This window comes from Marivita sp., assembly GCF_051859345.1.
Taxonomy (GTDB): Bacteria; Pseudomonadota; Alphaproteobacteria; order Rhodobacterales; family Rhodobacteraceae; genus Marivita.
On sequence record NZ_JBHYFV010000019.1, the window covers coordinates 1 to 57671 of the forward strand.

Here is a 57671-nt window from a genome sequence, read left to right on the forward strand (position 1 = left end):
ACGGTCGGTGCGCGCAGGAAACGCACGTCGTTCATCATCACCTCTTCACCGGTTTCCGGGTCATACAGAAAGTTGCCGCAGATGCCGTGTACCGATGGCGGACGCCCCGTTGCGATGCTCATGTTGTTGGGGTTGGTGAAGGACGGGATCACCGAATGCGCCAGCCGGTCCGTCCCGGTTTCGCGGATGCGCTTGAGCGTCGGCATCAGCCCTTCGTCGATCGCCACCTCAAGGTATTCGGGCTCGCAACCATCCAGACAGATCGCAATCGCGCAGGTCTTGGGCGCGGGATAGATGCGGTCATTGGCAACAACGGGTGTGTTAATCGGCATATCGGTTCCTTCAGGCGGCGAGTTTCTTGCGTTCTTCCAAAGCGGCGGCGGGAGGTGCGGCGCTGCTCACGTTCATATCGGCGAGTGTGTCGCGCGCGGCGTCCACCACGCGGCGCATCACGTGTTCATCCATCTGCCCGATCACGCCAATTCGGAAGCTGTCCACCACGGTCAGTTTGCCGGGATAGATGATGAACCCGCGTTGCTTCATGGCTTCATAAAAGGCTCCGAAGCTAAAATTCGGATCGGCGGGGCAGAAGAAGGTCACGATGATCGGGCTGAGCCAGCGGTCGGCCAGCAGGGTCTCGAACCCCAGATCGCGCATCCCCTGCACCATAACATCGCGGTTGTTGGTGTAGCGTGCGCCACGGGCGGGTACACCGCCTTCAGCTTCGTGCAGGTCGAGCGCCTTGAGAAAGGCGGCGACCACATGGGTCGGGGGCGTGAAACGCCACTGGCCGGTTTTCTCCATCGTCGCCCATTGCGCGTGCACATCAAGAGACAGGGAGTGGGAGTTTCCTTTGGAGGCTTCGATCTCGTCCTTGCGGGCGATGACAAAACCGAAACCGGGGACGCCTTCGATACATTTATTGGCCGAAGACACGAACGCGGCGCAGTTGAGTTTGACCGGGTCCAAAGGCAGCGCGCCAAAGGCCGACATTGAGTCGATCAGGAGCTTGCGACCTGCCTTTTGCGTCGCCTCCGCAATCTCCTCGACGGGGTTCAGGATACCGCTGGAGGTTTCGCAGTGGATCGCGAGAACATGCGTGATCGCAGAATCATTCGCGAGGATTTGCGCCACCTCTTCCCCGCGTGGGGGCAGGTAGTCACCCTTGTCGAGCAGGTGACAACCGCGACCGAGGTAGTCAAGTGTTTGCGCCGCGCGCAGGCCATATGCACCGTTCGCCAGCACCAGCACCTTGCCATCTCGGGGTACAAAGCTTCCCAGCATCGCCTCGACGCAATAGCTGCCCGAACCCTGGATCGGGACGCAATCGTAGTCCGGTGCGCCGTCGCCGATCATCGCCAGAAGGCGCGTGCGCATCGTTCGCGTCATGGTGCGGAAATCATCATCCCAGCTGCCCCAATCCTTGAGCATCGCCTGCTTGACAGAATAAGCCGTTGTCAGAGGGCCGGGGGTAAGAAGGTAGGGTTCACCCAGTTCGGGCGAAGGCAGGGGCGTGGCGGACATGACGGTGTTCCAAAGCTGTTCCTTCCTTCGATATGCGGTGGTGTGGGGCATATGTAAAATCTTTGTTTTCTATTGATTGATAGGTTACAGCTATACGAAATCCACAGCTTGGAGTGACCCCATGCGCTACAGCCAATTGCGTGCGTTTCATCATGTCGCCCTGCATGGCGGGTTTTCCCGTGCGGCGCGTGCGCTGAACATTTCGCAACCGTCCGTGTCGGATCAGGTGCGCCAGTTGGAGCAGCGCCATGATGTGTTGCTGTTTTCGCGCGAGGCGCGGCAGGTGCGGATGACCGATGCAGGCGAAGCGTTGTTCCGCCTGACAAGCGAGATGTTCGAAGTGGAGGAACGCATCAGCGCGCTGTTTGACGAAAGCAGGTCTGTGCTGTCGGGTCATCTCAGGATCATGGCGGATTCGGCGATGCATGTGACAGACGCGGTGCGCCGGTTTCGCGAAGCAAGCCCGGAGGTGTTTGTCACCATTCGCACCGGAAACACCGAAGGCCTGCTGCGCCGTTTGCGCAATTACGAGGCCGAGATCGGGGTCGTTGGAAACTCCATATCGGCGCCCGACCTCGACAGTGTTGATCTGGGTCGGACGCCGATCCTTGCGTTGGTGGCAGGGGGGTATCTGCCCAACGACACGCGCTGCCTGCGGTTTCGGGATCTGGGGCAATACCCTTTGATCTATCGGGAAGAAGGGTCGCGCACGCGGGCGCAAGTCGAAGAGGAAGCAGCGCGATTGAAACTGGCCTTGACGCCGGCAATCGAAGTGGAAGGCCGCGAAGCGATGCGCGAAGTCGTGGCGTCTGGTGCCGGGATCGGCTTTATCAGCGAAGCCGAATTCGGCCACGATTGGCGACTGAGGGCCATTCCTTTCGAAGACGTGGACATCGGCATGTCGGAATCGCTCGTCACGCTGTCGGCGCGTCGGGACGTTCCGTTGATCCGCGGGTTCGTCAAAGCGGTGCAGAAGTCACTGGGCGAGTCGGTCTCATAGGTTTTGCCTATATGTGTATATCAATGACCTGTCTTTACATATGAAACGCGCTTGGCATGATCGCTCTAGTCTTGGGATGTACCGTGCCGAAATCCAAACTGAATACGCTTTTTATCGTCATCGACCAGTTGCGCGCGGATTGCGTGTTTGGCGCGCTTGCGGCGCATCTTGATTTGCCCAATATCCGGGCGCTTGCGGATGATGCCGTTTCGTTTCAGAACCACCATTCGGTGACCTCACCTTGCGGGCCGTCGCGTGTCTCACTGCTCACGGCGCAATATGCGTCGAACCACGGCGCGACCCGCAATGGGACGCCGCTGAAACGCGATACGCCCAATCTGGCGACTGTCGCGCGGGCGCACGGGCATGACCCGCTGCTGTTCGGGTATACGGACACATCTCATGATCCCCGGTTTCTTGCGCATGACGATCCGCGTCTGTTTTCCTATGAAGAACTCGCACCGGGGTTTGATGAGGTTGTGCGAATGCGCATGGAAGGCGATTCCAGCGCATGGGAAGGCTACCTTCGCGCCCAAGGCTATGAGGTGCCACCCTATCCGGAGATGTATCGCCCGGTTGGCGACACGCCGGATTCACCGGCGCTTTATGCCGCCGAACACAGCGATACGGCGTTCCTGACGGACCGTATGCTTGAAGAGCTTGGCAATCGGCCCGACGGCTGGTTCGCTTTGCTCACCTATATCCGCCCGCATCCACCGTTTGTGGCGCCCGCGCCCTATCATGCGATGTATTCCAACGGCGACATGCCGACTGCGCGACAGGCCGACGATCCGGATTGGCACCCGTTTGTGCAAACCGCACGCGCCAAGAGTTCTGTTGCCTCGACCGTGGTCGGGTTTCCAGATCTTGTTGAATCGGACGACACCACGCGGATGATCCGCAAACTGTATTTCGGGTTGGCGAGTGAGGTGGATCATCACATTGGGCGTGTGATCGACTGGCTGAAGGACTCTGGCCGTTACGACAATACGCTGATCGTACTGACCGCTGATCATGGCGAAATGCTCGGCGATTATGGGCTCTGGGGCAAGATGACGTTCCACGATGCCGCCTTTCATGTTCCGCTGATCATTCGCGATCCAGACTCGACCACCCGTGGCGCCGTGGTTTCCGCGCCGACCGAGTCCGTCGATGTCACACCCACCATCCTCGACTGTCTGGGGCTGGATGTGCCGCATTCGATGGATGGCCGAAGCCTGAAACCTTTTCTGCAGGGTGCCGTTCCGGATGATTGGAAACAGTTTTCCGTGTCCGAGCTCGACTTCGGCAATCCGATTGCGCCGACGCAGTGGCAAACAGCACATGGATTGTCGGTTGATGCGGCGAATCTGGCCGTTCTGCGCAAGGGGTCACTGCGATTCGTGCAGTTTGCCGGAGGGCTGCCACCGATCTTGATGGATGTCTCAAACGGCGATGAGAGTGAAAATCTGACAAAAAATTCAGCATATGTGCAGACAATGCTTGATTTGATGCAGAATTTGCTTTGCCATCGAATGGTTAACACCGATGGAACGTTTTCGAGGACATTGATTACCGAAGACGGCGTGAAGGTGGCCTCATGATTCAGAGCGCTGTCACAGGTCTGTCATGGTTGCCAGAGATACCTAGCCCGGCTGTTCCGGCGGGAGCTTACAAAGCAAAGGAGACACCACGCAAACTTTTGTCCATCGCGCGATGAGAAATGCCATCCGGGCCGCGTGATACAGGGACACCCGAAATGACCGGCTGTGGAAACGGACCGGCACAAAAAGGGGGGAACAGCCCCCGTTCACCACTTGGAACCAACAGGAGAGACAATGAAACGGATTTTATTATCAGGAGTGGCCCTGATTGCGCTCCCGGCAGTGGCTTATGCCAACTGCCCCGCAATCACGGTTGCCGACCCGATGGGAGTCGCCGCTGGCGAATTTCCCCAGCAATATGAACTGAGCGCCTTTCAGGAAGCCGCCGGTTGTTCGATGGAATTCTCTACCAACCCCGACATCGAGGCTCTGAACGCTCAGATCAAGGGAAACGGCGACCTGCCTGCGCTGGCGGATCGTTTGCCGTCCGAACCTCTGGTCATGGTGCCTTATGACAGCGTTGGCCAATACGGAGGCGAGCTGAACGTCCTGTCGAACGCGACCGAGGCGGGCACTTCCGACTTCCTGTCGGTGCGCCACGTCAACCTCGTGCGCTATTCCGACGATTTGCAAACCATCGTTCCGAACATTGCAAAGTCCTGGACATGGAACGATGATTACACGCAGCTGACCTTTACGCTGCGGGCCGGGCACAAATGGTCCGATGGCGAACCCTTCACCAGCGCCGATGTGGCCTTCTGGCATGACAGCATCATGCTGGACAAAAACATCTACGAAGCACCCCGCGATTATGTGACGGTCGGTGGCGAAACGATGACCGTCGAAACGCCCGACGACGTGACGGTGATCTTCAACCTACCCGCACCCAAGCCGGGTCTGCTGGCGCATTTCGCCACATCCTATGCACCGGGCTTCCTACCCCAGCACTTCCTTGGCCAGTTCCACCCGGACATCAACGCCGATGCGGACAGCTATGCTCAGTCGCTGGGTTTCGAAAACGGCTATGACGCGATCCTGGCCTATTACGGCAATTCGGACTGGACGGACACGCCCACGCCAATGCTGTCGCGCTCGGCCATTGCCGATGGCCTGCCGAAATCGACCTTGCCGACACTTGAATCGCACATCTACATCACCGACACGACCGAGGGTCGCACGCTGGTGGCGAACCCCTATTTCCACCAGGTCGATTCAACCGGTCAGCAGCTTCCCTATATCTCGACGCAGGATGAGCTGTATATCAACGACAACGAAGTGCGGATCCTCAAGCTGGTCAACGGCGAGGTGGATTACAAATCGCAATCCGTGCGTCTTGAATCGGCTCCGCTGCTTCTGGAAAATCAGGAAAAGGGCAATTACTCGATCCAGTTGAAGCCGACGGTGGGCATGCCCGCGTTCAGCTTCAACCTGACCTCCGAGGATCCGGCCAAGCGGGAACTGTTCAACAACCTGCGCTTCCGCGAAGCCATGTCAGTGGCGATCAACCGGGACGAACTGAACGAGATCGCGTATTTCGGTCAGGGCACACCCAGCCAGATCGCACCGTTCAACCCGGCCCCGAACTTTGTTGACCCCAAATGGGAAAGCTACAAGGCCGAGTTCGATCCCGATACCGCCAAGGCGATGCTGGACGAGATCGGCATGGTTGACACGGATGGCGATGGCTTCCGCGAATTGCCCAATGGCGAGGCGATCACGCTGAACATGCAGTTCTCGACGCAAGGCATTGCCGGACGTGTTGTCGAACTGGTCGGCCAGAACTGGGCCGATGTCGGCGTCCAGACACAGGTCAAGGAAGTGACGCCGGATGAATACCGCTCGGCGCAATCGTCCAACAATCTGGATGTGGGCCTGTGGCAATACGGTGCGCCTCTGGCGATTCACCTTGGCCTCAACAGCTTCTTCCGGGTGCCGTTCGGAACCTATTTCGAACACCGCACCGGGATGCTCTGGGCGGAATGGCTGGACAGCGATGGCGCAACCGGGGTCGAACCGCCGGACTACGTCAAGAAGCTTGCTGATGACATCGACGCGTTCCAGTCGGCTGTTCCGGGCACGCCGGAATCCGATGCGCTTGGTGCCGGTCTGGTCGAGACGTTTGTGAGCAACATGGTGATGATCGGGACCGTCAAGGCCCCCGAGCCGATCTATGCCAGCAACAATCTCAAGAACTTTACCGAGTTCAAGACCTGGTCCTATGAATACTATCGGACCTATCCGTACCGCCCCACGCAGTGGTGGCTGGACGAATAAGTCCCTCTGATCCGGACGCGGGCGGGCCTGAACCGCCCGCGTTCACCTGACGACAAAGACCGCCGATTGAAGCACAACCCGGATCCACCGGGGGCACAGGCGCACAGCAGGGACAGACTTGATGTTGAATTTTGCACGCTTCGTCGCAATTCGCGCCGTGCTGGCGATGATCACCCTGATCATCGTTTCGCTGGTCGTGTTTTCGCTGATGGAGCTGGTTCCCGGCGACTGCGCCGAACGTTATCTGGCGTTCAAGAACACCCAAGGGTCAGGCATTTCCGCCGCCGATATCCAAAACGAACGCATCCGTCTGGGACTGGATCGGCCGTTTCTGGAACGCTGGGGCAGTTGGATTGTCCACGCCTTTCAGGGTGAATTCGGGGACAGTTGCATTCTGCGTGTCAACATTGCGCAGCTTTTGGGCGATAAATTCTGGATTTCACTGGGGCTCTGCCTGGCTTCGTTGATGCTCGCCTATGCCATCGCCTTGCCCGTTGGGATCATCGCGGCGGCGTCGCACAATGCGGTGCTGAACAATTCGCTGCGGCTTTTCAGCTACCTGGGTCTGGCCTTGCCGAACTTCCTTCTGGCGCTGATGATCATGCTGTTTTCAACGGTCTATTTCGGTGACACGTTGACTGGACTCTTTTCGCCGCAATACCGCGATGCGGCGTGGAGTTTCGACCGCGTGCTGGATCTGCTCAGCAATGCGTGGCTGCCGATCTTCATCCTTGGCTGGTCCGCCACCGCCTTTGCTCTGCAAACGGTGCGCGCGCTGATGTCGGACGAGATCGGCAAGCTGTATGTCACCGCCGCCTCGGCGCGGGGCGTGCATGGGCGCAAGCTTTTGTGGAATTACCCGGCGCGGCACGCCTTGGGGCCAATCATCAACAGCCTTGGTTTCGACCTCAACCGCATCTTCAATGAACTGCCCATCGTCGCGCTGATCCTGACGCTGACCGAGGCGGGCGCGCTGTTGATCGAGGCGCTGGCGCGGTCCAATGACCAACAGCTTGCGGGCGCGATCATCTTTCTTCTGACCGCGTCCATCGTGACGCTGAATTTCCTGACGGACGTGTTGCTTGCCTTGCTCGACCCGCGTGTCCGCAAAAGCATCGTGCGGTGATCCCATGACAAGCACTCCTGATCCCCACAAACCCAACCTTGCCGAGACCACCGGCCCGGATGTGCAGATTGTCGAAACCGACGCCGCCGTCGAACGCCGGTCGAAAGAGGCCTATTTCACTGCGTCGCAGGGACAGTTGATCTGGGCCCGCTTCAAGAAGCAGCGCAGCGCAATGATCGCGGCTTGCATCCTTGTCTTCCTGATCCTGTCTGGCCTGTTCGCGCCGTTCCTGTCGCCCTACAACCCGACAATTGCCGGCAAGAACGACGCCTATACCAATGGCGCACCGCAGATCCCCATGTTCTGCGACGCCAATGGCTGTTCACTCCGGCCCTTCATCCACAGTGTCGAGCGGGAACGGTCGATGGCGACCAATTTCCGTTGGGTGACAACCGTCAACGAGGACGAGCGCAACTTTGTCTCGTTCTTCGTCGAGGGCTGGAACTACAAGCTCTTCGGGTTCATCCCGATGGACACGCATCTGTTTGGTGTCGAGGACGGCTTTATCCATGTCTTTGGCACCGACGCCAGCGGCAAGGACATCTTTTCCCGCACCTTCCACGCCATCTGGACCTCGCTTCAGGTGGGCACGATCGGGGTGCTGATCGCCTTTGTGCTGGCCTTGGTGATCGGGGGGGTGTCCGGCTATTACGGCGGCTGGATCGATTCCATCCTGCAAATGATCACCGACGCGGTGCGCACGGTTCCGGCAATCCCGCTGTTCATGGCGGTGGCGGCCTTCATGCCGCCTGAACTGTCAGCCGAGGAACGGTTCTTCTACATATCCCTGATCCTTGGCCTGATCGGCTGGCCCACCTTGGCGCGACGGGTGCGGACGCATCTGTTGACCGAGCGCAATCAGGAATATGTCCTGGCGGCACAGCTCTGCGGCGCGTCCTCGGGCCATGTGATCCGGCGGCACCTTCTGCCCAGCTTTACCAGCTATATCATCGTCGATCTGGTGATCTCGTTCCCCTACATGGTGCTGTCGGAGACCGCGCTGTCCTTCATCGGTCTGGGTTTGAAAGACCCGGTGAACAGCCTTGGCGTGATGCTTCAAAACGTGACCAGCGCTGATGTGCTTCTCAATTATCAATGGTATTTCATCCCGGTGATCTTTTTCATTGCCCTTGTGATGGCGTTCGTTTTTGTCGGTGACGGCCTGCGCGACGCAGCAGACCCCTATTCGGATAACAACAAATGACCGCGCTGATCGACGTAGAGAACCTCACCCTGAAATTCCGCACCGACGAAGGGCTGATCACGGCGGTGAACAATGTCAGCTTTTCCCTGAACACCGGTGAGGTGATGGGGCTCGTGGGCGAAAGCGGATCGGGCAAGTCCGTGACCGCCAAGGCGCTGATGCACCTCAATGCGCGCAATGCGGTGTATACTCCGGAAAGCAAGATCACGCTGCACACCGAGACCGGCCCGGTTGACGTGTTGTCCCTCAAGACGCCGCGAGAGTTGAACATCGTCCGCGGTGGCGCGGTGTCGATGATCTTTCAGGAACCGATGGCCAGCTTCGCGCCTGCCATCACTATCGGCAAACAGATGGTCGAACAGCTCTTGCTGCACGGCGATTACACCAAGGAGACGGCCAAGAAGGTCTCGATCGAGATGCTTGATCGCGTCGGGATATCGGACGCGTCCAGCCGCTTTGATCAATACGCGTTCGAATTGTCCGGCGGTATGCGCCAACGCGCGATGATCGCGATGGCCCTGTCGACAAAGCCCAAACTGCTGATTGCGGACGAGCCGACCACCGCGCTGGACGTGACGATCCAGGCGCAGGTGATCGACCTGATGAAAGACCTTGTGGATGAATTCCACATGGGCATCGTCTTTATCACCCACGATCTTGGCGTCGTCGCGCAGACTGCTGACAAGGTGAATGTGATGTACCTTGGGGGCATGATCGAGGAAGGCCCGGTGCGGGATGTGATCCGAAACCCAAAACATCCCTACACCCAAGGCCTGCTGGCCGCGTTGCCCAAGCTTGATGATCTTGATGCACCTCTGACCCCGGTGCCCGGTGACATTCCTTCACCCCTCGAACGGCCGTCGGGATGCGTGTTCCACACCCGCTGTAGTCAAATTGTCGGCGATGTGTGCAAGCGATCCGAACCCGACGAACGGTTCATAGATTCGACACACAAGGTGGCCTGCCACATCTACACGGAGGACGCGGCATGAGCGACGTTCTGATCCGGGCGAAAGGGCTGTCTGTCGGTTTCCCCATCGGCGGTGGCATTCTGAGGAAACAGATCCTCAAAGCGGTCGACAACGTGTCGCTTGATATTGAAGCTGGCTCTTTCTTCGGGCTTGTCGGCGAAAGCGGATCTGGAAAGACGACGCTTGGACGTGCGCTGTTGAAAGCGGCCCCGATCACCAGCGGTGGTGCGCAGTACACCGACGGAGAGGTCAGCTATGATCTTGAGAACATTTCCAAGGACCAACTTCGGGATTACCGCAAACGCGCCCAGCTGATCTTTCAGGATCCCTATGCCGCGCTTAGCCCGCGCATGACGGTGCGTGACATCATCGCGGAACCGCTCGAGGTGATGGGACTGACCAAGAACCGTCAGGAAACGGATGCGCGCGTGCGCGAAATCGCTGCGAAATGCCGGTTGAACCTCGAACACCTCCGCCGCTTCCCGCACGCTTTTTCGGGTGGTCAGCGTCAGCGCATTTCCATAGCGCGCGCGCTGGTCTCGGCGCCAAAGTTCATCGTTGCGGATGAAAGCGTTGCGGCATTGGACGTGTCGATTCAGGCGGACGTGCTCAACCTGCTCAAGCAGATCCAAAGTGATATGGGTCTGACCTTCATGTTCATCAGTCACGATCTGTCGGTTGTTGCGCATACCTGTGACCATGTCGCAGTGATGTATCTGGGTCGGCTTGTGGAAACCGCACCAACACGCAAGCTGTTTGCCGCACCGCGTCATCCCTATACCAAGGCGCTGTTTTCAGCGATCCCGTCGCTTGATCCGGACGACCGGGGAACGGCGCAAAAGCTGACCGGGGAAATTCCGTCACCCACCAACCAGCCCTCTGGCTGCAAGTTCCATACGCGGTGTCCCTATGCCATCGACCACTGCAAACAAGTCGAACCGCAGTTGGAAACAGATGGATCCGGGCATGACGTGTCTTGCCATCGGTGGAAGGAATTGATGGCGCCCGAAGCGGCGTGATCAGCTGTCGAGTGCGCGTTTATATGGCGTATGGGTCAAAGCGCGACTGAGATCAGTCTGTAGCAGCGGCGCAAGAGCAAGCGCTCCACTGGGTGTCAGGCGCGTTGATGTGATGTAGTCGCTCGACAATCCGCCCCGCGCATCGCAGCGCGTGTCTGAACAGTAAGCATCCCAGGAATTTATATAGGTCATTTGCCCTTTGGTGGCAAAGTGACGGAACATCGTGTCGATCTTTGCATGGCGCCGCGTGGCCTCATCAAGGGACACGGAATCGGACAAGACAGGCATGCCGAAATACATCCAGGCGCCTGGAACGCTCGCCCGTGCCGCCATCTCTGCATCGAAACGTGGTTGCGCCGGAACCTGTCGCAGAACAGAGACGCGCATACCCTTTTCGGTCAGATACCTGATGGTCTGTTCAGCGGCGTTGGCAATGTAGTCGGTCTGCTGACTCGTATCGATGGGTGTGCCATCCATCGGTCCAAGACGAACCGTTGCGCGCGGGAAAAGTTCGGCCGAGCGTGTGTTTGTGTAATACGCCCAATCCGCTACCAGCGTGACCTGACGGATGCTTTTCAAATGTGGGAGCGCCTGAAGCACTTGCGCTGAATGCTGATCGCAATCTCGGCCAGAGGTTCTGGTCGCTTCGGAAAATCGGGTTTGCAAACCATCAAGAGGAATGCAGTTCGCCTGTGCGATCAGAATGGTGGGCACCTGTGCGCGGCGGGCTGCTTCGGCTACGCCGGTTCGGATTGCATCAAGTTGATGATCACCCCAGACAAGCACCTTGGGCGCCCCTGCGGGACCAAGATGGCACACTTCCAGACCAGCCAACGGTCCTTCGCTGACCAGAGGGCAGTCAAAGGCGGGGTCGCTGTTATCCAGCGCATGGATGTAGGCTTGGGTGCTTTCGGGAAAGCGGATCTGCAAACCCTGCGTGGTCATCCCGATCAGGCCGTTGATAAATAGCACGGTTGCGAGAACAGCGCTGATCCTGAACTGGTTCAACCCCATGCGCTCTTCCAGGTGCTGCCAGATCGTCCACGAGAAAATGGCGAAAAGTACACATGGTATGATGAGAGACAGGAAGTCGGTCTGATTGGGTTCATATATATTCAAGGCGGCCGTCAGTCGTGCGAGCGGAACGGCCCAAAGAAACGTATGAAGCACCATACCGAACCAGCGCCGGCGTTGGTCCGTCATTTCGGGGCTGGACGCTCGCGAACGGCTGCCAAGGTAGAGAAACGCAAGACCCAAAGCGAGAAGCGCGCGCGCAAACAACGTGTCTCCGGTTGCCGTGATGGCCAGAATGCCAGCAAGAAAATTTATGATCCCGATAAGGATTGCGTATTGCAGGACCGGAAAGCGATTGGTCGCGATAAAGGGGATCGCGCCAAACAGGAACGCCCACAATCCACCAAGCGGCAAGAGTTGCACCAGCTGGCTGTCCGACATCGACAGGATCAGCGATACCAGTGCGAGCAGTCCCAACGCGGTCAGCAGCCGCAAGGTGTTCTTGGCGAAGTACCAATGCAGCAAGCCTAGGATCGCGCTGCATTGCGCAATCAAGGCAATGATCCAAAGGTGATCAAACAGCCCTTCCAATCGCATCGCCGCGTCAACAGGGAAAAGTGCGAGCCCCAGATTGGTCGAGAATGTCGCCGCAAGAAGAAGCGCATGTCCAAGATGCCGGTATTCTTCCGGCAGGAAGATCATCCAGCCGATAACAAACAGCACCAAAGAGCAACACAACACGCCAATGAAATAGGCTTGCAGGACGCAGATCACCTGGGTCTTGAAAATCTCGGGACCGCGGATCAGCTGATTGGCGCACCACGCGCCGCAAAACACCAGAACAATGTCGGCGGCAAAGGCATCCGCACCAACGTTGCCGGTGCCCAGCGCAGCAAAGACAAATGCAAGACAAGCCATGGCCAACAGAAACTGGCGCATCTCAGAGCGCGCAGAATCAGTGTCTTTCACATCGACGATGTCTGATATCTTGAGACCGGGTTGGGCGGACACGTTTACACAATTCTACAATTACGGCCCCACACCGTTGGGACTACATATCGTGTGTGGGCGTTTGGGTACAACGCCGAATGCGGAAACAATCTGTTACGCGATCTTTGCGGGCAATGGCGGCACAGTGGTCTTAAATATGTCGGGTTTATCAGATTTGTTTCGGGCCAGGGCCCAGTCATAAACCTGCCGAATCTGCTCGGCTTTCCGGGACCAAAGGAAATGCGAATCTATGCGTGCCTTGGCGTTCTGAGCCATTGCAGGCAGTTGCGCTGGATTATCCACAAGCTCTGTGAGCGTTCTCTGGAACCCCTCTATGATCTCTTTGCGGCTGCCGCAGGGCACCTTGAAGCCCGTGTCTTCGGTCACAAGTTCACCCGGCCCCGCGTAGTCCACGATCACCGGAACAACGCCCAGTGCCATGGCTTCAAGCACGACACCGCCACCGAATTCGCGGATCGACGGGAAGCTCAGGATATCGGAGCGGCCGAGGATGGACTGCACCTTTTCGTGCGGTATCCATTTGTGAAACGTGATGCCTGCCTCGCAACCCATTGATTTTGCCTGCTCGACCAGCTGACCCATCATCGGACCGTCGCCTATGATGTCCAACGTCATTCGCCTGTTGCGCAAAAGGTCCGCTGCTGCAGCGATCAGCATGTCGGCCCCCTTGTAGGGCACAAGCCGGCCCACGAAACAGGCTTTGAAAACGCCGTCCCTGGAATGTGTCCGATGGTTGAACCGCACCGGATCAATTCCGTTCTCCGGGATATAGACGGTCTTTTTCTGAAACGGTTCGGGAATTTCACTTTGCGTGTGCCGAGATCCAACGATGATCGCTGATGCATGCCTGATCGTGCTGGATCGCCCCGGAAGGTGCTTGTAGGCGTTTCGCAGATAGCTCAGCCATTCCTTTTCGGCGCGTCGTTCCGCATCGAAATGCCGAGGCCAAGGTACTCCGCCATTCAGTGGACCCAACACAAACGGGACACCTGCCTTGGCCACTTTTTTCGCAATCGGAGATGTGATTGTCGGGCTAAGTGGAGTGATCCGATGCACAATATCGAATTTCCCGGCCTTGATGGCTGGCCCGAATTCCTTCCAGACAAGGTGCTCGAACCAAGGATAGATCAGGGCATTGATGGCCTGAAGCGTGGTCCATCCCTTGCCCTCTCCCATCCGCAGTTTTTCGGCCACCGCCCAAAGCGGGCGCGCAACGGATTCTGAATCGATGGCGGTGAAATCGCGGCCTTCGACCAACCCGGCGCGCAGGATTGCATCCCGGTTTCTGACCTGCGTCACAAGATGGACGTCTGCCACATCGCGCAGCGCTTGCGCCAGGGACCAGCCGACCAATGGCACGCTCACCCATTCCGGGTTGGCAGCCTCGGCAATCGCCAGCACACGGGGACGGTCTGAATTCGAAACGGACATAAAGACACTCGATACTTACAAAACTGGGCGCCATTGCAGGCGATGACGAGACTGATACGCGTCGCGGTTGTGGCGAAGGGATTCCGCGTAGCCGGTCAGCGCGCCAGCCATCAGCCAAGTCAACGGCGTCAGGGTGGCGTTGGGAAGCATGTCGAAGACGTTCACCGCCAAAATGAGCGAGAGTGGTACAATCAGTGGCGAATAATCCTCTGGTTGTCGATAGCGCGTCTCTCGCCACAGAAAAAGAACCGGCAGCACAAGCAAGCCGAATTCGGCAAGAAATCCAAGCCAGCCAAACTGACCAATCAGGATCACCCAACGCCCATCGGTGACAGTCTCGACTTCTCCCGTTGCCAAATCCAGAATTTGGTTGCGGTTGTAAGTGCCCCAGCCGAACAGCGGTTTCTCCTTGGCGCGTTCAAGAAGCATGTTCTCGTTGCCAAAGCGAAAGGCCAGGGACGCGGCACGTTCCGGATCAATGCTGTCTGCCGCCCAAAGGATCTTGCCCTGCGGGATGAGGTCAACTCCCTTGAGCGCGGGATAGGCAATGGCGAAGGTGGCGATCAGCACAGCCAGCCGCATCTGCCAGCGGGGTCCAAACAAGACTATTGTCGGAACCAGAACTGCCGCGAACAACCAAGCGCCAAGTGATTTGGCCAGCACAAGGACCGCCGTCAGGTAAAGGGCGATCAGCAGCAGTTTCCATCTCGATTTGGCCTGTCTTGTTTTCCACAGGGCATAGGCTGACAGGACCGCCATCAACAGGTAAAACGCCGCCCAGATCCCGTGATAGAGAAACACCATGGGGCGATACCCGCCAAATCGGATCGTTTGCACGAAATCATGCTGATAATAGCCGTAGATCCACATATTGAGCTGCGGCGACAGGCGGATCTCAAGCAGCATTGGAAGTGAATACAGCAACCCACCGAACAAAAACGCGTACATGAGATCGCGCTGATCTTCGGCTCGGTAAAGGAAACGGCGGGCCAACAGGAAAGGTATGATTAGGAGCACCTGCTGGATGACCAGCCCCAACGCATCCTTCAGCGACATCGCCTGAATAAAGAATTCACCCCAGTAGATCGGGTACAGGTTCAGGACCGTGGTTGCGACGGGTGAGAACACGAACAGCAACAAGAGGCAGACGCTGACCGGCGATCTGGGCATCAGGTTCATGTCTTGTGGATACAGCCAGACCCACATCAACAGGGCGCTGAGTGCGGGAATGGTGTGTTTTGTCAAAGGCGGAATCAGTGGAAAGTCGAACCCCGCAGGCGGTTCAGGCAGGAACAGGTATCCGATCAGAAGGGTCGCGATGACCGCACGTCCAGGCGGCAGTTTCAGGAACAGAAACACCGTCACCAGTGGCCAGACAGCCAGTGCTAAAGTTGCCAACGCGTTTGGCATTCGGGGTCCTGCCTTTGTCCCGCCGTCGGGCGCGGATCGTGTGTCTTGATGACCGGCCAAAGTGGTCGCGATCATTTCGCAGTCGTGTCTTGTGAAGCATACTGCATTTGAAATCCGGCACAAATGGCACGGGAATGCAGCAAAGACATGATGATCATCCAGGCGGCGCAACGTTCCAAAGCGCGACTTTTTGCGCGATCTGGTTATAAGTCACCCGCCAAATTGGCCCTATTGGCGCGGGAGAGTCGTCGCTAGTGTCCGCGCAACCGCGCTGGCCCCACGGCTTGCGCTCTAGTTTGGGAGAGCCGCCATGAAAATGACCACCGAAGAAGCCTTTGTCAAAGTCCTCCAGATGCACGGGATCGAACACGCCTTCGGGATCATCGGATCGGCCTTCATGCCGATTTCCGACATTTTCCCCAAGGCTGGCATCACCTTCTGGGACTGCGCGCATGAAGGCTCCGGCGGGATGATGGCCGATGGCTACACCCGCGCATCGGGCAAGATGAGCATGATGATCGCCCAGAACGGCCCCGGCATCACCAATTTCGTCACCGCCGTGAAAACTGCCTACTGGAACCACACGCCGCTTCTGCTGGTCACACCACAGGCCGCAAACAAGACGATCGGTCAGGGCGGGTTTCAGGAAGTCGAGCAGATGAAACTCTTCGAGGACATGGTCGCCTATCAGGAAGAGGTCCGCGATGCCTCCCGCGTGGCCGAGGTTCTCAACCGCGTGATCCTGAACGCCAAACGCGCGTCGGCCCCGGCGCAGATCAACATGCCGCGAGACTACTGGACCCAAGTCATCGACATCGACCTGCCCGAGATCGTCGATTTCGAGCGTCCTTCGGGCGGCGACAGCGCGATCCAGCAAGCTGCGGACCTCTTGTCCAAGGCGAAGAACCCGGTGATCCTGAACGGTGCAGGCGTCATCCTTGCCGGTGCCATCCCCGCAACCATGGAATTGGCCGAACGCCTGACCGCGCCGGTTTGCGTTGGGTACCAGCACAACGACGCCTTCCCCGGATCACACCCGCTGTTCGCCGGTCCGCTGGGCTATAACGGGTCCAAGGCCGGGATGGAGCTGATTTCCAAAGCTGATGTCGTGCTGTGCCTCGGCACGCGCCTCAATCCGTTCTCGACACTGCCGGGCTATGGCATCGACTACTGGCCAAAAGACGCCAGGATCATTCAGGTCGACATCAACCCGGACCGCATCGGCCTGACCAAGAAGGTGTCGGTTGGCATCATCGGTGACGCCAAAAAAGTCGCGCAGGGCATCCTTGCCAAACTGTCGGACACTGCTGGCGATGAGGGTCGTGAAGACCGAAAAGCCACCATCGCCAAGACCAAATCAACCTGGGCACAGCAACTGTCGAGCATGGATCACGAACAGGACGATCCCGGCACCACCTGGAACGAACGCGCCCGCGCGTCCAAGCCCGAGTGGATGAGTCCCCGCATGGCATGGCGTGCGATCCAGTCCGCGCTGCCGAAAGAGGCGATCATCTCGTCCGACATCGGAAACAACTGCGCCATCGGCAACGCCTATCCATCCTTCGAGGAAGGCCGCAAGTATCTGGCTCCCGGTCTCTTTGGCCCCTGCGGATACGGCCTGCCATCTGTGATCGGCGCCAAGATCGGCTGCCCCGATGTGCCGGTTGTCGGCTTCTCGGGCGACGGCGCTTTTGGAATTGCCGTGACCGAACTCACCGCAATCGGCCGCCCGGAATGGCCCGCCATCACCCAGATCGTGTTCCGCAACTACCAATGGGGCGCAGAAAAGCGCAATTCGACACTGTGGTATGACGACAATTTCGTCGGCACCGAACTCGACGAAGGCGTGAGCTATGCCGGGATCGCCACCGCCTGCGGCCTGAAAGGTGTGGTCGCGCGTACAATGGACGAACTCCGTGATGCGCTGGCCACCGCCATCACCGACCAGATGCAGCATGGCAAGACCACGCTGATCGAAGCGATGATCAACCAGGAACTTGGCGAGCCGTTCCGCCGCGACGCGATGAAGGCTCCGGTTTCGGTGGCAGGAATCGATCCCGCGGACATGCGCCCGCAGACGGTCTTATAAAATGAATGACCCCGCACAAAACGGACCGGTTCTGGTTCTCAATGCGGGGTCATCTTCGATCAAGTTTGCAGTGTTCGACACGTCCTTGACCGAAACTCTTTCGGGCATCGCAGAGGCGATTGGCGGTGCCTCATTCCTGCGAATTGGCAGCCTCAGCACAGAATCTTCCTTCGCGGACCACAGTGCAGCGCTCGAGGCGATCCTTGCCGAGTTGCGCGGGCGCGGGATTTCGCCCGAAAGCTTGCGTGCCGTCGGCCACAGGGTTGTGCATGGCGGGGCGAAACTGACCCAGCCTGTGCGCGTGACCAAAGAGGTGCAGGACGAAATCGCACATTGCACGCCGTTGGCCCCGTTGCACAATCCGCACAACCTTGCGCCGATGCGTGCGTTGGAACGGCTTGCGCCCAACTTGCCGCAATTTGCCAGCTTCGATACATCGTTTCATGCAACCAATCCGGATGTCGCCACGCGGTATGCGATCCCCAGGATTGTCGAGACGAAGGGCATTCGTCGCTATGGGTTTCATGGGCTCAGCTATGCGTCTCTGGTGCGCCGATTGCCGACGATATCTGGTCAACCCCTGCCGTCGCGATTGCTTGCCTTTCACCTTGGGAACGGCGCGTCGCTTTGTGCGATCAAGGATGGAAAGTCGATCGCGACCACGATGGGTTATTCGCCGCTGGATGGCCTGACGATGGGAACGCGTTCAGGCGGGATTGATGCGAACGCCGTCCTGCGTCTGGTCGAGGAAAACGGGCTGGACCGCACCAAGGCCATTCTGAACCACGAAAGCGGATTGCTCGGCCTGTCCGGCGGCAAGTCGGACATGCGAAAGCTGATGCTTGATCCGTCCGAGGACAGCACCTTTGCGGTAGACCATTTCTGCTACTGGACCCTGCGCCATGCCGGTTCTCTGATCGCCGCGCTGGAAGGTGTGGATGCCATTGCCTTCACCGGCGGCATCGGAGAGAACGCCAAAGAGGTACGCGCCCGAATCCTCGCGGGGCTGCAATGGGCCGGTGTGCAATTCGATCCGGAACAGAACGAACGGAACGCCGCCCGTTTGCACAGGGCCATATCGCCGGTATCCGTATGGATCATCCCCGCCGAAGAAGAACGCGAGATAGCGATGGACGCGGTCAAGTTGTTGAACGCTGGGTAAGGTCAGGTCCGGTTGGCAAGCGAAATGGTGATCAGTGTAGCCGCAACGATGTCATCCACGGTGGCCCCGCGACTGAGGTCGCATACCGGATGTCGGAACCCTTGCAGAAAGGGTCCGATCGCCTGTGCGCCGCCCAGTTCCTGGCACAGCTTGTATGCGATATTGCCCGCATCGAGAGACGGGAACACAAGCACGTTGGCGTCCCCGTCACCGAGACCTTTCTTCGCGGCGATACGGGCATTCAGGGCGGCATCCGCCTGCACCGGCCCGGTGAAGCCGGTTGCGACCGCCACGGTTCGAACGACATCAACGCTGGCTCCTGCGCCGCTTGTCCCGGTTGAGAAGGACAACAGCGCGACGCGCGCGTCGCCCAATAGCGCCTTGCCGGTCACCTCTGATGCACGCGCGATGGCCTCCAAAGTGACCACGTCGGGAGATACGTTGACGGCGCAATCGGCGAAGATGAATTCGCGCCCGTCCGGGAAAATCATCAGAAAATATGACGATGGAATGCTGACCCCGTCGGCAAGCCCAATCCCCATGCTGGCCGCTTCGATCACGCGGCGGGTCGGGCTGTCGGCACCGGCAACCACGGCATCCGCCGCACCCGCGCGCACCATCGCGGCGGCGCGGTACAGTGGTTTCTGCAAAAGACGTCGCACCAATGCTTCCTTGGTGCCGCGCACCTCCATCATGGCCGCAACCAGTCCTTCGGTGATCTCGTCAGTGACAGGAACGATTGTGCAAAGCCCATCGGTCTGTAATCTGTTCGCAGCTTCGGCGACACGGGGATCATCGAGTTCAGGGAACACAACCCTGGCGTTTGCCTTGATCGCGGTTGCGCGGGCTCTGTCCAAGGCGCTCATTCTGGTCTCCGGTCCTGTGTCCCAAAGCAGCTTGCCACGTTCTTGTCCGTCAAGACAAACCGTTGTTGGGTCGCCAGATGTAAGCGCTTGCATTTTGTCGCTTTACCATTCCGCCAGAAACATGAACACTGTCGCCAAATCTGACCAGGGGCATACCTTGGCAGGAGAGGGAGGAACCTTATGGGCCATGTCCAGCCAGAGCTGAACCTTTCGCCGGAAGTCTCGGACGAGGTGCGCAAGACCACATGCTACATGTGCGCCTGTCGCTGCGGCATCAACGTGCACATGAAGGATGGCAAGGTCGCCTATATCGAGGGCAACCGCGATCATCCGGTCAACAAGGGCGTTCTCTGTGCTAAGGGCAGCGCCGGGATCATGCAGCACAATGCTCCGTCCCGCCTGCGTGCGCCTCTGAAACGCGTCGGTCCGCGCGGGTCCGGTGAATTCGAAGAGATCAGCTGGGGCGAGGCGATTGAAATCGCGACGGGTTGGTTGAAGCCACTGCGGGACACCGCCCCCGAAAAGCTTGCCTTCTTCACGGGGCGCGACCAGTCGCAATCCTTCACAAGCTTCTGGGCGCAGAATTTCGGCACGCCGAACTATGCCGCGCATGGCGGGTTCTGTTCCGTCAACATGGCAGCAGCCGGCATCTACACGATGGGCGGTGCGTTCTGGGAATTCGGCCAGCCCGATTGGGACCATACCAAGCTGTTCATGCTGTTCGGCGTGGCCGAGGATCACGACAGCAACCCGATCAAGATGGGCCTTGGCAAGATCAAGGCGCGCGGGGCCAAGGTGATCGGCGTCAACCCGATCCGCACCGGCTACAACGCGATTGCCGATGACTGGGTTGGGATCACACCCGGCACGGATGGATTGTTCATCCTCGCGCTGGTGCATGAGTTGATGAAGGCCGGGAAGATCGACCTGGACTATCTTGCCCGCTACACCAACGCGCCGGTTCTGGTGAATGGCGACCCCAAGTCGCCGGAACACGGGCTGTTCCTGAAAGACGAAAACGGCAAACCACTGGTCATGGACCGTGTGACAGGAAAGCTGACGCCTTTCGATCAGCCGGGGGTCAAACCTGACCTGTCCGCCAGCTACCGCCATGCCGGGATCACGCACAAGCCGGTGATGCACTTGCTGGCCGAGCGGTATCTTGATCCGAAATACGCACCCGAAGCAGTGGCCGAGACCTGCGGTGTGTCCGCCAACAAGATCAAACGCATCGCGGCAGAGATTGCCCGCGTCGCGTTTGATGAGGCTATCGAAATCGACCAGCCGTGGACGGATTTCCGTGGTGAAAAGCACGATAAGATGGTGGGTCGCCCGGTCAGCTTTCACGCCATGCGGGGCATCAGCGCCCATTCCAACGGGTTCCAGACCTGCCGCGCGCTGCATGTGCTGCAAATCCTGTTGGGCTCTGTCGAAACCCCCGGCGGATTCCGCTTCAAACCGCCCTATCCGAAACCGGCCACCGCGCATCCAAAACCGCATTGCAAGGTGACACCCGGCAAGCCGCTGGACGGCCCGCATCTGGGCTTCGTTCATGGCCCCGATGATCTGTGCCTCAAGGACGACGGCACGCCCGCGCGCATCGACAAGGCGTTCACCTGGGAAAACCCGATGAGCGCGCATGGCCTGATGCATATGGTCATCTCGAACGCCTATGCAGGCGATCCCTACAAGATCGACACGCTGTTCATGTACATGGCGAACATGTCGTGGAATTCGTCGATGAACACCGGCGGTGTCATGAAGATGCTGACCGACAAAGACGAGAACGGCGAATATGTGATTCCGCGCATCATCTATTCCGATGCGTATTCGTCCGAAATGGTCGCCTATGCCGACCTGATCCTGCCGGACACCACCTACCTTGAACGGCACGATTGCATTTCCCTGCTCGACCGTCCGATCTGCGAGGCGGACGCGGCGGCGGATGCGATCCGCTGGCCGGTGGTGAAACCGGACCGCGACGTGCGCGGCTTTCAGTCCGTGCTGTGCGAATTGGGCGCAAAGCTCGACCTGCCCGGTTTCGTGAACGAGGACGGCAGCCAGAAATATGCCGATTACGCCGACTACATCACCCATCACCAACGCCGTCCCGGTGTTGGCCCCCTTGCCGGGTGGCGCATGGGTGAAGACGGGTTGACCGGCGGGCGCGGGGACGTCAACGAAGCCCAGATCGACAGCTATATCGCCAATGGCGGGTTCTGGTCCTCGCATATCCCGGACGAGGGGCTGTATTACAAACCTTGGAACACGGCCTATCAGGACTGGGCGGTCGAAATCGGTCTCTACGACGCGCCCGCGCCTTACATCTTTCAGCTTTACGTCGAACCGATGCGCAAGTTTCAACTTGCCGCCGAAGGCCATGGCGACAGGCAACCGCCCGACCACCTGCGCGAGCGGATCAAGGCCACGCTTGATCCTCTGCCGATCTGGTATGCTCCGCTAGAGGACGGTCATGTCGACCCTGAGGAATTCACCATCCATGCGCTGACCCAGCGTCCGATGGCGATGTATCATTCCTGGGGCACTCAAAACGCCTGGCTGCGGCAAATCCACGGCCATAACCCGCTCTACCTGCCGACCAGGCTTTGGGAACAACACGGGTTCAAGACCGGTGAGTGGGCAAAAGTGTCATCAGCACATGGAGACATTACCGTGCCTGTCGCGCATATGGCTGCGCTGAACGAAAATACCGTCTGGACATGGAACGCGATTGGCAAACGAAAAGGGGCCTGGGCCTTGGACAAAGACGCGCCCGAGGCGACCAAAGGCTTTCTTCTGAACCACCTGATCCACGAATTGCTGCCGCCCAAGGGGGACGGATTGCGCTGGGCAAATTCCGATCCGATCACAGGGCAGGCGGCGTGGTTCGATCTGCGTGTGAAGATCGAAAAAGTCTCTGCCCCAGAGGAATCGCATCCCGTGTTTGACGAACTGCAATCGCCGGTTGGCAAAGGGCCGGATGAACTGCGCTGGAAGGCGGACACATGACAGGCGCAATGAAAACCACATTAATCGCAATCGCCCTGGTCATGATCGGAATGGCCGCATCTTTTATCTGGTTCGTCTCGACATGGGACAAAGAGGCTGAACAGCCGATCGGTTTTGACCTTGGACCAGCGCTTTCTAAAATGGAGGAGCGTCAGGCATGACCCAGCTTCCCGAAAAGACCGAGCGGAAAATGGGCTTGGTGATCGACCTTGATACCTGTGTCGGCTGCCACGCCTGTGTTATTTCCTGTAAAGGCTGGAACACCGAGAATTACGGCGCGCCGCTGTCCGATCAGGACCCCTATGGCGCTGATCCTTCGGGCACATTCCTGAACCGCATTCACTCCTACGAGGTGCAGCCCGCAGACGGACCTGCGCAACTGATCCATTTTCCGAAATCCTGCCTGCATTGCGAAGACGCACCCTGTGTCACTGTGTGCCCCACCGGCGCCAGCTATAAACGCACCGAGGACGGGATCGTTCTGGTCAATGAGAAAGACTGTATCGGGTGTGGTCTGTGCGCCTGGGCCTGTCCCTATGGCGCGCGGGAACTGGATCAGGCGGAAGGTGTGATGAAGAAATGCACTTTGTGCGTGGATCGCATTTACAACGAAAACCTTCCGGAAGAAGATCGCGTGCCTGCCTGTGTCCGTACTTGTCCGTCCAATGCCCGCCATTTTGGCGATCTGGGCGACCCGGACAGCGACGTCAGTCAATTGGTCGCCGAACGTGGTGGCATGGACCTGATGCCGGAACAGGGCACCAAACCGGTGAACAAGTATCTGCCACCGCGGCCCAAGGACAAGCTGAACGAAGAAATCGACATCCTCGCACCACTTCTGGCTCCGATTGCCGAAGAGCCCCAAGGCTTTCTTGGATGGCTCGACAAGACGCTGGAGAAACTCTGATGCATCCGGCACCGTCCATTATTGCCTTCAGCACGTTTTCCGGGCTTGGTTTAGGCCTGTTGTTCTGGCTGGGTATTGATCCGACCGCGCCGACAGGTTGGGTTGGGTTTGCGTTCTTCGCGCTCGCCTACATCCTCGCGGTGGGGGGGCTGATTTCATCGACCTTCCACCTTGGTCGTCCCGAACGTGCGCTCAAGGCGTTCACCCAATGGCAGACAAGCTGGCTTAGCCGCGAAGCGTGGTGTTCTGTTGCGGGGCTTGTAACGATGGGCATTTACGCCTTCTTGCTGGTGTTCTTCGACACGCAGATCGCCGTCCTTGGCTGGATCGGCGCGGCGTTGTGCCTGCTGACGGTCTACACCACCTCGATGATCTATGCGCAGATGAAGACGGTGCCGCGCTGGAACACGGGTCTGACCTCGGCGCTGTTCCTGGTGCTTTCTGTTGCCGGGGGCGCGCTATTGTCAGGGCGGGTGACGATTGCGCTTGTCCTGCTGCTGATTGCCGGAGCCCTTCAGGGCATCTGGTGGAAGACCGGCGACACGCGGTTCAAGCAAAGCGGGACGGACATGAAAACCGCCACAGGCCTTGGAGCCATCGGCGAGGTTCGCGCGTTCGAGCCGCCGCATACCGGCACCAACTATCTGTTGAACGAGATGGTCTATACGGTCGCCCGGCGTCATGCCGACAAACTGCGCCTGATCGCGCTTCTCTTGATGCTGGTCCTACCGGTGATCCTGCTGTTGCTGCCATATCCGCATATCTTCGGGTTGCTGGCCTTGGTCAGCCACGTCGCGGGGGTTCTCGTGTCGCGCTGGTTGTTCTTTGCCGAGGCCGAGCATGTGGTCGGTCTTTACTACGGGATGCGTTGAACCGGGGCAGAATGGCCTATTTGGATTTCCAGCTGTCCAGCCACCGACGCAACCCGGTACGGCGGCGCGCGATACCGTCTCCAACCGACTCGAACCCCTCTTCGACATCGTCCATCACCGGATCGATGCGGGCGATGCGGAACCGCCGCCAGCGCACATAAACCGCCCAGAAGAACGCCGCCAGAAGTGTCAGGATGATGATATTGATCCACGGAATGATCCGCACATCGGGGCCATCGACGGGCCGCACGTCCATCGCGTTTGGAAATATCGTCAGGAATTCATTCCGCCAGCCGTAATGCTTGATCACAACCCATTGCGGATCGGCAGAAGTGCTGCGCAGATCAGCCGCCTCGGCCTGAAGGTTCGAGGTGTCGAACTTGAAATAGGGTGGCCAGCCCCAGCCAGTGTCCTCGTTGCGATAGACCATCACATCGCCACCCGACCGCACACCCGAGATAAAGAATACGTCCCGGTTCGGCAGACTGCCATCGCTGCCCACATCCGCCGACGCCCAGAACCAGCGGTTTTCGCCGGGATCGATGCGGCGCACCTCTGTGTCGGTGATCCGGGCCACGTCATGCTGCGGCAGCGTGTAGTGCAGGAACGACGCGAACAGCACCCAGAAGGTCAGGATAAAGGCCCACTTGATATAACCCACGGCGGCGTCCCCTCAGTAGAAGTTCGTAAAGTAGATGATGGCAGAGATAACCACCATCGGCACGATATACACCCCCAGAATGAGTTTCCGACGCAGCGATCCGTCATAGTCGCGCAACCCCGCCTCCACAAAGGTCTCGCGGTCGCCCTGCTGGATTTCCTCGTCCCATTCCTTTTCCAGCTTGTCGCGCCGCACCGCGCGCGAATAAAGCGAGAGGCAGATATAGACCACGCTCAGGACCAGAAATCCGATCACCAGCAACCGACCAAGTGCAAGCATACCCTACCTCCGAACCGCGCCCCACGGACCGACACGCGTGATCATATCCTCGCGCACCGGCTTTGGTTCTTCAAGCGGCGCGTCATGGCCGAACAAGGCTTCGCGCGCCCCTGCTTTATCGGCAACATATTCGCGGGTCAGGAAATCGACCACATAGGCGCGTTTGGTATCGGTCCAACCGCGATAGGCAGCGTAGAATGCCTCTTTGTGACAGATGTAAAGCTGACGAATGTCCTTGGGCGACAGTTCTGACAGCAGCATGTTCACCAATGTCGCATCCGGTGTATCACTGGCCCGCAGCGTGTAGAAATAGGCCGGGTTGTCGCTCGCGATCCGGGGCCATTTGGCATCGCCATCCGCCCAGTGCACCAACTGGTTCAGCGCGTGCCATTCCGGGGGCAACCGGTCCGAATACCGCCGTGCCAGCCCGCGAATGTCCCGCCGCGTTGCCCCCGTCAGGTCGATCTCCGCCTCCTGCGCGATATCCACGACGATGAAATCCATCTTCTGCCGCAGGATCGCGCTCGCGTCGATCCCGCGCGCCTTGACGATGGGTTCCACCAGCCCGTTCAGATCGAGAAACTTCGCCACCTTGTTCCGGTCCTGCAGGGTGAACGCATACGCAATCGGCAGCCCCGGCACGACATCCCCGGCACAGATCGCTGCCGGGTGGTCGACTTGACGAAACACATACATCCCGCCGAAATGGCTGGTGTGGAAGTTCTCCTGCTTGAACTCCATCTGTTTCAGCCGCACCGGATTGCGCACCACGTCGCCCGTACGTTTCGCCAAGGTGATCATCTCCGCGATCAGCACATCATCGTGCCAGCCGTCCGGTTCCGTTTTGAACCGGTCCACCAACGCGCCCAGCTTGTCCGCATCGCGCACCGTGCCCTGCGTCGTGTCCGCCTCGATCCGGATGGTGTGGATGTCGAACAGCCGCTCCGGGTTCGACACGTCGAACACCGTGTTCACCAACTCCCCCGCCACCGCATCCTTGGCGGTGAGCGCGAACAACTGGCTCTCATTCGCCTCGATGAACTGCCGCAGAATATCCCGCGAGGTCGAGAATTTCGCATCGAGCAGCGGCGCCGTCTTCTGCTGCGTCGTCAGCAGAATGAACTGCCGGTTCACCCCGTTGTGGTTGAGGTAGAGCGGGTCGTTCAACTCGTCCCCCACCTCGGGTGAGAAGCCGGAAATGTCGATGTGGAAATCGGTCTGGGTCGTGGTCTTGCCGGTCAGGTGCAGGAGCGCGCGGTTGTACCGCTCGATGAGCGCCGGAGAGGTGACGTGGATCAGGTTGCCGAACATCAGGCCGGATTGGATGAGGCGGTTCATGTTTCGTCACTCTGCGATCTTTGACGTTTTCTCGCAGCCATTTCTGACACCGCATGCTCGACAAGTTTTATCTTCGCCATGTTGGTGTCTCGGAGCATTTCGTCCACTTCTGCTTCGCCATGTATTAATTGATTTCGAATTTTCTGAACCTCAGAAAAGGTCATCACAACTGCCGCTGAAAGTTCTCCTTCTTCGTTTAAAGAAACGACATTCATTGAAGATGAAGAGTGCCTGCCGTTCTGTGCCCATTGGGCCAGTAGGCGTTCAATCTTGATCCAAGATTCGAAAAACTCGCCAATAAGCGCAGCATGTGAATTCTCTGGGAACACAATTTCCAATTCGACGCCAAAGAGCGCTTCGAAGAGCTTTTCGCATAGCTCTGCGTAAACTTCGACGTTTTTTCGTTCAATCGTTAAGCCATTACCTTGATGATAAAGTTCATTCCTTAATCTATGAAACCACTCAAATTCCCCTAAGTTCAAACCAATGATTTTATCACTGGCGTGTTGTTCGATACCATCCAAAAGACTCGGAAAGTTTTTGCAGTACTCGTCCCGCTCGCGTCTGGAAAGTTGTAAACCAGTGACCCGTTTTGGTAGTGTCAAATAGGTCTGCATGGTCAGCTCGGCTGCATTATCGACCAAGATCATTGCAATACGACGCTTTGCATCTGACTGCTCGGAAATCAGTGAAATGCCATGTTGCAATAGTTCTGCAGGACCCGCAGCCCAGAGAGGATGTTCACTATTCATCCTTTTCCCTCCGAGCTCTGCCTTTCGCGAACGGTAATCTGGACGACTCGTATGGCGAGGAGAGGTGCCCAGAGTATGGCAGATCCCATCCAAGCAAAGACCATGTCGGAGAGAATGCTACGCCCCAAAACTGGCTCGCCCGAAATACGAAAATACGTCCAATTCGCAAGTCCGAGTATAGTCCCAATCCCAAGTGCGCTGAGAGCAAAGCGCTTCAAACCTTTCCATGCCGCGTCATGTGGCACCGGGAGGGCGGAAGGCAGAGCAAAGCAAAGGCCAAGTATCAGGGCAAACGTGAAAATGGAAAACAGCGTCACCCCTTCCCCTCCAAATACCGTCTCTTCGCCTCTTCCTGACGCCCAAAGTCCCGCACCATCGCCTCGATCGCCACCTCATCCGACTTGTCCGCATAGCGGAACTCGGAATCCGCGTAGCGGTTGATCTCCTGGATCACCATCTCGACCGTGATCGGCCGCCGCAGCTCCTCGATCATCGCCGCCTTCCGATCATAGGGCTGGAACAGGAACAGGTCCGGTTGCTCCATCCATTCATCCGGCAGTTCGAAATCCATCGCGCGGACCTTCACCGCGTCGGTGATGTTCTTGATCGCCCGACCCGTAAAGCGCGGGTCGGCCTCCTGAATGGCCTTGAGGTAGGTGCCCATCTTGGCAATCGTGTCCAGCGCGCCGATCCGCGACGACACCCGGTCGAACACGTCCATCAACCCCGGCTCCTTGGGCCGATTGTGCGAGTCAAACGACGCCGCCACCGCCTTCTGGATCTGCTGCGCCGCGTACAACTCGTGATCCCCCAGCGGGATGTCGTGCTTGCGCCCCATCAACAGCGCAAGGATGTCGATGTAATCCTCCCGCGTCTGCGGCCCGTCCACAAGGAACCGCGACCCCGCCCGTTGCCGCAGCGCATCATCCACGTTCTCGGGAAAGTTCGAGAACATCCCGAACGTGCAGTTCCCCCGCACCACCGTATTGGCCCCGGCGAACGCCTCCATGAACACCGCCGTGACCTCCTGCTGCCCCGCGCTGGACTGCCGGTCCCCGCGCTTGCCCGCGATCTGGTCGATGTCGTCGATGGTGCCGAACCCGATCACCGACGGATCGAGCACGTTGTTGATAAACGCCTTCGCGTTCTGCCCCGACTTGCCCTGGTAGCTGTCGATATTGTCGATGCCGAAGTTCTGGTACCGGAACGTGTAGCCCGCGTTCTGGCAGTACTCGTGGATCATCCCCGCCATCATCTGGATCAGCGTCGTCTTGCCGGTCCCCGGCGCGCCATCCCCCATGAAGGTAAAGATGAACCCGCCCAGTTCGGCAAACGGATTGAGCCGCCGTTCGAAATCATAGGCCATGAGCATCTTCGCCAACCGCATCGCTTGATACTTGGCGATATGGTTGCCCACCACCTGATGCGGCTTCTTGAACTGCATGGTGAGCGTTGTGCCCTTGGCGCGGGAAGCAGGCGTGAACCCCCGGATCGTCAGATCATCCGCCTCCACCCGCCAATTGGCCGAGGTAAACGCCCCCGTCCGCGCCCCATTCTGGGCGCGCAAAGCGATCCGCTCCATCAACTGTTCGGCAAACGCCAACACCGTCGCCACCATGCGCGGCTCGTCACTCGCATGCAGCGAAAGCTTCTGATCCAACTCCCACAACGCCCCATGCAAAGCCAGCTGCGCATTGTCGGTCAGAACCTCCTGCACCTCACCCACATCGACGGTGACTTCGCTCGCCTGTGACGCCAAGAGAAACGCCGCCGCATTGGCAAACACATACCCAACCGCCAGCGCTTCGCCTTCGAGCAAACCGGAAAACTCCGCCTTCCGATCCGCCCCCAACGACCCCTGCAAATTCGCCCGCTTCAACTCGCCCAAAGGAGTCGCCTCGGAAAACGCCTCACCCACAGCCAAGGCAATTCCCAACGCGCGCCGCAGCCCATGCATCACCGCCGCCTGCGCAGGCGACACCAGCGGATCATTGCCACTCGCCCCCGCGATCCGGTCGAGCAGATGCACCCCCTCTGGTCGCGCGGTGGACCGCGTCACCAACCCCGGCGTCGTCGACCGAAACCGCCGCCGCGTCCCAATCCCAGAAGACCGCTCCACCGCCGCAGGCTCTGCACCAGACGCCACCCGTGGCGTGTGATCGAACCCTTCCAGCATCACATTTGCCGCAGGATAATGCTTGCGGATCGCCTCTTCGCGCAGTTCCATCAAATCGGACGTTACGGACATCTTGCGACGCTCCTATGCTTCATCTTGCCAAATAAACTCCCGCCGGAGGCTCCCGCACGCGGCGTAAGCACGACGATCAATAACTCAAGACCCGCCCCGCATCGCTCACCACGAACTTGCGGACTTGGGCAAATCCCGGCGGGTTCAATTCTGCCAGGGCCTGAAACGGTCGCTCCGGCAGGATCACCATGCGTTCGGTCGCCGTTGTCCCGGTCTCGGCACCACGCCCGGCAAACGGGTCCAAAGCAAACACCTCGCGATCCACTTTCGAGAACCAGCCGGATTTCTCCTGCCGCACGCGCTCGCTTTCCAGCTCTTCCAACGTCCAGGCCAGCGCCCAATCCTGTCCCTCCGGCGCGCGCGCCTGTTCCAGCACCTCGCGGATCGGGCCGGACTGCTGGGTGAAGGAATGCGAATACATCGGGCCAATGTGAAACCGCCGCAGCCGCTTGGGGTGCAGATCGTCAAAGGTCTCATCGAACCCCTGCGCAATGGTCAAAAGCTTCAGCCCGCCCAAGCTTTGCGCCATCAGATGCGCCTGCACTTCGGGCCAGCGGCGTTCGTCCTTGGGCAAGGCATCACGCCCGCTGTCCTCGACCTCCATCAGGTAGATCGTCGGCAGGTTCACCTGGCTGTCATAGACACCCCAGTGCAGCAGATACCGCCTGCGCGGCTCGGTTCCCGACAGCCACAGGCATTGCGGATCATTGCGCGCCCAGAAAAGCTTGCCGCGTGTCAGTTCCTCGTAATAGAGCCGCTGGCTCAGGGTGAATTGCAGCCGCGTCGGGATCGCCTGATCGCCGACGATCTCGGCCACCATCTGATCCTTGAGCGCCTCGACCGACGGCATCGACCGCAAATGCTGATCCGCCTGCGCGGCATCGTTGGCCATCACCAGAAGTTCGGTTGCCGTGGGAAACCCGCTGTCGCGAATGTCCATCGTCAACGAGCCGAAGAACTGCCCGGTGTCCCGCCCGACCAGCAGGTATTTCATCGACAGCGCCCGGAATGTGAGGTTGAGGCCTGTCACATAGCGCGCCAGCACCTCGACCTCGGTCTTGGACAGCCGCTTTTCCACATGCAGCATTGCAGCGACCCGGCCCAGATGGCCGAGAATGGCCTCGAACTTGGCAAAGTAGCGGCGGCTGGCAAGCGTGTCCGGGATGCCGCGATGGTCGTCGGCGGTGTTGGTCATGAACCGTACAGGTTCTTGTCATGCTTCTCGACAATCGACTGGAACCGGCGGGCAAAGCGTTCGTCGGCCTTGGCCTTGGCCTCCAACACTTCGCGGGCAAAGACCATGTGATCCTCGTGGCTCTCCAGCATGTCAGCCATTTTCTGATTGGTCGCGGCCCCGATCCCGGCCATCGCGGATTGCGCCTCCTGGTCCGTCTTGACGCCGATCTCGTTGATCCGGTGCGCCACGTCCTGCTGCTGCGCCGTTTTCAGCGACTTGGAAAGGGCATCATAGAGCACAACCCGCTGTTTCGTGTCGGTCTGCAGCTTGTTGATCAGCACCATTTGCGTCGCCGCCTGATTCTGAAGCGAGTCGATCCAGGTCTTGCCCTTCTCGATATACCGCTCAAGTGTCTGGCTTTTCGCCAGCTTGACCTGCTCGTCCTGCACCATCGCATTGTAGGCGGCGTTCAACTCGGCCAGTTCTGTCTCCAGCTTGGTGCGCGCGGCGGCGTCCTGTTCGACGCTGATCTTGTTTTCCAACTCGATGATCCTGGGGTCCATGCCCAGGATTTCGGCGCGCACGTTCTCCAATTCGCCGACCGTCGCTTCACGTTCATCCAAGGTCTCGGACAGGTTCACTTCAACCTTGTCCTTCTGTTCGTTCAACAGGTTCAACTGGCCCTGAAGCAGCGTCACGATCACGTCCGACTTGGTGATCAGATCCTGCAGCTTGTCGTCAATGGAGGCGGTCTTCATCCGCTCCTGTCGCATCGACTCTGACTTGCCGCTTGAGAAGATACCGACAAAGCTTTCCCAACCTGTCTTTGACCGCATCTCGTCAAAATCCTTGGAGAATGCCGCCGTCACATCATCCAGCCCCATGATCAACTCGGCAATGTTGGCGTTCATCACATCCGTATGCGCATGTACGTCTTCAAGCGTGGCGTTTTCGATGTCGAAAGTGATGTCCGTGCCAGCCTTCATCTTGGACCGCGCGGTTTCGATCCGAGAGGTCAGTTCGGCGATCTTGGCCTGCGCTTCGGCGACCTGCGCCTGACTTTCGCGCACCTGGGTGTCAAAATTTGTCATCAAAAACTCCTGTCTTCAATCTGATATCGGGATCACCCCAGCGAAAGTAAAGACGATTTACATTCTTTGTCTTCTGCTTGGAGGGAAATGTCGCAAATGGTTGCCACATTGGAAAGAAAAAGCTGTATCACCGGCCAAAATTCGTTTGGTCAGGAGGGCTGCGATGTCCGATCTCTTTTTGCGCCTGGACGCTGATGGCGCTTTTGAACAAGACGCGCCAACTGCAGATCGCGTGATATCTGGTGACCCTCGGTTCCGCACATGGAACCGGGAAGACCGGGACGGACTCTATTGCGGCTTATGGGAATCGACCCCCGGAAAATGGCGGATCGCTTACGTTGAATGGGAGTTCTGTCACATTCTGGCAGGCCATTCGATCATCACCGATGCGGACGGTGTCGATCATCCGCTGCGAACAGGCGACAGTTTCATTCTGCGTCCGGGGTTTACCGGAACGTGGGATGTGATCGAGACGACCCGCAAAGAATACGTCATCCACCTGTGAACATCGAAGACAAGGAAAGAAGGGAATGAACTGGTCGCCGGACAAAACCCAGGTCAAAAGCTGGAACGAATGGGACACTCTGCGCCATGTGATCGTGGGTCGCGCGGATGACTGCCACATCCCGCCCGAGGAACCGGCGCTTGACGCAAAAGTGCCAGAAGACAGCGACATGCGCGGTCAGTGGGGACGGCGACCACAAGATACCATCGACCGTGCAAACGAATTGCTGGATGGCTTTGCCGACATGCTGGCCAAGCGCGGCATCCGGGTGGATCGCCCGACGCCAACGGATTTCTCGAAGCCCGTGACGACGCCTGACTTCCACACAGACAGCCAGTTTGGCTGCATGCCGCCGCGCGATGTGTTGCTGACCGTGGGGCACGAAATCCTTGAAGCGACCATGTCCTATCGCTGCCGGTGGTTCGAATATCTGTGCTACCGGCCGCTGATGCAGCAATATTGGGAAGAGGACGTGAATTTCCGCCACGAGGCGGCGCCCAAGCCGCGCCTGACAGATGCGGATTATCACGCCGATTACCTGTCCGAGAAGATCGGCATCGAAAAGCGCCTCAAGTGGACGGCCGAGAAGTTCTTTGTCACCACCGAGGAAGAACCGCTCTTCGATGCGGCGGATGTGCTGCGGTTTGGCAAAGACCTGATCGTGCAGCATGGGTTTACCACGAATATGAAGGGCATCGAGTGGCTGCGCCGTCATTTCGCCGACCATCGCGTGCGCGCCGTGAACTTCCCCGGTGATCCGTACCCGATCCATATCGACGCCACGTTCACGCCGCTGCGCCCCGGTCTGATCCTGAACAACCCGAACCGTCGTCTGCCGGACGACCAGCGCGCGTATTTTCAGAGAAACGATTGGGAAATCGTTGACGCGGCCCAGCCTTCGCACAACACGCCGCCGCCGCTCTGCTATTCGTCCACATGGCTGTCAATGAACGTGCTGGTTCTGGATCCCAGGACCGTCTGCGTCGAGGCGTCCGAGGTCTACCAGATGGAACAGATGGACAAGCTGGGGATGGAGGTGATCCCGGTCGCGCTTCGCGATGCCTATGCGTTCGGTGGCGGGTTGCATTGCTGCACGGCGGATGTCTACCGCGATGGCGATTGCGAAGATTATTTCCCCAAACAATAACTCTGCCTGAACCCACCGCATTGCGTTTCAGTCAGCAGGACTGCACGCATCAGCGCGTCTGTCAGGGAGCGTCAGATGTCCAGCGTGTTGTCCTTTTCCCATTGCGTGAAGTGCGACACATAGGAATTCCATTCCTGCATCTTCAGGTTCAGGAAGGCGGTTGAGAACTCATCACCCATCGCAGCCTTCAATTCCTTGTCCCTGTCATAGGCGCGCAAGGCATCCAGCATGTTCAGCGGTAGTTTCGGCGCGCCCCGCACCTTGTGGCCTTCGGCATACATGTCGATATCGTACCGCTTGCCCGGATCGGCTTTGGACCGGACGCCCGACAGTCCCGCCGCGATGATTACCGCTTGTAAAAGATAGGGATTCGCCGCCCCATCCGCGAGGCGCAGTTCGAACCGCCCCGGTCCGGGGACGCGCACCATGTGGGTGCGGTTGTTGCCGGTCCATGTGACGGTGTTGGGTGCCCACGTCGCCCCTGACATCGTGCGCGGCGCGTTGATGCGCTTGTAGCTGTTCACGGTGGGGTTGGTGATCGCGGCAAGCGCGCTGGCGTGTTTCATGATCCCGCCAAGGAAATGCTTGCCGCGCTCCGACAGGCCGACTTCACCGGTCTGGCCTTCGCCGTCGCCGGCAAAGACGTTGGTTTTCGCCTGATCGCCGGGCGCATCCCAGACCGAGATATGTGCGTGGCAGCCATTGCCGGTCAGACCTTCAATGGGTTTGGGCATAAAGGTGGCGCGGAAGCCGTGTTTCTCAGCCACGGATTTGACCATGAACTTGAAGAACGAATGTTTGTCGGCGGTCTTCAACGCATCGTCAAAGTCCCAGTTCATCTCGAACTGGCCATTCGCGTCTTCGTGGTCGTTCTGGTACGGCCCCCAGCCCAGATCGAGCATGTAGTCGCAAATCTCGCGCACCACGTCGTAGCGGCGCATCACCGCTTGCTGGTCGTAGCAGGGCTTTTCGGCGGTATCGAACGGGTCGCTGATCTGGTCGCCTTCTGGGGTGAGCAGGAAAAACTCGGCCTCCACCCCTGTCTTGACGTGCAGACCTTCGCCCGTCGCCTCGTCGATCAGCCGCCGCAGCACGTTGCGCGGGGCCTGGGCCACGTCTTCGCCCTCCATCACGCAATTCGCAGCGACCCAAGCGACCTCGGGTTTCCACGGCAGTTGAATGACCGAGGACGGGTCAGGCACGGCCAGCATGTCGGGATGGGCGGGCGTCATGTCGAGCCATGTGGCAAAGCCCGCGAATCCGGCGCCGTCTTCCTGCATGTCGGCGATCGCCTGTGCCGGAACCAGTTTGGCACGTTGCCCACCGAAGAGATCGGTAAACGAAATCATGAAATACTTGACGCCCTTATCCGAGGCGAATTTGGCGAGATCCGTGGTCATGCAGTCAGTTCCCCGTTGTTTCTTAACCCATTGAAAAAGGCGCAGCCTGTGCGCCGCGCCTTATGTCCGTGTCAGAATGTCGTGCCTTGCTTTCCGGGCCACCAGTCGGTTCCGGCCAGCGGAACCTTGGCCATCGCCGCCGCCTCCATCGTCAGCGCGCAGAGGTCTTCGGGTTCCAGGTTGTGCAGCTTGTTCTTGCCGCAGGCCCGGGCGATGGTCTGGGTTTCAAGGGTCATGACCTTGAGGTAGTTGCGCAGGCGCCGCCCGCCTTCGACCGGATCGAGCCGCGCGGCGAGGTCCGGGTTCTGGGTGCTGATGCCCGCAGGGTCATTGCCCTCGTGCCAATCGTCATAGGCCCCGGCAGTGGTACCCAGCTTCTGGTACTCGGCTTCCCATTTCGGATCATTGTCGCCCAGCGCAATCAGCGCGGCGGTGCCGATAGACACCGCATCCGCACCAAGCGCCATGCATTTCGCCACATCTGCGCCAGTGCGGATCCCGCCCGACACGATCAGTTGCACCTCGCGGTGCATACCCAAATCTTCCAGCGCGCGCACGGCTTCGCGAATACAGGCGAGGGTCGGCATCCCGACATGTTCGATAAACACATCTTGCGTCGCCGCCGTACCGCCTTGCATCCCGTCGAGGACGACCACATCCGCGCCAGCCTTGACCGCGAGCGTGGTGTCGAAATAAGGCCGCGCGCCACCGATCTTGATGTAGATCGGCACCCGCCAGCCGGTGATTTCGCGCAGTTCGAGGATCTTGATTTCGAGGTCATCCGGCCCGGTCCAATCGGGGTGACGACAGGCCGACCGTTGGTCGATCCCCTTGGGCAGGTTGCGCATATTGGCCACACGGTCAGTGATCTTTTGACCCAACAGCATCCCGCCGCCACCGGGTTTGGCACCCTGTCCGACGACGACTTCGATGGCATCCGCCCTGCGCAGATCGTCGGGATTCATCCCGTAGCGCGAGGGTAGGTATTGGTAGACCAGCGTCTTGGAATGGCCCCGTTCCTCGGGTGTCATGCCGCCATCACCAGTGGTGGTGGAGGTGCCAGCGAGCGTCGCGCCCCGGCCCAGAGCTTCTTTGGCGGCACCGCTCAGTGCGCCGAAACTCATGCCCGCGATGGTGATGGGAATATCGAGTGTGATCGGGTTCTTCGCATAACGCGTACCGAGCGTGACAGAGGTGTCACATGCTTCGCGATACCCTTCGAGCGGGTAGCGCGAGATCGACGCGCCGAGGAACAGAAGGTCGTCGAAATGCGGGACCTTGCGTTTCGCGCCACCGCCGCGAATATCGTAGATGCCGGTGGCCGCGGCGCGCCGGATCTCGGCGTTCACCGGGTTGGAAAACGTGGCGGATTGGATCGGAACCGTGCGCGGGGCGCTGGTGTGGTCGTCTTTCATCTGTCCGGCCCTCAATACGCGTTGTCGATGTTGAAGTTGTACAATTGGCGGGCTGAACCGTACCGTTTGAACTCTTCAGGTTTCGCGTCACTACCGCCGCGCTCCAGAAGGTCGGTCAGCAATGTGATGTGTTCGGGCCGCATCTCTTTCTCAATGCAGTCCGCCCCTAGTGATTTGACCGATCCGCGCACGAAGAGGTGCGCTTCGTAGATCGAGTCGCCCAAGGCATCGCCCGCATCGCCGCAGACAACCAAGTTGCCGGACTGCGCCATGAAGGCGGACATGTGGCCCACATTGCCGTGTACGATGATGTCGATGCCCTTCATCGAAATGCCACAGCGGGACGAGGCATTGCCCTTGATGATGAGCGTGCCGCCGTGCCCGGTGGCCCCGGCGTATTGCGATGCGTCGCCGTCGATAATGACAGTTCCGGACATCATGTTTTCCGCAACACCTGGCCCGACAGAACCGTGCACGTTGATTGTCGCCTGTTTGTTCATTCCGGCGCAGTAATAGCCTGTCGAGCCTTTGACCGTGACCTCGATCTCTGCATCCAGACCTACGGCGATGGCGTGGCTGCCCTTGGGGTTCACAATTTCCCACGCGGTCTGGTTCGTCGCTTCGGCCTGCGCCTGAAGCGTGGTGTTCAGGTCGCGCAGAGGGGTGGTTGCCATGTCGATGGTCTGCATCTCAGGCGGCCTTTTCGGTTGGGGTGGAGGTGTCGTCGTGGCTCCAGAAATAGACGGTGGCGGGTTCCGGTTCCCAGACGCGGGCCTGTTCTATGCCCGGCAAATTGACCAGCGCGCGGTATTCGGACCCGAAGGCCACATATTGATCGGTTTCGGCCATGACGGCGGGTTTGCAGGCAATCGGGTCACGGACCACGCCGAACCCGTCCTTGGTGCCGACGACGAAGGTGAAGAACCCGTCCAGATCGTCCAGAGAACTTTCAAGCGCCTCGCCCAGGGTCGCGCCGTTCTGCATGCGCCATGTGAGATAGGCGGCGCCGACCTCGGTGTCGTTCTCGGTTTCGATATGGATGCCTTCGCGCTGCAACTTGCGGCGCAGGCGGTTGTGGTTGGACAGCGACCCGTTATGGACAAGGCACTGGTCTGGCCCGGTATTGAACGGGTGCGCGCCCATCGTTGTGACCATCGATTCCGTCGCCATTCGCGTGTGGCCGATGCCGTGCGTGCCGGACATGGCGCGCAGGTCGAACCTGTCCGCCACGTCCTTGGGCAGACCGACCTCCTTGTAGATTTCCACCGTATCGCCCGACGACATGACGCGGATATCGGGGTTGACCGTGGCCAGTGCGGCGCGGGCGGCGGTTAGATGTCCACGCGGAATTTCCAGAACGGCATGGGTGTCCTTGCGGTGCATCTTCACCGTGCTGCCAAGGGCGGTGCTCAGATCGGACTCAAGCGTGGCAAAGGCCTGATCGGGGGTGTCGGACTGGACTGTCAGCTTGGAGTTACCGAGGTCTTCCTTGCCGTAGATCGCGATGCCCGCGCTGTCGGGGCCGCGATCTGTCATGGTAATCAGCATGTCGGTCAGCATCGACCCCAGCTGCGGTTCAAGCGAACGATCCTTGAGGAATAATCCGACGATTCCACACATCCCGCGTTCCTTTTGCGTTATCGGGGTTCAAGACGATGGCATTGGATAGCATTGCCCATATGCGCAGACAATAAGGGGAATTAAATTTTCCCCGTAGGAATACTGACTTGCCTAATTTTTCAGCTTTGGGCGTAGCTGATGATCGACAGGTACTTGGCGGGCAGGTCAACCAGCGTTTCAGGCCCATGCGGCGCGTCGGCCTCGAAAAACAGCGTGTCACCGGGGCGCAGGGGGTAAATCGAAGACCCATGGCGATAGTCGATAGCGCCTTCGAGCATGAAGATGGTTTCGATGCCGTCATGCTGAAACGTCTGGAACGTATCGGATTCTGAATTCAGCACGATCAGGTAGGGCTCTACGATCACGCCGCTGGTGTTGGCTCCGATATGGCCAAGCAGGTTGTACTGATGCCCGGCGCGTGTGCCTTCGCGTTCAATGGTCACTCCCTGGCCCGCCGGAGTGTGGACGACCTCACGCTTTTCCTCGAACCCTCGAAAGAACGCGGTCAGCGGAACAGACAGCGCGTTGGCCAAGGTCTGAAGTGTCGTCAGAGAGGGCGAGGTGTTACCGTTCTCGATCTTCGATAGCATGCCGACGGAAATATCTGTCTGTTTGGACAGATCCGAGACTGTCATGTTCTTTTGCTTGCGAAAGGATCGAAGCTCGCGCCCGATTGCAACCTCGAGAACCTTTTCCTGTATGTCCGACGTCCGGTGTGGGTTCTGTGTGAGTTTGACCAAGGATCACCCGTTCTTCGGCACAGTGTCGACACAAGTGTTAGAGACACTAAACTTAAAAGACCAGCATAGCGAAAACTGTGGCTTTTTGCCCTCAGACAAAACGAAAGACGGAAATGAGAACAGGTTCACATTTTTCTCATCGTTTGGTGTGGAACAAGTTGCATACCCAGACGTTGCAAACTTGGCATCCAAGCAAAACAATCAGGCAAGAAACAATGTCACTGAACCAAGCGTCGGCAACCACCACTGCGAAAACGACATTCGCTGAGCGGGAACCGATCGTTTTCCGCAACACGCGGCTGACATAGATTTCATGCACACGCAGGAGTCCGATAGCGTAAATTCCGACGAAAGGGACACGAAAGCGAAGGCGTTTCGCCAAAGCTTGGTGGTGCGCATTGCGTTCCTTCTGTCGCTCGCGTTGCTGCCAATCGGACTTGTTGCCATGGGGCAAAGCTGGCGGGCACTGCACATCACGAATGAAAACCTGGAATCGTCGATCCATGCGCGCACCAGCGCCCTGGTCGAACCAGAGCGGCGGGCGCTGTTCAGCAAACTTGGAACAGCACGAACCTTGGCGGACACGTTGGGTGCGGCCGAGTTCAGCACAAGCGATTGCACGGCGATCATGCAGCGGGTGCTCGAGACCAACCCACGGCTTGCCTTCGCAGGTCTCTTGGAACCGGGTTCAGTTTCAAGGTGCAACAGCCAGGGTCGCCTGTTCGATTTTCCACAAAGCGAACGGACACAAGAGCTTTTTGCGAACCCCGAACCCTATATCGCGTTCGAACCTCGGGGATCGGCAAGTCAACTGCCTGTCATCATCGTGGCATATCCGACCTATGACCAGAATGGTGACCTCAAGGGCTTTGCCCTCATCTCGTTCCAAACCGAACCCTTGTTGCGACCGGACTCGTCGCTTGGGATGGACGGCGATGTGGCTTTGGTCACGTTCAACAAGTTCGGTGACATCCTGTCGACCTTTACACCTGACGGGCCACTAGAAGAGTACCTTCCGGGCGGCTTGTCGTATGTCGGTTTTGTTGATCAGGACGATACATTTTTCACGGCAACCACGCGTTCCGGCGAAACGCGTTTGATCTCGGTTGTGCCGATCCTGCCCGGTGAAGTGTATGCTCTGGGCAGTTGGGGTCGCACCGCGTTACAGCGGACAACAGCGCCCTGGTTCACCATCTCGACACTGTTGTTTCCGTTCCTGATGTGGCTGGTCGGTATTGTGGTGGCCGTGACTTCGCTCAACCGGCTGGTGTTGCGCCACATCCGCGACCTGGGGCGGCGGATGCGCCGTTTCGCGACCTATCGCGATGTCGAAAGATCCGAGAATATCGAAGATGCGCCCAGTGAAATAAAGACGATCAACGCCACGTTCGAAGCGATGGCGGATCAATTGCTGCGCGACGAGGCAGATCTTGAAAACTCGGTTTTCGAACGTGAGGTGTTGCTCAAAGAGGTGCATCACCGCGTGAAGAACAATCTTCAATTGATCTCCTCGATCATCAACATGCAGGTCCGTCAGGTGGCCAGCCCCGAAGCTGTGTCAGCCCTTCGCCAGTTTCAGGATCGGGTGACGAGCCTCGCGTCCGTTCACCGCGCACTTTATCAAGAGCCATCCCTGACCCATATCCGCTTTGACGTGCTCTTGGGTGACCTGGTCGCACAGGTCAACGCGGCTGGAACGCCGGACAATCAAACCGTGCAGATCGACCTTGATATGGATCCGGTAACCCTGCTGCCCGACCAGACAAGCCCGCTTGCCATGGTCACCACAGAGGCCTTGTCCAACGCCTTCAAATACGGCGGACCGGGGGAGGATGGTGTATTTCGTCTGAAGGTTCACCTGAAGGAATTCACGCGGGATGACACGACAAACGTGCGTTTGACGATTGAAAACAGCGTTGACCCAACCGCATCAAGGACTGTTGGAACAGGTCTTGGAAAGCGGTTGATCCTTGCCTTCGCCAGCCAGTTGAATGGTGATCTTCAGGAAATTGACGAGGATGATTGCCACGGATTGATCATCACGTTCGAATTTCAACCGTTTTCCCCCGAGTAAGACATCGTTTACGGACGGGGTGTCGAAAAAACGCGCGCCGGATTTTCGGCGCGCGCGACTTGGATTACGGGTTATTTCAGACTCCGTTAGATCAGGAGTTCGGAGCGTCTTCGGCCAGCCGCGACTTCGGCGCGGACGGATCGTTTCGCTGTTCCTCGGTCCGGTGTTTGCTGACCAAGGCGAAAACGATAAAGGTAAGCATGGTCATCAACGCGAGAAGCGGTACAATAAATTCTGCTGTCATCTTTTTTCTCCTTCCAGCAGTTTAACCCACCATCGCACCAACTGTTCCAAAAAACGGCCCTTCCTGCGAGTCTTGTCCCGAATGTGCTACAACGCCGCCCGCATGGCCGTCAGCAGGGCATGATGCAACGATCCCGCCGAGGATCGCGGCCCCAGAATGCGCAACCAGTTCGCCGGATCACGGCGCAGGACATAGATACCCATATAGTGAACGACCGTCCGCAGGGCATCCCCGGTTTGCATCCGGTCGATGTCGACATTGCAGCACAGGCGCATCACATCCTCGATCCCGTCGCCACGCATGTCGAAACAAACCCAAGCGTCGGTTTGCTCGGTGATTGACGCGGTCGTCTTGAACCGGGTTTTCAGCTGCGCGGCGAGGTCTTCATGCGTCGCGATCGGCGCACCGACCATCCATTGATCCGGACCCATCCAGAAGGATGCCTCCGGATCGTGCAACACGGTCTTGCCCGGCGCCGGTGCAGGCGACTCCAACAGGTCGGAGAGATGGGCGCGGCAGGTTTCCTCTTGCCCACGTCGCGCCGCGACCGATGCAAGGGCAAGATCGGGGTTTTCCGTCAACGTCACACCCGCCACGGTATCGACGTGCGGTTCAGTGCCGCCAAGGGCGCAGGTTGGATCCAGATCATGCACGAAGGCGGTCTCCTTCCGGGTCGACAAAATGCGGGTTGACGACTTCGACATCGTGATCGACGCCAGTCAGCGGGCTGACCAGACGGATGATTTCGCCGATGCGCGTGTCGCCTGATTTCAGGAACCCAAGTGCGATGTGACATCCAAGGTTGGGTGAATAGCAGGCTGACGTCACATAGCCCTGATCATTGGCCCCTGTCACCTTTGTGCCCTTGGTCATCAGATGCGCCCCTGCGGGAATGGTGTGGTCGGCTTTCACCGGCTTCAGACCCACCAGCTTCAGAGCATCCGGTTCGTTCAGGCCCGGACGTTCGGACAGTTTCGATCCGATGGAATCCTTGGCCTTGGACACCATCTTGCCCATGCCGAGGTTCAGCGCCGTCGTTGTCCCGTTAAGTTCGTTCGCCGTCGCGTGGCCCTTTTCGATGCGCATGACGTTCAGCGCCTCAAGCCCGTAAGGCACTACGTCGAACTCTTCACCCGCCTGCATCAAACGCCGGATCAGCGCGTCACCATAGCGGGTCGGGACCGCGACCTCGTAGGCCAGTTCGCCCGAGAACGAGATACGGAAGAGCCGCGCGCGCAGCCCACCGCAGATGGTGATTTCGCCGCAAGCCATGAAAGGAAAGGCGTCGTTGGACAGGTCCACGCCATCGTCCACGATATTTTCCAGCAATGCGCGAGAGTTTGGCCCGGCGACGGCGAATTGCGCCCAAGCATCTGTGGTCGAGATCATCTGTACGTCCATGTCCGGGAACAGACACTGGCGCACGAATTCCATGTGCCGGTAGACGCCGACGGCATGGGCGGTGGTCGTGGTGACGACGAAATGATCTTCGGCCATCCGCGCCGCCGTGCCGTCATCCATCACGATCCCATCCTCGCGCAGCATCAGGCCGTAGCGCACCTTGCCGACCGGCAGCTTGGCCATGCCGTTGCAGTAGACTTTGTTCAGGAACGCGGCGGCATCCACACCCTGCACGTCGATCTTGCCCAGCGAGGTCACATCGCAGATGCCTACCGATTTGCGGGTCTGGATCACCTCGCGGTCGCAGCTTTGCCGCCAATGGGTCTCGCCGGGTTTCGGAAACCATTGCGCGCGCAACCATAGCCCGGCTTCGGTGAACACCGCGCCTTGTTCCTTGGCCCATGTGTGGCTGGGGGTAAGGCGTGTTGGCTTGGTCTCCATACCCCATGCCCGGCCTGCGAAGACGCCCATCGCGGTCGGTGTATAGGGCGGGCGGAAGATGGTGGTGCCGACCTCGGGAATCGCCTTGCCCGCAACCTCGGCCATGATCGCTAATCCGGCGATATTCGATGTCTTGCCCTGATCGGTTGCCATGCCCAGTGTCGTGTAGCGCTTGAGGTGCTCGACCGAGACATAGTTTTCCTGATGCGCGAGCTTGATGTCCTTCGCGGTCACATCGTTCTGCTGATCCACCCACGCGCGCTTGGCGGTTTTGACATGCCAGAACGGGGTGATTTTGACCGGAGTGTCCTCGGCCTCGGGCAGGGTGGGGGCGCTTGTCTTGAAATCGAGATCGGCAAGGATCGCCTTGGCCCCCTCCGCGCCGGAGTGCAGCGCGCCGTGGGTCGAGAAGATGCCGTTAGCCGCTCCTGCGACGGTCATGCCGGGGGGCAGGGTGCCTCCGGGGACAAAGGCGACAAGCGCCTCGTTCCAGACCGGACGACCACCCTGATGACACGTCAGATGCACGTTCGGGTTCCAGCCGCCCGACACACCCAAAGCCCCGCATTTTATACGGCGGATGCCACCCTTGGGCATCTTCAATTCGATCTGGGACAGCCCAAGATGACCCCATGTCTGGTCGATCACGCCACCCGCAATCACATCATAGTCGGACGAGGTTGGCGCATCGGCGCGGGTGTCGATCACCGACACAACCTCAACGCCCTTCGCCACCAGATCAGAGGCGGTGCGATGACCGTCATCATTGTTGGTGAAGATCGCCACCTGCCCCGCAGGCGTTGTCGCCCAGCGGTTCGCATAGGCGCGAACGGCACTGGCCTGCATGATACCGGGGCGGTCGTTGTTCTCGAACACGATGGGGCGTTCGGTGGCCCCGGCGCAGAGCAGCGAACGTTTCGATGTGATGCGCCAGAGGATCTGCCGGGGCTTGCCGTCTTCGGGTTCAGCAAGGTGATCGCTGATCCGCTCGACCGCGCCATAGACGCCGTGATCGAAGGCTCCGATGACTGTTGTGCGGGGCATGACACGGACATTGGGCATCGCCTGCAAGCGCGCGACTGTTTCCGCCGCCCATGCCGCGCCGGACATGCTGCCTACGGCATAGGTCTCAAGGTTCAGACGCCCACCGATCAGGAAATCCTCGTCACACAGGATCACCCGCGCGCCGCTTTCCCCGGCGGTCAGTGCAGCGGAAAGGCCAGCAGGACCGCCGCCGATGATCAGCACGTCACAGTGCAGGAAGCCCTTGTCGTAACCGTCCGGGTCGTCCTGAAGGCTGAGCGATCCCAGACCGGCGGCCTTGCGGATGATCGGCTCGTAGACCTTTTCCCAGAACGCGGCGGGCCACATGAAAGTCTTGTAATAGAACCCGGCGGCAAAGAAGTTCGACAGCAGGTCGTTCACCTGCATCGCGTCGAATTTCAGCGATGGCCAGCGGTTCTGCGAATTGGCCCGCAACCCGTCGTAAAGCTCTGCAGTTGTTGCCCGCGTGTTGGGCTCCTTGCGTGCCCCTTCGCGCAACTCGACAATCGCGTTCGGCTCTTCCGATCCGGCGGTCATCACCCCACGCGGGCGGTGGTACTTGAACGACCGCCCCATCAACCGCACGCCGTTGGCCAGCAGCGCCGAGGCAAGCGTGTCGCCCTTGTGACCCTTGTAGTGCTGGCTGTCGAAGCGGAACGACCATGTCTCTGACCGGTCGATCAGCCCGCCGTCCAAACGGTTCTTCTGGCTCATTTCGACCGCCCTTCTGTCCGCGCCACGTCGCGGGCAAGCTCCACCGATGTGATCTCGTGCGTGACGGTGTTTCGCGTCACCACCAGCCACGACCGGTCGCCTTGTTCGTGATACCAAAGCTCTCGGTGCAGTCCCGCCGGGTTGTCACGGGTGTGGCCGTAGTCGATGAACTGGTTCAGCGCATCGTCCGCTTGCCAGTCAGGGCGGTTGATCAGGCACGCATCGCCCAGGTAGACAAATTCGCTAAGGTCGCGCGGGCCAAGAAGGGGGTGGTTGAGGATCATCAGTGCAGATTGGGCTGATTGCCCATCCCTTTTTCGTCGATCATGTGCCCGGTGTGGAACCGGTCCAGACGGAACGCTGTGGCGGTGTCATGCTGTGTGTCGGTGGCGAGCAGATGGGCATAGACCATGCCCGACGCAGGCGTTGCCTTGAACCCGCCGTAACACCAGCCGCCGTTGAAATAGAGCCCGTCGATATGGGTCTTGTCGATGATTGGTGAGCCGTCCATCGACATGTCCATGATCCCGCCCCAGGACCGCAGCAGCCGCGCGCGGCCCATCATCGGGAACATCGCGATCGCTTCTTCCATCACGTCCTCGACCATCGGCAGGTTGCCGCGCGAGGCGTAGGAATTGTAGCCGTCGATATTGCCGCCAAAAACCAGCCCACCCTTGTCGGACTGGCTGCAATAGAAATGCCCCGCGCCGAAGGTGATGACACCGGGCAGCACGGGCTTGAGCCCTTCGGACACAAAAGCCTGCAAGACATGGCTTTCGATGGGCAATCGCATCCCGGCATAGGCCATCACCTTGGACGATGATCCGGCCACGCAAGATCCGACCTTCTTGGCGCCGATATACCCACGCGAGGTTTCAACGCCGAGGATCTTGCCACCTTCAATCCGGAAACCCGTGACTTCGCAATTCTGGATGATGTCGACACCGCGCTGGTCGGCGGCACGGGCATAGCCCCACGCCACCGCATCATGCCGCGCGGTGCCTGCACGCGCCTGCAACAGCCCACCCATGACAGGGAAACGCGCGTTCTTCACGTTCAGAAACGGGTACTTCTCCAACACCTGCTCTTGCGACAGCAATTCGGCATCCGCGCCGTGCAGGATCATCGCGTTGCCGCGCCGGATATAGGCGTCGCGCTGGGCGTCGGAATGCATCAGGTTGATGATCCCGCGCTGGCTCATCATCGCGTTGTAGTTCAGATCCTGTTCCAGCGTTTCCCAGAGCTTGAGCGAAAATTCGTAGAACGGCTCGTTGCCATCGAGCATGTAGTTAGACCGCACAATCGTGGTGTTCCGCCCCACATTGCCGCCCCCGATCCAGCCCTTTTCCAGCACGGCGATGCGCGACTGCTTGTATTCCTTGGCAAGGTAATAAGCCGTCGCCAGACCATGCCCGCCACCCCCGATGATGACGTAATCATAGGCGGGTTTCGGATCCGCATCGCGCCACGCCGGACCCCAGCCGCGATGGCCGGTCAGCGCTTCCTTGATCACCCGAAATCCTGAATATCGCATGTCGTTCGACTCCTTCCCGGCGATCCTTGCACGGGCTTGATCAGTGCGGCCTGTCTCTTTCAGTCAATTCAAAGCTCAAAAAAGACATGGCGCGGGGGCAAGCTCTTGCCGAAATCAGCGGAGTGTCAAGAAGCGCCCTGCAGAATTGACTGCATCAGCGGGCTATCTGCTTTGATCAGCCCGTTAATGATGTCAAAATGGTGCTTTCCGGGGTCCACGATCCTTTCGCAGCCCCAGGCATCAGCCAGCCACTTGGCCTGATCCAGAAACACGGGGCGTTCTTCTGCCCCAACCCAGACCGTCACGGGAATCGATGGGGCGTCCATCAGCACAGGGCTTTCTGCCGCGGCGGCGGTTTCGTCCATCTTGAAGTCCTGATTCATCAGCGTCTTCAACAAGGGGCGCAAATCCGACAGCGGCGAAATGGGCACAGATTTCGCCACCCGCGTCAGCACATCACCCGGCAAGATCCCGGGGTCCAGCATACGCGACACAAGATGCCCACCTGCGGAATGCCCGGCCAACCGGATCGGGCCTTCGAACTCTCGGGCAACAACAGTGATCGCGTTTGCGACCTGACGGGTGATGTCGGAAATGCGAACGCGGGGGCAGAGATCATAGGTCGGCATCGCCACAACCCAACCGTTGTCCAACGCACCTTGCGCAAAATGCGACCAAAGCGATCCGTCGGTCTGGCGCCAGAATCCCCCATGCACAAAGACAAAAATGCCCTTTGGCGTGCGATCAGGCAGGAACAGATCCACAACCTCGCGCGTTCCATGGCCATACATCACCCCAAGACGGGCGCGGCCCAGAACGGACATCTTTCCACGAAATACATCTGCATCCGCACGCCATTGGTCTGGGAAATCTGCCCCGTTCGGGATATGAGGCGCATTAGCATAAGCGTCGTTCCAATCCACGTCGCGTCTCCAAAACATCAACACTTGCCAATGCATGTATCAAGTGTTCCATCTTTGTCAGCATAAAAACCGGAGGGATCCCATGCTCGACCAGACAACAAACCTCGCCAGCCTGCTCAACGATCCGTCCCTGCTCGAAACGCGGGCTTATGTGAACGGCACCTGGATCGACGGGGACGATGGCACCTTCGCCGTCGACAATCCGGCGCGCGGTGACACGATTGCCGAGGTCGCCGACCTGTCGCGTGCGCAGGTGGCCAAGGCCATCGCCGCTGCCGAAACCGCGCAAAAGGACTGGGCCAAGTGGACCGGCAAGGAACGCGCAGGTGTGCTGCGCAAATGGTTCGACCTGATGATGGAACACCAGGAGGATCTGGGCACGATCCTGACCGCCGAACAGGGCAAGCCCCTGACCGAGGCCAAGGGAGAGATCGCCTATGGCGCGTCCTTCATCGAGTTCTTCGCGGAAGAGGCCAAGCGAGTCTACGGCGAAACCATTCCCGGCCACCAGCGTGACAAGCGCATCATGGTGATGAAACAGCCCATCGGCGTTGTCGGCTCGATCACGCCCTGGAATTTCCCCAACGCGATGATCACCCGCAAGGCCGGTCCGGCGCTCGCCGCCGGGTGTAGCTTTGTCGCGCGGCCTGCCGCCGAAACCCCGCTCTCGGCCATCGTGCTGGGTGTTCTGGCGGAACGTGCTGGCATCCCGGCGGGCGTGTTCAATGTCGTGCCGTCGTCTTCGTCGTCCGAAGTGGGCAAGGAGATGTGCGAGAACCCCGCGGTGCGCAAGCTGACCTTTACCGGCTCGACCGAAGTGGGTCGCATCCTGCTGCGGCAGGCAGCCGATCAGGTGATGAAATGCTCGATGGAGCTGGGCGGCAACGCACCCTTCATCGTATTCGACGATGCGGATATCGACGCAGCCGTCGACGGCGCGATCATGTGCAAGTTCCGCAACAACGGCCAGACCTGCGTCTGTGCCAACCGCATCTACGTTCAGGCGGGCGTTTATGACGCTTTTGCGCAGAAGCTGAAAGAGAAGGTCTCGAAGATGAAAGTCGGCGACGGTCTTGAAGCAGGAACCGATCTTGGCCCGCTCATCAACTCGGATGCCATCGACAAGGTGCAGGACCACATCAAGGACGCCAAGGCCAAAGGTGCCGAAGTGATCCTGGGTGAAGAAGATCATCGCAAGGACGGCAATTTCTTTGGCCCGACCATCGTCACCGGTGCCACCAAGGAGATGTCGTTCTCGACCGAAGAAACCTTTGGCCCGCTCGCTCCGCTCTTCAAGTTCGAGACCGAAGACGATGTGATCGAACTGGCGAATGACACGATCTTCGGCCTTGCCAGCTATTTCTATGCCAAGGATCTGAGCCGCGTCTACAAGGTGGCCGAAGCGCTGGAATACGGCATCGTCGGTGTAAACACCGGCATCATCTCGTCCGAGGTCGCACCGTTCGGTGGCGTCAAACAATCGGGCCTTGGTCGCGAAGGCAGCCATCATGGCATCGAGGAATTCCTCGAAATGAAATATGTCTGCCTGAGCGTCTGAGGCAGCGATTTTTCGAAAAATCGCATGAGACCCTTCAAAGGGTCTCATGCCGCGCAAGTTCACAAAACTGAATCAAAACTGTCATGCGCGTGTCTTGACTTGGCGGCACCTCCCTCTTGTCAATCCAAGGGGGATTTCCATGACATATCGTGCGCTGTGCCTGACATCGGCCATAGCTTTGACTGCCTCGGCTGCGTCCGCCGAGATGAATTTCAACCGCGTCGCGTCCTTTCCGGTCGTCACAAACATGGCCGAGGGTGAAGACACCTCCCGCGTGTCTAGCGCCGAGATCATTTCGGCCAGTTCCGATGGTATGACGCTGGTCTATTCCGACAGCCCGCTGAGTGTGATCGGCATGATCGACATCACCGATCCTTCAAACCCGCAGCCCAAGGGCAACGTCACCCTTGAAGGCGGCGAACCGACAGCGGTGTCCGCACTGGGCAACACGGTGTTTGTCGGCGTGAACACGTCTGAAAGCTACACCGCGCCGTCGGGCTTCCTGTTGCACCTCGATATGGCAACCGGTGCTGAGGCCGGGCGCTGCGATCTGGGCGGTCAGCCCGATTCGACCGCCGTTGCAACGGATGCGTCTTTCGTGACAGTGGCGATCGAAAACGAACGTGACGAGGATGCAGGCGATGGCCGCGTGCCGCAGATGCCGGCTGGCCATGTGTCGATCATCCCGCTTGATGCAAACGGCATGATGCAGTGCGACGCGCAGGTCCGTGCTGACGTGACCGGCCTTGCCGCCATCGCGCCTGAAGACCCCGAGCCCGAGTTCGTGGACGTGAACGCCAATGGCGAGATCGTCGTGACGATGCAGGAAAACAACCACATCGTGGTTCTCTCTCCGACCGGTGAGGTGATCAGCCACTTCTCTGCCGGTTCAGTGGATCTTGAAAATGTCGACGCCACCGACGAAGGCGCGGCGCTGTTGTTTTCGGAAACCCTGACAAGTGTGCCGCGTGAACCCGATGGCATCCAGTGGATCGACACCGACCATGTCGTGACCGCCAACGAAGGCGACATGGACGGCGGATCGCGCGGCTTTACCGTGTTCCACAAGGACGGCACCGTCGTTTACGAAAGCGACGCGTCGTTCGAGCATGCCGTGGTCCAGATCGGCCATTACCCGGATCGTCGCTCCGACGCCAAGGGTGTTGAGCCCGAAGGCATGGAGTTCGCGGTGTTCGGTGACACGCCCTATGTGTTTCTGCTGGCAGAGCGCGCATCGGTCATCGGTGTCTACGACATGACTGACCCGGCCAACCCGGTGCTCAAGCAATTGCTGCCTTCGGGCATTTCCCCCGAAGGTGCGGTTGCCATCCCAAGCCGCAACCTGCTTGCCACTGCCAATGAATTCGACGGGATCGAAGACGGTGCCGCGCGCGCGCATGTGATGATCTACGAATACCAGGACGCGCCTGCCTCTTATCCGCACATCACCTCTGCCGGTATGGACACGCTGACCGGCTGGGGTGCGAATTCCGGCATGGTCGCTGACAGCGATGGCACGCTCTGGGCCGTCAATGACAGCTTCTATGGCTTCCAGCCCACCATCTTCCACATCGACCCAAGCCAGACCCCGGCGCAGATCGTCAAGGCGATCCCGGTCACCCGTGGCGGTCAACCCGCGCAGTTGATGGACATGGAAGGTATCACGCTGGATGGCGAAGGCGGCTTCTGGGTCGCGTCCGAAGGCCGTCTGGATCGCGGTATCCTGCATGCGATTTATCACATCAATGGCGATGGCGAGATCGAAACAACCATCCCGGTTCCGGCCGAGTTGCTGGCGGTCGAAACACGTTTCGGTTTCGAAGGCATCACCAAGATGGGCAATACACTCTGGATGGCGGTTCAACGTGAATGGGCCGACGATCCGGCGAACCATGTCAAGCTGGTCGCCTATGACCTCGACTCCAAGGAATGGGGTGCCGTGCGCTATGAAAAAGCCGAACCTGCAACTGGCTGGGTCGGTTTGTCGGAAATCACCGCGCATGGCGAACACGTCTACATCATCGAACGTGACAACCAGATCGGCGCGGCGGCTGTGACCAAGAAAGTGTACCGCGTCGCCCTGTCCGAAATGGTGCCCGCACCGCTGGGTGGCGACCTGCCCGTCGTGACCAAGGAAGAGGTGTTGGACCTGCTGCCCTACCTGACATCGACAGGCGGCTATGTTCTGGACAAGGTCGAAGGCTTGGCCATCACCGAAGACGGCACGATGTGGGTGTCCACCGACAATGATGGCGTCGACGAACACTCCGGCGAAACGATGCTGTTTGCCATCGAGGGTGCTCTCTGATCCCTCTCAAGGTCGATTGAAGGAACAAAAAAAGGCGCGGGACACCCCGCGCCTTTGTCGTTTCCGGTCCGAATGACGTCAGTTGACCGCCTTTGCGTCAAACACGTCTTTTTCGACCGCATCCGCCTTGGCAATCGCGATCCGGCGCGGTTTCAACGCTTCGGGAATCTCGCGCTGCAGGTCGATATGCAACATGCCGTTCTCGTGGCTGGCCCCAACAACCCGAACATGGTCGGCCAGATGGAACCGGCGCTGGAAAGCGCGGGTGGCAATGCCACGGTGCAGGAAGGTGCGGTCTTCGTCCTCATCCACCTTGTTGGCAGAGACAAGCAATGCGCCGTCCTTGACCTCGACCGTCAGATCGTCGTCCGAGAACCCGGCGACAGCGATCGAGATGCGATAGGCATCGTCTGCAGTCTTTTCGATGTTGTAGGGTGGGTACGTGGACTGAGAGACCTCGTTGGTCAAAACCCGGTCCATCAGGTCGGCAATTTGGTCAAAGCCGACAGTTGCGCGGTAAAGCGGTGCGAAATCATATCCTCGCATAGGTCATCCTCCATTGAGCGATACCAGATGTGACAAGCCTTCCATCGTGGACAGGCTCGGTTCATGGTGCCAGGCCCCGTTTGGGCATCCCGACGTCATTAATCTGGGAAGGTCAGATCAGGGTTTCAAGAGGTCTGAAACAGGCTCTTGCGGGCGAATGAACTTTGCGCCGGTGTCCTTGCGTGCGCCCTCTTCGGCGCGGAAAGGCCGAAAGGCCGATCCGACTTCAAAACCGGCACCACCGTCCATCATCGCCAGGATCATGTCGATCTGGGCGTCCAGTGGCGCACCCAACGAAACAGGCCTGCCCCCGCTCTTGGCCTTGGACGACACAACGGAAACGATCCGTGGGCCATCCCGGTGAAAGGCGAAAACCGGTGATCCGGAGCTGCCGAAATCGACCGAGCAAGACAAGATCAGCACGGTCTCTTGCGCCGAAATCACGTCACAGGTGTCCTGCATCGAAGGCGCTTCAGAGCGGTTGTGCGCGTAAGACACCACACCGACGCTTTCCCCAACGTGAGGGCGTTCTCCGGTCACAAGCGGGATGATCGTCGTGTTGCGCACCGGGTGCTGCAATTCGATCAGGGCAATGTCGCTATGCACCCGATCCGAGCTGGGTTCTGCATTGAAATCGTAATCCGGATGCGCCACGGCACGCCGCACACGCCGGTAGGCCGCCGCACGTCCGTTGCGCCAGCCCGCCAGAAATTGGATGTCCTCGGGCGCAAGCAGCGCACCGTCATCGTTGTAAAGGCAGTGCGCAGCGGTCAGCACCATCTGAGGCGAGATCAGCGATCCGGTGCAAAACGCCTTCCCGGCAAGTTCAAGGCGGCCAACAGCTTCCCATGCGCGACCATCCTGGCGACTCTCCATCGAGAACAGCCCGGTGCCCTGTGCTGCGGAAACCGCGGGCAACACGAATAACATGGCCCCAAAGAGCATATGGCGCACAAATCACCTCCAGTTGGAAACTGAGCTACTGTTCTATTCGGGCAAAAGTGTGACTTTGTCGTTAATTTTCTGATATTTGAAAGGCTTTCGGCATTGGCCCGCCGGTGGCCCAATCCAAGAGCTCAACCGTATGGAGAATGGGAATACCTGTCCCAGAGCCTATTTGCATCATGCAGCCGATATTGCCTGCTGCAATGACATCAGGCTGCTTCGCCTCTAACGTGTGGATCTTACGCGCCTTGAGTTGTTTTGAAATCTCTGGCTGCATCAGATTGTAGGTGCCCGCTGAACCGCAACACAGATGGCTGTCAGCAGGTTCCACCACCTCGAACCCTGCAGCCTTGAGCAACGTTTTCGGATGAGTCTTGATCTGCTGGCCGTGCTGAAGACTACAGGCGGCGTGGTAGGCCACCTTGATGCCGCCATGCACCGTCCTGGCCTGCGCGACACTGTCCTCATCCACCAGTTCGACCAGCACTTCGCTTACATCCCGGGCAATCCCCGACACCCGCGCCGCATCCTCGGCCAGCGGGTCATTGCGGAACATGTGCCCGTAATCCTTGACCGTCGTGCCACAGCCGCTGGTGTTGATCACAATTGCGTCCAATCCATCGCCATCCATCTCGCGCGCCCAGGCGTGGATATTGGCGGCCGCCGATACATGGCTTTCGTCGACCTTGCCCATGTGATGCGTCAGCGCCCCGCAACAGCCGGCGCCCTTGGCAACAACCACCTCGCATCCCAGCCGCGTGAGCAGCCGGATCGTGGCATCGTTGATATCGGTGTTCAGCGCCTTCTGCGCGCAGCCCGTCATCAGCGCGACCCGCTTTCGACGCGGCTGAGTGGGCGCAAAGCTTTGCGGATCGTCATTGCGGCTCACCGGCGGAATGCGCTTCGGTGCCATCTCCAGCATCGCCTTCAGCCGCGCATCCGGGATCAGCGGCGCAAAGGGCTTGCCGATCTTCGCCAATAGCAACGCCACCCGAAACCGCGTTGGATAGGGCAGGATGCGCGCCAAGGTCCAGCGCAGTGCCTTTTCATGCCAGGGCCGGTCATAGTTCTTTTCGATATAGGCCCGCGCGTGATCGACCAGGTGCATGTAATGCACGCCGGACGGACAGGTTGTCATGCAGGCGAGACAGGACAGGCAGCGGTCGATATGCTTGACCGTCTTTTCATCCGGCACCCGCTCGTTCTCGAGCATGTCCTTGATCAGATAAATCCGCCCACGCGGGCTGTCCAATTCGTCGCCCAGCACCTGGTAGGTCGGACAGGTCGCGGTGCAGAACCCGCAATGCACACAGCTGCGCAGAACCTCGTTGGAGCGCGAAATGTCCGGGTCGCGCAACTGCGCGTCTGTAAACGTCGTCTGCATCTTTTACCCCATCAATCCCGCGTTCAGGATGCCTTTCGGATCGAACCGTTTCCGCAAACCTTTCGACAGCGTGGCAAGCACCGCCGGTTCAGGTTGAAACTTCGGTTGCCCGCTGCCCCGCACCAGCGTCGCATGCCCGTCAAACGATCCCAACCGGCCCCGTACGTCCGCCCCTTCCGGCACAAGCGCCCAGATCAGGCCACCACCCAAGTCATAAACCAGCGCCTCGGCCTTGATCGTCTCGGCCAGCTCTGCGGCCAGAGTGGGGGTGCAGGACACCCGCCAGACATCGCCGGCGACCCCGTGAAACGGCACAATGTCCCGGACCCGGATCCAGGTATCGGCAACCGCCTCGGGGTCCCGTTCGATCCGTACCTTGTGGTCAGGGAACAATCCCGCCACCCGCTCCGCGCGATAGGCCACCGACCCGTCAAATCCTTCGATCCGCAGCATGGTCACAGGTGTCCGGTCCGGCCCAACGGGCAGATGCGCCGCACCGGACACCTCAAACGGTGATCCAAGCGCGGTGGCCATCACACGCACAGCCTGACCATCGCTCAACCCGTCGATCATCACGCAAGCGGCGGTCTCGGGCTTGGGCAGCACCTTGAGGCTGACCTCGCTCAGAACGCCAAGCGTTCCCCAGGATCCGCTCATCAACTTCACCAGATCAAAACCGGTGACATTCTTCATCACGCGCCCGCCATTCTTGACCACGGTCCCGGTGCCATCGACATAGCGCACACCCAGCATGAAGTCCCGACAGGCGCCCACTGACACCCGACGTGGTCCGCTGACATTGGCCGCGACGACACCGCCAATGGTCGGCTCACCGGACGTGCCCATCAGGCCGCGATGATCCATCGGCTCAAACGCCAGCCGCTGCCCCTCCGCATCCAAAGCCGCTTCGATCTCGGCCAAGGGTGTGCCCGTCTGCGCGACAAGGGTCAGCGATCCCGGCTCGTAAAGCGTGATCCCCGACAGCCCCCCGGTTTCCAGCAACTCTCCATTAAGGTTAACGCCCCGCGTTCCCCCACCGCGCACAGCAATCGGTCCAGAGGCCGATGCAATCATCCCGGCCAGGTCGGCCTCTGTCTCAGGTCTCATGGTCTTCTTCTTTTCTCAAATATGCCGGGGGAGTCGCGCAAAGCGCGACGGGGGCAGCGCCCCCAATCCTCATTCTGCCGCAAGCGCGACATTGCGACGGCTCTCGGACGCCGCCAAGGGAAACACCTTGGCCGGGTTCAACAACCATGCGGGGTCGAACACGTCCTTCACCGCCATCTGCGCCTCAAGGTCCGCAGGTGCGAACTGGTCCACCATCAGATCGCGCTTCTCGATGCCGACACCATGTTCCCCGGTCAGACATCCGCCCACCTCGACACAGAGCCGCAGGATGTCCGCGCCGAACGCTTCGCACAGCTCCAGATCGCCTTCCTTGTTCGCATCGAACAGGATCAGTGGGTGCATGTTGCCGTCACCGGCATGAAACACGTTGGCCACGTCCAACCCGTATTCCTTGGACATCTCGCCGATCCGGCGCAGCACATAAGGCAGTTCCGACACAGGAATCGTTCCGTCCAGACACATGTAATCGTTGATCTGCCCCATCGCGCCAAAGGCCGATTTGCGGCCCAGCCAGATACGCCCGGCCTCATCCGCATCCTTCGCCTCCCGCAGCTCCACCGGGTTGTGCCGCCGCGCGATCTCCAGAATCAACGCCAACTGTTCGTCGATCTCGGCCGGGCTGCCCTCGACCTCGACAATCAACAGCGCCTCGCACATCGGGTAGCCTGCCTTGGCAAAGGCTTCGGTCGCTTCGATACAGGGGCGGTCCATGAATTCGATGGCCACGGGCAGTACACCGGCCTTGATGATGTCGGCCACGCAGGCACCCGCGACCTCGTTGGCATCGAATCCCATCAACACCGGGCGGGCGCCTTCGGGCTTGGGCAGGATGCGCAGTGTGGCTTCGGTCACGACGCCCAACTGCCCTTCAGATCCGCAGATCAGGCCCAAGAGGTCATATCCTCCGGAATCCAGATGCTTTCCCCCGATCTCCAGCACGGTGCCATCCATCTTCACCAAGGTGACACCCATCAGGTTGTTCGTTGTCACCCCGTACTTGAGACAATGCGCGCCCCCTGAATTCATCGCGATATTGCCCGCGATGGCGCAGGCCAACTGGCTGGAGGGGTCGGGCGCATAAAAGAACCCGTCCGCTTCGACAGCACCCGTGACGCTCAGATTGGTGCGCCCGGTCTGCACGCGGATAAACCGGTTGTCGTAGTCGGTCTCGATCACGTCGTTCATTCGCGCCACGCCCAGCAAAACGCAATCTGCGGTGGGCAATGCGCCCCCGGCAAGGGATGTGCCCGATCCGCGCGGAACCACCGGCACACCCATCTCGTGACAGACCTTCAGCACTGCCGACACCTCTTCGGTCGACGAGGGCAGGACAACCGCAAGCGGCGGACACTTGTAGGCGGTCAGCGCATCACATTCATACGCGCGGGTTTCCATCTCGTCAGAGATCACGGCATCCTGTGGCAACACTGCGCGCAGACGCGAAACGATCTGCGCCTTCAGCGACAGGACTCTGGAATCGGGTTGGGGCATCTGCATGGCGTTTCCTTTAAATTGGTAAGAAGATATAACCAATCCTGCAGGATAAGCCAGAGAAATTTCGCAGCGCGCGGCATCTGGGCCTCTTGCCTTTGCGCAAAAGCACCGTCACCAAGCGTTTATGGACTGGGTCAAGATCATTCATCTGTTGTGCGTCATGGGGTGGATGACCTCGATTTTCGCGGTGCCGCGTGCGCTCATCTACTGGAAGCGTGAACATGACCGCATCGGCGAATTCGGCCCTTTGGGGGATCTCACGATCCGTCTCTACCGGTTTTCTGCGGGGTTGGGCGTGATCGCCTTGATCACCGGCCTCTGGCTCGGGTCGATCTGGCAGTTCCCGACATGGGTCTGGGTCAAGCTGTCGCTCGTAGTGCTGCTGACGCTGCATTACATGTGGACCGGTCGGCTGGTGCTGCGTGCGAAACGCGGCGTGTTCACCGAATCCGACCGCTATCTGCGCATCTTCAACGAAATAAGCGTGTTCGGCGTCATCGCGATCCTTTGGGTTGTCGTCGTCAAGCCGTTCTGACCGATGGACTGGTTCGACCGCCTCTACCTGTTCACACTCCTCGACGCGATTGGCCTGGGCCTGCTGATCCTGAGTTGGATTGGCAGCACGTTCATCATCGAAAACGCTCCCAAATCGCGTCCCTCCACGTCGCAGATCATGGCCGAGTATCGCCGCGACTGGATGCGCCAGTTTGTTCAGCGCGATCCGCGTATCTTCGACAGCCAGATCATCTCGAGCCTGCGGCAGGGCACGGCGTTTTTCGCCTCGGCGACGATGATTGCCATCGGCGGTGGCTTTGCGCTTTTGGGCAATGCCGAGCGACTGCGCGGCGTGGCGCAGGATTTGACGCTGGAAAGTGATCCGATCTTCCTGCTCGAGGTCAAGTTGCTGGTGTTGGTGTTGTTCGCTGCGAACGCCTTTCTCAAGTTCGTCTGGTCGCACCGGTTGTTCGGGTATTGCTCGGTTATCATGGCAGCGGTGCCGAACGATCCCGAGGACCCCAAGGCGTTGCCGATCGCGCTTCAGGCGGGTGAGCTGAACATCACCGCCGCGCGCGGCTACAATCGCGGCT

General features: G+C 59.2%; 49 protein-coding genes (1 of these 49 running past the window's edge). 20 read left to right on the plus strand and 29 right to left on the minus strand.

All coding sequences use genetic code 11. The features are described from left to right. On the minus strand, positions 1–332 hold a 332-nt coding region (locus tag ACTIEN_RS13060), incomplete at its 3' end, for an alkaline phosphatase family protein (protein WP_439523585.1). Between the two features lie 10 nt (positions 333–342). Then, entirely contained in the window at positions 343–1524 is a 1182-nt protein-coding gene (locus ACTIEN_RS13065) for a 2-aminoethylphosphonate--pyruvate transaminase (RefSeq protein ID WP_439523586.1), read from the minus strand. 121 nt (positions 1525–1645) lie between these two features. Here ACTIEN_RS13065 and ACTIEN_RS13070 point away from each other — a divergent pair, with 121 nt between their 5' ends. The 7 genes from ACTIEN_RS13070 to ACTIEN_RS13100 all read left to right on the plus strand — a co-directional run bounded on the left by ACTIEN_RS13070 (position 1646) and on the right by ACTIEN_RS13100 (position 10701). Continuing rightward, positions 1646–2524 carry a LysR substrate-binding domain-containing protein gene (locus ACTIEN_RS13070; protein WP_439523587.1) on the plus strand — a complete coding sequence of 293 codons (879 nt, stop codon included), beginning with the start codon at positions 1646–1648 and terminating at the stop codon, positions 2522–2524. Between the two features lie 56 nt (positions 2525–2580). After that, positions 2581–4107 carry a sulfatase-like hydrolase/transferase gene (locus ACTIEN_RS13075; protein ID WP_439523588.1) on the plus strand — a complete coding sequence of 509 codons (1527 nt, stop codon included), beginning with the start codon at positions 2581–2583 and terminating at the stop codon, positions 4105–4107. 234 nt (positions 4108–4341) lie between these two features. After that, positions 4342–6381 carry an ABC transporter substrate-binding protein gene (locus ACTIEN_RS13080; protein WP_439523589.1) on the plus strand — a complete coding sequence of 680 codons (2040 nt, stop codon included), beginning with the start codon at positions 4342–4344 and terminating at the stop codon, positions 6379–6381. A gap of 121 nt (positions 6382–6502) precedes the next feature. Further along, on the plus strand, positions 6503–7507 hold the full coding sequence (locus ACTIEN_RS13085; RefSeq protein ID WP_439523590.1) for an ABC transporter permease: 1005 nt from the start codon (positions 6503–6505) through the stop codon (positions 7505–7507). Between the two features lie 4 nt (positions 7508–7511). Continuing rightward, positions 7512–8711 carry an ABC transporter permease gene (locus ACTIEN_RS13090; protein WP_439523591.1) on the plus strand — a complete coding sequence of 400 codons (1200 nt, stop codon included), beginning with the start codon at positions 7512–7514 and terminating at the stop codon, positions 8709–8711. After that, positions 8708–9703 (plus strand): ABC transporter ATP-binding protein, encoded by a 996-nt coding sequence (locus tag ACTIEN_RS13095; protein ID WP_439523592.1) that lies wholly within the window; start codon positions 8708–8710, stop codon positions 9701–9703. The genes ACTIEN_RS13090 and ACTIEN_RS13095 overlap by 4 nt, the downstream gene beginning before the upstream one ends. Then, positions 9700–10701, plus strand: a complete 1002-nt coding sequence (locus ACTIEN_RS13100) for an ABC transporter ATP-binding protein (RefSeq protein WP_439523593.1) — start codon at positions 9700–9702, stop codon at positions 10699–10701. Before ACTIEN_RS13095 ends, ACTIEN_RS13100 begins: the two co-directional genes overlap by 4 nt. On the opposite strand, the gene ACTIEN_RS13105 is transcribed toward ACTIEN_RS13100, so the two are convergent. From ACTIEN_RS13105 to ACTIEN_RS13115, 3 genes are all read right to left on the minus strand, one after another. After that, a complete protein-coding gene (locus ACTIEN_RS13105) occupies positions 10702–12726 on the minus strand; it encodes an SGNH hydrolase domain-containing protein (RefSeq protein ID WP_439523594.1) in 2025 nt (674 codons plus the stop codon). It lies immediately after the preceding gene. A 93-nt stretch (positions 12727–12819) separates the two neighbouring features. Further along, positions 12820–14157, minus strand: coding sequence for a glycosyltransferase family 4 protein (locus ACTIEN_RS13110; RefSeq protein WP_439523595.1), 1338 nt, complete (start codon positions 14155–14157; stop codon positions 12820–12822). 15 nt (positions 14158–14172) lie between these two features. Then, positions 14173–15567 carry an O-antigen ligase family protein gene (locus ACTIEN_RS13115; protein WP_439523596.1) on the minus strand — a complete coding sequence of 465 codons (1395 nt, stop codon included), beginning with the start codon at positions 15565–15567 and terminating at the stop codon, positions 14173–14175. Positions 15568–15877: 310 nt separating this feature from the next. On the opposite strand from ACTIEN_RS13115, the gene xsc reads away from it, so the two are divergent. Then, positions 15878–17656, plus strand: coding sequence for a sulfoacetaldehyde acetyltransferase (xsc, locus tag ACTIEN_RS13120; RefSeq protein ID WP_439523597.1), 1779 nt, complete (start codon positions 15878–15880; stop codon positions 17654–17656). 1 nt (position 17657) lies between these two features. Further along, positions 17658–18818 (plus strand): acetate/propionate family kinase, encoded by a 1161-nt coding sequence (locus ACTIEN_RS13125; protein ID WP_439523598.1) that lies wholly within the window; start codon positions 17658–17660, stop codon positions 18816–18818. A gap of 2 nt (positions 18819–18820) precedes the next feature. Here the strand turns inward: ACTIEN_RS13125 and ACTIEN_RS13130 are convergent, their stop codons facing one another. Continuing rightward, positions 18821–19684, minus strand: a complete 864-nt coding sequence (locus ACTIEN_RS13130; RefSeq protein WP_439523599.1) for a phosphate acyltransferase — start codon at positions 19682–19684, stop codon at positions 18821–18823. Positions 19685–19864: 180 nt separating this feature from the next. Between ACTIEN_RS13130 and ACTIEN_RS13135 the strand changes: the two genes are divergently transcribed. The 4 genes from ACTIEN_RS13135 to ACTIEN_RS13150 are packed head-to-tail and all read left to right on the plus strand — an operon-like array spanning position 19865 to position 24472. Further along, on the plus strand, positions 19865–22693 hold the full coding sequence (locus tag ACTIEN_RS13135) for a molybdopterin oxidoreductase family protein (RefSeq protein ID WP_439523600.1): 2829 nt from the start codon (positions 19865–19867) through the stop codon (positions 22691–22693). Then, the gene (locus ACTIEN_RS13140; RefSeq protein WP_439523601.1) at positions 22690–22854 is read left to right on the plus strand and encodes a hypothetical protein; all 165 of its coding nucleotides are present in this window, start codon (positions 22690–22692) and stop codon (positions 22852–22854) included. Before ACTIEN_RS13135 ends, ACTIEN_RS13140 begins: the two co-directional genes overlap by 4 nt. Beyond that, positions 22851–23600: a 4Fe-4S dicluster domain-containing protein gene (locus tag ACTIEN_RS13145; protein ID WP_439523602.1), complete on the plus strand. Its 750-nt coding sequence runs from the start codon at positions 22851–22853 to the stop codon at positions 23598–23600. The genes ACTIEN_RS13140 and ACTIEN_RS13145 overlap by 4 nt, the downstream gene beginning before the upstream one ends. Then, a complete protein-coding gene (locus ACTIEN_RS13150) occupies positions 23600–24472 on the plus strand; it encodes a dimethyl sulfoxide reductase anchor subunit family protein (RefSeq protein ID WP_439523603.1) in 873 nt (290 codons plus the stop codon). The genes ACTIEN_RS13145 and ACTIEN_RS13150 overlap by 1 nt, the downstream gene beginning before the upstream one ends. A gap of 16 nt (positions 24473–24488) precedes the next feature. Here the strand turns inward: ACTIEN_RS13150 and ACTIEN_RS13155 are convergent, their stop codons facing one another. From ACTIEN_RS13155 to ACTIEN_RS13185, 7 genes are all read right to left on the minus strand, one after another. Further along, positions 24489–25133, minus strand: coding sequence for a DUF1523 family protein (locus ACTIEN_RS13155; RefSeq protein WP_439523604.1), 645 nt, complete (start codon positions 25131–25133; stop codon positions 24489–24491). 12 nt (positions 25134–25145) lie between these two features. Beyond that, a complete protein-coding gene (locus ACTIEN_RS13160; RefSeq protein WP_439523605.1) occupies positions 25146–25412 on the minus strand; it encodes a hypothetical protein in 267 nt (88 codons plus the stop codon). 3 nt (positions 25413–25415) lie between these two features. Further along, entirely contained in the window at positions 25416–26750 is a 1335-nt protein-coding gene (locus tag ACTIEN_RS13165) for a DUF6638 family protein (RefSeq protein WP_439523606.1), read from the minus strand. Further along, positions 26747–27502, minus strand: coding sequence for a hypothetical protein (locus tag ACTIEN_RS13170; protein ID WP_439523607.1), 756 nt, complete (start codon positions 27500–27502; stop codon positions 26747–26749). Before ACTIEN_RS13170 ends, ACTIEN_RS13165 begins: the two co-directional genes overlap by 4 nt. A gap of 313 nt (positions 27503–27815) precedes the next feature. Next, positions 27816–29750 carry an ATP-binding protein gene (locus tag ACTIEN_RS13175; protein ID WP_439523608.1) on the minus strand — a complete coding sequence of 645 codons (1935 nt, stop codon included), beginning with the start codon at positions 29748–29750 and terminating at the stop codon, positions 27816–27818. Positions 29751–29826: 76 nt separating this feature from the next. After that, positions 29827–30945 (minus strand): hypothetical protein, encoded by a 1119-nt coding sequence (locus tag ACTIEN_RS13180; protein WP_439523609.1) that lies wholly within the window; start codon positions 30943–30945, stop codon positions 29827–29829. After that, entirely contained in the window at positions 30942–32018 is a 1077-nt protein-coding gene (locus ACTIEN_RS13185) for a hypothetical protein (protein ID WP_439523610.1), read from the minus strand. The genes ACTIEN_RS13180 and ACTIEN_RS13185 overlap by 4 nt, the downstream gene beginning before the upstream one ends. Positions 32019–32181: 163 nt before the next feature. Between ACTIEN_RS13185 and ACTIEN_RS13190 the strand changes: the two genes are divergently transcribed. Further along, positions 32182–32523, plus strand: a complete 342-nt coding sequence (locus tag ACTIEN_RS13190) for a cupin domain-containing protein (protein ID WP_439523611.1) — start codon at positions 32182–32184, stop codon at positions 32521–32523. Between the two features lie 25 nt (positions 32524–32548). Then, on the plus strand, positions 32549–33670 hold the full coding sequence (locus tag ACTIEN_RS13195; RefSeq protein ID WP_439523612.1) for a serine/threonine protein kinase: 1122 nt from the start codon (positions 32549–32551) through the stop codon (positions 33668–33670). Positions 33671–33741: 71 nt separating this feature from the next. On the opposite strand, the gene glnT is transcribed toward ACTIEN_RS13195, so the two are convergent. The 5 genes from glnT to ACTIEN_RS13220 form a co-directional block, all read right to left on the minus strand. Then, positions 33742–35070 (minus strand): type III glutamate--ammonia ligase, encoded by a 1329-nt coding sequence (gene glnT, locus ACTIEN_RS13200; RefSeq protein ID WP_439523613.1) that lies wholly within the window; start codon positions 35068–35070, stop codon positions 33742–33744. 71 nt (positions 35071–35141) lie between these two features. Further along, positions 35142–36485 (minus strand): FMN-binding glutamate synthase family protein, encoded by a 1344-nt coding sequence (locus ACTIEN_RS13205; protein WP_439523614.1) that lies wholly within the window; start codon positions 36483–36485, stop codon positions 35142–35144. Positions 36486–36496: 11 nt separating this feature from the next. Beyond that, positions 36497–37174 (minus strand): protein GlxC, encoded by a 678-nt coding sequence (locus ACTIEN_RS13210; protein ID WP_439523615.1) that lies wholly within the window; start codon positions 37172–37174, stop codon positions 36497–36499. A 1-nt stretch (position 37175) separates the two neighbouring features. Continuing rightward, positions 37176–38105, minus strand: a complete 930-nt coding sequence (locus ACTIEN_RS13215; protein WP_439523616.1) for a class II glutamine amidotransferase — start codon at positions 38103–38105, stop codon at positions 37176–37178. Positions 38106–38224: 119 nt separating this feature from the next. Further along, positions 38225–38845 (minus strand): helix-turn-helix domain-containing protein, encoded by a 621-nt coding sequence (locus ACTIEN_RS13220; protein ID WP_439523617.1) that lies wholly within the window; start codon positions 38843–38845, stop codon positions 38225–38227. Between the two features lie 313 nt (positions 38846–39158). Between ACTIEN_RS13220 and ACTIEN_RS13225 the strand changes: the two genes are divergently transcribed. Beyond that, on the plus strand, positions 39159–40919 hold the full coding sequence (locus ACTIEN_RS13225; protein WP_439523618.1) for a sensor histidine kinase: 1761 nt from the start codon (positions 39159–39161) through the stop codon (positions 40917–40919). A gap of 91 nt (positions 40920–41010) precedes the next feature. Here the strand turns inward: ACTIEN_RS13225 and ACTIEN_RS13230 are convergent, their stop codons facing one another. The 6 genes from ACTIEN_RS13230 to ACTIEN_RS13255 form a co-directional block, all read right to left on the minus strand. Beyond that, positions 41011–41163 (minus strand): hypothetical protein, encoded by a 153-nt coding sequence (locus ACTIEN_RS13230; protein WP_439523619.1) that lies wholly within the window; start codon positions 41161–41163, stop codon positions 41011–41013. Between the two features lie 86 nt (positions 41164–41249). Beyond that, complete coding sequence (locus tag ACTIEN_RS13235) at positions 41250–41816, minus strand: sarcosine oxidase subunit gamma (RefSeq protein ID WP_439523620.1); 567 nt, start codon at positions 41814–41816, stop codon at positions 41250–41252. Continuing rightward, on the minus strand, positions 41809–44763 hold the full coding sequence (locus ACTIEN_RS13240; RefSeq protein ID WP_439523621.1) for a sarcosine oxidase subunit alpha family protein: 2955 nt from the start codon (positions 44761–44763) through the stop codon (positions 41809–41811). The genes ACTIEN_RS13235 and ACTIEN_RS13240 overlap by 8 nt, the downstream gene beginning before the upstream one ends. Beyond that, complete coding sequence (locus ACTIEN_RS13245; protein WP_439523622.1) at positions 44760–45047, minus strand: sarcosine oxidase subunit delta; 288 nt, start codon at positions 45045–45047, stop codon at positions 44760–44762. Before ACTIEN_RS13245 ends, ACTIEN_RS13240 begins: the two co-directional genes overlap by 4 nt. Next, on the minus strand, positions 45047–46297 hold the full coding sequence (locus tag ACTIEN_RS13250) for a sarcosine oxidase subunit beta family protein (protein ID WP_439523623.1): 1251 nt from the start codon (positions 46295–46297) through the stop codon (positions 45047–45049). Before ACTIEN_RS13250 ends, ACTIEN_RS13245 begins: the two co-directional genes overlap by 1 nt. A 125-nt stretch (positions 46298–46422) precedes the next feature. Next, on the minus strand, positions 46423–47220 hold the full coding sequence (locus tag ACTIEN_RS13255; RefSeq protein ID WP_439523624.1) for an alpha/beta hydrolase: 798 nt from the start codon (positions 47218–47220) through the stop codon (positions 46423–46425). 82 nt (positions 47221–47302) lie between these two features. On the opposite strand from ACTIEN_RS13255, the gene ACTIEN_RS13260 reads away from it, so the two are divergent. Then, positions 47303–48778: an NAD-dependent succinate-semialdehyde dehydrogenase gene (locus tag ACTIEN_RS13260; protein WP_439523625.1), complete on the plus strand. Its 1476-nt coding sequence runs from the start codon at positions 47303–47305 to the stop codon at positions 48776–48778. A gap of 139 nt (positions 48779–48917) precedes the next feature. Continuing rightward, positions 48918–51086 (plus strand): esterase-like activity of phytase family protein, encoded by a 2169-nt coding sequence (locus ACTIEN_RS13265; protein ID WP_439523626.1) that lies wholly within the window; start codon positions 48918–48920, stop codon positions 51084–51086. Positions 51087–51164: 78 nt separating this feature from the next. On the opposite strand, the gene ACTIEN_RS13270 is transcribed toward ACTIEN_RS13265, so the two are convergent. From ACTIEN_RS13270 to ACTIEN_RS13290, 5 genes are all read right to left on the minus strand, one after another. Further along, positions 51165–51632: an Hsp20 family protein gene (locus tag ACTIEN_RS13270; protein ID WP_439523627.1), complete on the minus strand. Its 468-nt coding sequence runs from the start codon at positions 51630–51632 to the stop codon at positions 51165–51167. Positions 51633–51749: 117 nt separating this feature from the next. After that, positions 51750–52577 (minus strand): trypsin-like serine peptidase, encoded by an 828-nt coding sequence (locus tag ACTIEN_RS13275; RefSeq protein WP_439523649.1) that lies wholly within the window; start codon positions 52575–52577, stop codon positions 51750–51752. Positions 52578–52647: 70 nt separating this feature from the next. Beyond that, complete coding sequence (gene glcF, locus ACTIEN_RS13280; RefSeq protein ID WP_439523628.1) at positions 52648–53961, minus strand: glycolate oxidase subunit GlcF; 1314 nt, start codon at positions 53959–53961, stop codon at positions 52648–52650. A 3-nt stretch (positions 53962–53964) separates the two neighbouring features. After that, positions 53965–55068 (minus strand): FAD-binding protein, encoded by a 1104-nt coding sequence (locus ACTIEN_RS13285; protein WP_439523629.1) that lies wholly within the window; start codon positions 55066–55068, stop codon positions 53965–53967. A gap of 69 nt (positions 55069–55137) precedes the next feature. Continuing rightward, the gene (locus tag ACTIEN_RS13290) at positions 55138–56586 is read right to left on the minus strand and encodes an FAD-linked oxidase C-terminal domain-containing protein (RefSeq protein WP_439523630.1); all 1449 of its coding nucleotides are present in this window, start codon (positions 56584–56586) and stop codon (positions 55138–55140) included. Positions 56587–56707: 121 nt separating this feature from the next. Between ACTIEN_RS13290 and ACTIEN_RS13295 the strand changes: the two genes are divergently transcribed. Next, positions 56708–57118, plus strand: coding sequence for a CopD family protein (locus tag ACTIEN_RS13295; RefSeq protein ID WP_439523631.1), 411 nt, complete (start codon positions 56708–56710; stop codon positions 57116–57118). A 3-nt stretch (positions 57119–57121) separates the two neighbouring features. Beyond that, positions 57122–57671, plus strand: partial view of a DUF599 domain-containing protein gene (locus ACTIEN_RS13300; RefSeq protein ID WP_439523632.1) — the 5' portion only. The gene runs 161 nt beyond the window's last position; only the first 550 of its 711 coding nucleotides appear in the window; the start codon lies at positions 57122–57124; the stop codon falls past the right edge of the window.

Excerpts from the sequence above, each read along its gene's own strand:
- ACTIEN_RS13065 (WP_439523586.1), bottom strand. The coding sequence starts at position 1,524 with ATGTCCGCCACGCCCCTGCCTTCGCCCGAACTGGGTGAACCCTACCTT.
- ACTIEN_RS13070 (WP_439523587.1), top strand. The coding sequence starts at position 1,646 with ATGCGCTACAGCCAATTGCGTGCGTTTCATCATGTCGCCCTGCATGGC.
- ACTIEN_RS13075 (WP_439523588.1), top strand. The coding sequence starts at position 2,581 with ATGATCGCTCTAGTCTTGGGATGTACCGTGCCGAAATCCAAACTGAAT.
- ACTIEN_RS13080 (WP_439523589.1), top strand. The coding sequence starts at position 4,342 with ATGAAACGGATTTTATTATCAGGAGTGGCCCTGATTGCGCTCCCGGCA.
- ACTIEN_RS13085 (WP_439523590.1), top strand. The coding sequence starts at position 6,503 with ATGTTGAATTTTGCACGCTTCGTCGCAATTCGCGCCGTGCTGGCGATG.
- ACTIEN_RS13090 (WP_439523591.1), top strand. The coding sequence starts at position 7,512 with ATGACAAGCACTCCTGATCCCCACAAACCCAACCTTGCCGAGACCACC.
- ACTIEN_RS13095 (WP_439523592.1), top strand. The coding sequence starts at position 8,708 with ATGACCGCGCTGATCGACGTAGAGAACCTCACCCTGAAATTCCGCACC.
- ACTIEN_RS13100 (WP_439523593.1), top strand. The coding sequence starts at position 9,700 with ATGAGCGACGTTCTGATCCGGGCGAAAGGGCTGTCTGTCGGTTTCCCC.
- ACTIEN_RS13110 (WP_439523595.1), bottom strand. The coding sequence starts at position 14,157 with ATGTCCGTTTCGAATTCAGACCGTCCCCGTGTGCTGGCGATTGCCGAG.
- ACTIEN_RS13115 (WP_439523596.1), bottom strand. The coding sequence starts at position 15,567 with ATGCCAAACGCGTTGGCAACTTTAGCACTGGCTGTCTGGCCACTGGTG.
- xsc (WP_439523597.1), top strand. The coding sequence starts at position 15,878 with ATGAAAATGACCACCGAAGAAGCCTTTGTCAAAGTCCTCCAGATGCAC.
- ACTIEN_RS13125 (WP_439523598.1), top strand. The coding sequence starts at position 17,658 with ATGAATGACCCCGCACAAAACGGACCGGTTCTGGTTCTCAATGCGGGG.
- ACTIEN_RS13130 (WP_439523599.1), bottom strand. The coding sequence starts at position 19,684 with ATGAGCGCCTTGGACAGAGCCCGCGCAACCGCGATCAAGGCAAACGCC.
- ACTIEN_RS13135 (WP_439523600.1), top strand. The coding sequence starts at position 19,865 with ATGGGCCATGTCCAGCCAGAGCTGAACCTTTCGCCGGAAGTCTCGGAC.
- ACTIEN_RS13140 (WP_439523601.1), top strand. The coding sequence starts at position 22,690 with ATGACAGGCGCAATGAAAACCACATTAATCGCAATCGCCCTGGTCATG.
- ACTIEN_RS13145 (WP_439523602.1), top strand. The coding sequence starts at position 22,851 with ATGACCCAGCTTCCCGAAAAGACCGAGCGGAAAATGGGCTTGGTGATC.
- ACTIEN_RS13150 (WP_439523603.1), top strand. The coding sequence starts at position 23,600 with ATGCATCCGGCACCGTCCATTATTGCCTTCAGCACGTTTTCCGGGCTT.
- ACTIEN_RS13160 (WP_439523605.1), bottom strand. The coding sequence starts at position 25,412 with ATGCTTGCACTTGGTCGGTTGCTGGTGATCGGATTTCTGGTCCTGAGC.
- ACTIEN_RS13165 (WP_439523606.1), bottom strand. The coding sequence starts at position 26,750 with ATGAACCGCCTCATCCAATCCGGCCTGATGTTCGGCAACCTGATCCAC.
- ACTIEN_RS13170 (WP_439523607.1), bottom strand. The coding sequence starts at position 27,502 with ATGAATAGTGAACATCCTCTCTGGGCTGCGGGTCCTGCAGAACTATTG.
- ACTIEN_RS13175 (WP_439523608.1), bottom strand. The coding sequence starts at position 29,750 with ATGTCCGTAACGTCCGATTTGATGGAACTGCGCGAAGAGGCGATCCGC.
- ACTIEN_RS13180 (WP_439523609.1), bottom strand. The coding sequence starts at position 30,945 with ATGACCAACACCGCCGACGACCATCGCGGCATCCCGGACACGCTTGCC.
- ACTIEN_RS13185 (WP_439523610.1), bottom strand. The coding sequence starts at position 32,018 with ATGACAAATTTTGACACCCAGGTGCGCGAAAGTCAGGCGCAGGTCGCC.
- ACTIEN_RS13190 (WP_439523611.1), top strand. The coding sequence starts at position 32,182 with ATGTCCGATCTCTTTTTGCGCCTGGACGCTGATGGCGCTTTTGAACAA.
- ACTIEN_RS13195 (WP_439523612.1), top strand. The coding sequence starts at position 32,549 with ATGAACTGGTCGCCGGACAAAACCCAGGTCAAAAGCTGGAACGAATGG.
- glnT (WP_439523613.1), bottom strand. The coding sequence starts at position 35,070 with ATGACCACGGATCTCGCCAAATTCGCCTCGGATAAGGGCGTCAAGTAT.
- ACTIEN_RS13205 (WP_439523614.1), bottom strand. The coding sequence starts at position 36,485 with ATGAAAGACGACCACACCAGCGCCCCGCGCACGGTTCCGATCCAATCC.
- ACTIEN_RS13210 (WP_439523615.1), bottom strand. The coding sequence starts at position 37,174 with ATGCAGACCATCGACATGGCAACCACCCCTCTGCGCGACCTGAACACC.
- ACTIEN_RS13215 (WP_439523616.1), bottom strand. The coding sequence starts at position 38,105 with ATGTGTGGAATCGTCGGATTATTCCTCAAGGATCGTTCGCTTGAACCG.
- ACTIEN_RS13225 (WP_439523618.1), top strand. The coding sequence starts at position 39,159 with ATGCACACGCAGGAGTCCGATAGCGTAAATTCCGACGAAAGGGACACG.
- ACTIEN_RS13230 (WP_439523619.1), bottom strand. The coding sequence starts at position 41,163 with ATGACAGCAGAATTTATTGTACCGCTTCTCGCGTTGATGACCATGCTT.
- ACTIEN_RS13240 (WP_439523621.1), bottom strand. The coding sequence starts at position 44,763 with ATGAGCCAGAAGAACCGTTTGGACGGCGGGCTGATCGACCGGTCAGAG.
- ACTIEN_RS13245 (WP_439523622.1), bottom strand. The coding sequence starts at position 45,047 with ATGATCCTCAACCACCCCCTTCTTGGCCCGCGCGACCTTAGCGAATTT.
- ACTIEN_RS13250 (WP_439523623.1), bottom strand. The coding sequence starts at position 46,297 with ATGCGATATTCAGGATTTCGGGTGATCAAGGAAGCGCTGACCGGCCAT.
- ACTIEN_RS13260 (WP_439523625.1), top strand. The coding sequence starts at position 47,303 with ATGCTCGACCAGACAACAAACCTCGCCAGCCTGCTCAACGATCCGTCC.
- ACTIEN_RS13265 (WP_439523626.1), top strand. The coding sequence starts at position 48,918 with ATGACATATCGTGCGCTGTGCCTGACATCGGCCATAGCTTTGACTGCC.
- ACTIEN_RS13270 (WP_439523627.1), bottom strand. The coding sequence starts at position 51,632 with ATGCGAGGATATGATTTCGCACCGCTTTACCGCGCAACTGTCGGCTTT.
- ACTIEN_RS13275 (WP_439523649.1), bottom strand. The coding sequence starts at position 52,577 with ATGCTCTTTGGGGCCATGTTATTCGTGTTGCCCGCGGTTTCCGCAGCA.
- glcF (WP_439523628.1), bottom strand. The coding sequence starts at position 53,961 with ATGCAGACGACGTTTACAGACGCGCAGTTGCGCGACCCGGACATTTCG.
- ACTIEN_RS13285 (WP_439523629.1), bottom strand. The coding sequence starts at position 55,068 with ATGAGACCTGAGACAGAGGCCGACCTGGCCGGGATGATTGCATCGGCC.
- ACTIEN_RS13290 (WP_439523630.1), bottom strand. The coding sequence starts at position 56,586 with ATGCAGATGCCCCAACCCGATTCCAGAGTCCTGTCGCTGAAGGCGCAG.
- ACTIEN_RS13295 (WP_439523631.1), top strand. The coding sequence starts at position 56,708 with ATGGACTGGGTCAAGATCATTCATCTGTTGTGCGTCATGGGGTGGATG.